This is a genomic window from Streptomyces daqingensis (genome assembly GCF_014645895.1).
Classification (GTDB): domain Bacteria; phylum Actinomycetota; class Actinomycetes; order Streptomycetales; family Streptomycetaceae; genus Streptomyces; species Streptomyces daqingensis.
This window is the reverse complement of record NZ_BMMP01000004.1, coordinates 57672-114864: the sequence shown is the minus strand read 5'-3', so window position 1 is coordinate 114864 and position 57193 is coordinate 57672. Positions and strand designations below refer to the sequence as shown.

Sequence of the window (57193 nt, the reverse complement as noted above, 5' to 3'; positions counted from 1 at the left end):
GCCACGTCCGGGCGGGCGGCACGGGGCTCCTGGGCGCGTGCGACATCTCCGTCGCCGGGCCCGCGTCCACCTTCGCGTTCACGGAGGCGCGGATAGGCGTCGCCCCGGCGGTCATCTCGATGCCGCTGCTGCCCCGGCTCGACGCCCGGGCCGCCTCCCGCTACTACCTCACGGGTGAGCGGTTCGACGCGGCGGAGGCCGCCCGGATCGGCCTCGTCACGCTCGCCGCCGCAGGCGACGAGGACGTCGACGACCTGCTCGCCCCCGTCCTCGACGGGCTGCGGCGCGGCTCCCCGCAGGGGCTCGCGGAGTCGAAGCGGCTGGTCACCGCGGAGGTGCTGCGGACCTTCGACAGGGACACCGATAGCCTCGCCGCACTGTCCGCGCGGCTGTTCGCATCCGAGGAGGCCCGCGAGGGCATGACCGCATTCCTCGAACGACGGGAGCCGGAATGGGTGCCGTGAACACCCGCGGCGCCGCCCCCAAGCAGGACCGCAGCCGCGCGACCCGGCAGCGGCTGCTGGAGTCGGCGGTCACCTGCCTGGCCGAACTCGGCTGGTCCGGCAGCACGGTGACGGTCGTGGCCGAGCACGCCGGGGTCTCCCGGGGCGCGGCGCAGCACCACTTCCCCACCCGCGAGGACCTGTTCACGGCGGCCGTCGAGTACGTCGCGGAGGAGCGGTCCCGGGCGCTGCGGACGCTGCCGACGCCGCCCGACACACCGGCGGCCGTGCGGCAGATCGTCGCCCTCTTCACCGGCCCGCTCTTCCGCGCCGCGCTCCAACTGTGGGTCGCCGCGTCGAACGAACCCCAGCTGGGCCCGCGCGTCACCGACCTGGAGACCCGGATCGGGCGGGAGACCCACCGCATGGCGGTCGAACTGCTGGGCGCCGACGAGTCGGCCCCCGGCGTCCGCGAGACCGTCCAGGGGCTGCTGGACATGGCGCGGGGCCTCGGCCTCGCCAACCTCCTGCGGGACGACAGCGCACGTCGTGAACGGGTCGTCGCGCAGTGGGCGCGGATCGTGCGGGACGTGCTGGGCCGGTAGGCGGCTGCCTCCGGCGTGACCGCGGGTTCCCGGACCGGACTCGGCGCTCCCTGCCGGGAGTTCGTGCAGGTGTCCCGCCGGCCTCTACGGCGCCTCTGATCCGCGCGCCTAGACTCCGGCTCATGGACGACGACCCCGAACAGGCAGGCACTGACGAGGAGTTCACCGCCCACGTCGCGCGGCGGCTCGCGGCGCTGCCCCGCGTCGAGGCCGTCGCGCTCGGAGGTTCGCGGGCCACCGGGACCCACTCGCCCGGCAGCGACTGGGACTTCGCCGTCTACTACCGGGGCGCGTTCTCCCCGGAGCATGTGCGCGACCTCGGCTGGCCGGGGGAGGTCTCCGAGATCGGGGGCTGGGGCGGAGGGGTCTTCAACGGCGGCGCCTGGCTGGAGGTGCGCGGCCGGCGGGTCGACGTCCACTACCGCGACCTGGACGAGGTGGGCCGCGTCCTCGCCGACGCGGAACGGGGACGCTTCGAAGTCGAGCGGCTGCTCTTCTACTTGGCGGGCGTCCCCACGTACGTCCTCCTCGCCGAGCTGGCGGTCAACCGCGTCCTCCACGGCGAGCTGCCGCGTCCCGGATACCCCGACGCGCTGCGGCGGTCGGCGCCGCGGCGCTGGTGGGCCGAGGCGCGGCACACCCTCGGCTATGCCCGCGGCGCCTACGCGGAGCGGGGGATGCCCACCGAGACCGCGGGCGCCGTCGCGACGGCGGCCTGCCAGGCGGCGCACGGGGTGCTGGCCGCACGTGGAGAGTGGGTCACCAACGAGAAGACACTTCTCTCACGTGCCGGACTGCGCGAAGTCGACGGGCTCCTCGGCGGGTTGACCGCCGACGCGCGGTCGCTGACGTCCGCCGTCGACGCCGCGTCGGCGCTGCTGGAGCGCGCGGCCGCCTGAGGAGCACGGACGGGGCCCGCGCCCCTCAGGCGGCGCCGGCCTCAGTGCCGCACGTCGCCGAATCCGTCGATCTCGCGGGGTTCGCGCGGCCCCGGCCCCACGTAGCGCGCCGAGGGCCGCACCAGCCGTCCCGTGCGCTTCTGCTCAAGGATGTGCGCGGACCAGCCGGCCGTGCGGGCGCAGGTGAACATGGACGTGAACATGTGCGCGGGCACCTCGGCGAAGTCGAGCACGATCGCCGCCCAGAACTCCACGTTCGTCGCCAGCACCCGGTCGGGCCGCCGGTTGTGCAGCTCCTCCAGTGCCGCCCGCTCCAGGGCCTCCGCGACCTCGTAGCGCGGCGCGTCCAGCTCCCTGGCCGTGCGACGCAGCACGCGCGCCCGTGGGTCCTCCGCGCGGTAGACGCGGTGTCCGAAGCCCATCAGCCGTTCCCCGCGGTCCAGTTGGCGCTTCACGAACGTCTCGGCGTCCCCGGTGCGTTCGATCTCCTCGATCATGCCGAGCACCCGGGACGGCGCGCCGCCGTGCAGCGGCCCGGACATCGCGCCCACCGCACCCGAGAGCGCCGCCGAGACGTCGGCGCCGGTGGAGGCGATGACGCGGGCGGTGAACGTCGAGGCGTTCATGCCGTGCTCGGCGGCCGACGTCCAGTAGGCGTCGACGGCGGCGACGTGCTTGGGGTCGGGCTCGCCCCGCCAGCGCCGCATGAAGCGCTCGACGACCGTCTCGGCCTTGTCGATCTCCCGCTGCGGCACCATCGGAACGCCCTGCCCGCGTGCCGACTGCGCGACGTACGACAGCGCCATGACGGCGGCGCGGGCGAGATCGTCGCGGGCCTCGGCCTCCCCGATGTCGAGCAGCGGCCTGAGGCCCCACACGGGGGCCAGCATCGCCAGCGCCGACTGCACGTCGACGCGGATGTCCCCGGAGTGGACGGGGATCGGGAACGGCTCGGCCGGCGGCAGCCCCGGGTCGAAGCCCCCGTCGACCAGCAGGCCCCACACGTTGCCGAACGACACGTTGCCCACGAGGTCTTCGATGTCCACACCCCGGTAGCGCAGGGAGCCGCCCTCCTTGTCGGGTTCGGCGATCTCCGTCTCGAACGCGACGACTCCCTCGAGTCCGGGTACGAAGTCGGACATCAGGCGGCTCCTCAGGGGTTCCCGACAGGCGGTGCTGCCGGCGGTTCGGCGACGCGGAAGCGGATCCGCCCCGAAGGGCGGCGCGGCTGCCGGTCCTGGACTGCTCGAAGTCGGGGCGCCGGTTCCACTGCCGCCGCGGCTCGCGGACCGTGTCGCCCCCGTGGTCATGCCCGTCCGGACGGCCGCTCACCCGGCCCTGGGCGGCCGAAGGCCGCGACCGGAGTGCGCGGCGGACGACGCGGGCACGGCAAACGATTCTCCGGGGCGCGCGTCCGGCGGGGAAGGGTGAGTTCAGGCACACGGCCCGCTCAGCCCGCCGGCGACCCCGGGCCCTCGCCAGAGCCGACGGCGCGTACGCGGCTGCGAGGCCCCGGAAGCGGTGTTGCAAGATGAGTGCGTGCCCGACGCCCACGATGACGCAGCCCGAGACACGCCGCTGACCATCCTCGACCCCGCCGCCATGCGGGCCCGCTACCGCGCCGAGGGGCTCCTGGAGGAGGAGCTCGCGCCGGAGCCGTACGGCCAGTTCACGCGCTGGTTCGCCGACGCGGTGGCGAGCGGGCTCCACGAGCCCAACGCGATGGTCCTCTCCACGGCCGACGCCCGGGGGCGGCCCAGCTCCCGCACGGTGCTGCTGAAGAAGTACGACAGCCGCGGCTTCGTCTTCTTCACCAACTACGGCTCGCGCAAGGGCCGGGAGCTGCTGGAGAACCCGTACGCTTCCCTGCTCTTCCCCTGGCACCCCATCGCCAGGCAGGTCATCGTCGCGGGCAGGGCGGAGCGCATCGGCAGGGACGAGACGGCGGCCTACTTCCGCACCCGCCCGCACGGCTCCCAGCTCGGGGCCTGGGCGAGCGAGCAGTCCTCGACCGTCGCCTCCCGGGAGGAACTCGACCGCGTCTACGCCGAGCTCGCCGCCCGCTACCCCGAGGGGGAGGACGTCCCCGCACCCCCCGGCTGGGGCGGCTACCGGCTGAGCGCCGAGTCGGTCGAGTTCTGGCAGGGACGGGAGAACCGGCTGCACGACCGGCTCCGCTACGTCCGTACCGGCGGCGGCACGGAAAGTGCGGGCGGTGAGTCCGGGGAGGGCGCGTCCTGGAGGGTCGAGCGGCTCTGCCCGTAGGCCCGCGGAAAGCGTGCGGAACGCAGACGGCCCGTGGGCTGCTCCGCTCGCCGGTGGCGAACGGCGCCGGTCGGACGAGTCCGACGAGCCCACGGGCCGGGTGACTGCTGGAGATCGGCCGGCGTGCCGGCGTCACACTGTGGCGTCGGCCTAGGCCGCAGCCACCTCACGCGTCCGGGTGTGCAACATCTACCGGATCACCTCCTTTCTCGTGTGCACCGCACGTTAGGCAGCCCCGGCGGAGGCCGCAAGCGATTTCGGGGCGGCAACGATTTGGGAGAAGTTCGCCGAACGGCGTGTGCGCTGCGTCACGCAGGAGTTGAATGATCCGTACGCGCAGCACGCGGCAGTCATTCCCGGCGCGTTCAAGTGGGGGTGCCCAGTTGTCCGCTCAATTCAAGACTCACGCCGCCTCCTCGTCCGACGGCGACGACAAGCACGGCCCGGACGACGAGCTGCTGCTGGCCGCCCTCCTCGACGGCATGGACGCCGCTCTCTGCGCGTTCGACGCCGACGGGGTCGTCACGCACTGGAACCGCGAAGCGGAGCGCATCCTCGGCTGGACGCACCAGGAGGCCGTCGGCCGCAAGGGGCTCGCGGGCTGGGCGGTCCGCGAGGCGGACGCCGAGCAGGTGGAGGCGCGGCTGCTCGGTGCCATGCACGCGCCGGGCCGGCAGGTCCACGAGTTCGCGCTGCTGAAGAAGGACGGCGGCCGGGTGCTCGTCCGCACCCAGTCGTCCGGTGTCAGCGGGGCCGACGGAAGGCCGACGGGGGTGTACTGCGCGTTCAGCGAGGTGCACGCGCAGATCGACCTGGAGCGCTCGATCGCCCTCAGCGAAGGACTCTTCGAGGAGGCGACCTGGGGCGTCGTGCTGGTCGACGCCGATCTGCGTCCCGCCGTGGTCAACGTCAGCGCCGCGAGCGCCTTCCGCGTCTCGCGCACGACGATGCTCGGGCGCCCCCTGGGAGAGCTGATCGACCACGGCGTCGAGGAGCTGGAGGGCGCGCTGCAGCACGTCCTAGCGGAGGGGCCGCCGACCACGCCGTCCGACATCTGGGTCACCCTGCGTTCAGCGCGCGGCTCCGACCGGGAGCAGGACCAGGAAGGCGGCTCCGGCGGCACGCGCCGGTGCTGGCGCAGCGGCTTCCTGCGGCTGTCGTCGCCGCTGGCCGAGGAGCCCGCCCCGCTGGGCGTGGCCTGGCTCTTCCAGGACGTCACGGAGTCCAAGCGCCTCGAACAGGAGGCGGCCCGGCTGCGCTTCCGCGACAACCAGCTCCACCGGGCGGCCCGCGCGGCCTCGGAGTGCGAGGACCCGATGGAGGCGGCGACGATCCACCTCGACTTCGCCCTTGCGGGCTTCGCCGACCATGCCCTGCTCGACCTGGTCCTCCACTCCGACGGCGCGGGCGACGGTGAGGACGGGGAGCACGGGCAGCCGGACGGCGACGCCGCCCGCGGAGCGGCCGGCGACGACAGCGCGGAAGCCGGACCGCCCCGCCTGGTGCGGGTGGCGGCCACCCCGGCCTCTGCCTCCCCTGCGCCGGACCCGGTCTCGGGCCACCAGCAGGGGCTGCCGTGCGGCATCCCCGTCAGCTACGCGGAGAACCACCCTGCGCTCCAGGCGCTCAAGCGGTGCGGGTCGGTCCGGGCGAGCGTCGGCGGCGCCGCGACCGCCCGGGCCTTCCCCGGACGGGCGGCGAAGGACGGCGGCCAGGGAGCAGGCGAGGGCGGCAGCGTGCTGGAGGGCTGGGCCGCCGCCCGCAAGTGGCCAGAGGGGACGCTGCACGGACTGTGCGCGGTGCTGCGCAGCCGGGGAAGGACGCTGGGCGTCGTCACGCTGCTGCGCGGCTCCAGCCGCCGGTCCTTCGACCGTGCCGACGCGGCGTACGCCGAGGACATCGCCGTCCGCATCGCGGCGGCGGTGGACCTGGCACAGCTGGCCCGCCGCCGGTGACAACGACCCCGGCACGCCTCACGCGGCGCGCCGGCGGGCGTCCCGGGGGCCGGGTCACTTGTAGAAGATGCGGTCCGCGTAGCGCGTCATGACGGCCTCGTTCCACGCGTGGCCCCCGTCCACGTTCCCCGAGCGCAGCATCGGCGGTTCGCCGCCCTGCGCGGCGAGCGTGCGGACAGCGGTGGCGACTACGGCCTGCATGATCGCGCTCGTCACGACAGTCGACGCCGGCGCGAAGGCCCCGGTGACGCCCTCGGCGGTCAACTCCGCGTCGCCCACGGCGATGTGGCAGTCGATCACGACGTCGCAGTGGTCCTTGAGGAACGTTCCCGACGAGTGCCGCGACGTCGTCTGCCGCGCGTACGCCACCGACGTCACGCCGACGACTTTCAGCCCCTTGGAACGGGCGTGCTCGGCCATCTCCACGGGCAGCGCGTTGCGCCCCGAGAGGGAGATGACGAAGAGCAGGTCGCCCTCCCGGACGGGACCGGCGTCGAGCACCGCTGTCGCGAGCCCGTCCACGCGCTCCAGCGCGCTTCCGAGCGTGGCGGGGCGTACGTCCACACCGACGACCCCCGGCACGGGCAGCAGGTTCATGACCGCCAGGCCGCCGGCCCGGTAGACGACGTCCTGGGCGGGGAGGGAGGAGTGGCCCGCGCCGAAGGCGAAGACCCGGCCGCCCTCCGCGACCGTGCCTGCCAGCAGGGCTCCCGCGGCGGCCATGCTCTCCGCCTCGGCGTCCGCGACCTTTCCGAGCAGTGCCGTCGCCGCGGTGAAGAAGTCCCTCGCCGGTGCCGTCGTCTCGGTCGTCTCCACAGGGTTCCTCCCCCTCGGCCCGCCCCCGTCCGGACGCGGGTGTGCGGGCCTCGACCGGCCCCCGGTAGCGTCGCGGTCACGCTGAGGTCCGAATCAGCCACTTGTCAAGTCAGCATCCTTTCCTGGGCGGGACGCTTGTCCTTCCGATGCGTCAGAATTGCGGGAGGGGTCACTGCACCGATTCGACGAGGGGCACGCATGTCCGCACTGATCGACACCACGGAGATGTATCTCCGCACCATCTTGGAGCTGGAGGAGGAAGGCGTCGTTCCCATGCGTGCCCGTATCGCCGAGCGCCTCGACCAGAGCGGTCCGACCGTGAGTCAGACGGTGGCGCGCATGGAGCGGGACGGCCTCGTCAAGGTCGCCGGTGACCGGCACCTCGAATTCACCGAAGAGGGACGGCGGTTGGCCACCCGCGTCATGCGCAAGCACAGGCTGGCCGAGTGTCTGCTGGTCGACGTGATCGGTCTCGAGTGGGAGCAGGTGCACGCCGAGGCGTGCCGCTGGGAGCACGTGATGAGCGAGGCGGTCGAGCGCCGCGTCCTCGAACTGCTCCAGCACCCCACCGAGTCCCCGTACGGGAACCCCATCCCCGGCCTGGAAGAGCTGGGGGAGGAGGCGGAGGCCGAGTCGTTCCTGGACGACGGCATGGTGAGCCTGACGGACCTGCGGACGGACGGCGACGGGGAGGGCAAGACCGTCGTGGTGCGCCGCATCGGCGAGCCCATCCAGACCGACGCGCAGCTGATGTACACGCTGCGCCGGGCCGGAGTGCAGCCGGGCGCGGTGGTGAGCGTGCACACCGGAGCGGCCGGCAGCGTGCAGATCGGCAGCAGCGGCGAGGCGGCCGAGCTGGACGCCGACATCGCCGCGCACGTGTTCGTGGCGCGGCGCTGAGAGCACGCCGGAGGCGGAGCGGCCCGGGGGCTCGGCCGTTCTCTCCGGGGCCGCGTCCGGTGCGGGCTGCGTCCGGCCGAAAGCGGAGCATCTTCCCAAAGCGCCCCGGGGGTACGAGAGTGGCGATAAGCCGGGTGCCTGCGTTCGATGCGTGACACTCTGTGTCCACGCGTGTGCGGACGGGAGGGGTGTCGTCGATGGAGTCGCCGAACCGGGAGGACCGGGCGGGACGCGAAAACGCCGCCGGGGCGGGCTCCCGGTCCGCGCGATGTGCCGCGGGGCGTGACAAGGGCCCCGGCGCCGTCGGCGACCGGGGCCCCGCCTCCCCTTATCCCCCGGGAGCGACCCGGAGCCCCGAGCTCTCAGGGTCGACCCTCCTCCCGGTCAGTGTCTCCCCGCGGCCTCGGCGATCAATCCCTGAGCGCAGTCACTCGAAAGTAGGGGTTTCTCCCAGGGTTCGGCGCGTTCGAATAGAAGTTCGATAGCGTGGCTGCGCGGACGGAAGGACTGGGGGTGCCGAAACTCATGGTGCGACGTACGGACGTGACCGGCGCGGACGGAATCCGCCTGGCCGCCTGGGAGTTCGCGGACCCGCCCAAGTGCGCCCCCGGCGGGCCGCCCCCCGCGCAGGGGCCGCGCCCCGGCGGGAGCGGCGGCGACGGCGAAGGCGCGAACGTGGCGGAGGCCCGGCACGGTGCCGGCGAGAGGGACGCCGGCAGCGGTCCGGGCAGCCCCAAGGGCGTCCTGTTATTGCACGGGCTGATGGGCCGCGCGGCGCACTGGGCGGGCACTGCGCGCTGGCTCTCCGGCCGTTACCGCGCGGTGGCGCTCGACCAGCGGGGCCACGGCCGCAGCGACAGCCCCGTCCACCTCGAAGACCCGTACGCGCGCGAGGCGTTCGTCGAGGACGCCGAGGCGGCCGTCGAGCAGCTCGGTCTCGCTCCGCTCGCCGTCGTCGGGCACTCCATGGGTGCGCTGACGGCCTGGCAGCTCGCCGCCAAGCGCCCCGACCTCGTGAGCGCGCTCGTCATCAGCGACATGAAGGCGTCGGCGCTGGGCGCGCGGTCGCAGCTGGAGTGGCGGCAGTGGTTCGACTCCTGGCCGGTGCCGTTCGCCACGCTCGCGGACGTCCGCAAGTGGTTCGGCGAGGAGGACCCCTCGCTGGAGCGTCCGGCTCCGTCGCGCGGTGACTTCTTCGCCGAGGTGATGACGGAGGGAGAGGCGGGCTGGGAGCCGGTCTTCTCCCGGAGGCAGATGCTCGCGGTGCGGGAGGCGTGGGTGCACGACGCGCACTGGGACGAACTCGCCCGGGTCGTCTGCCCCACGCTCGTCGTACGCGGTATCGACGGCGAACTCGGCCGTGCGGAGGCGCAGGAGATGGTGCGCGTCCTGCCCCGCGGCATCTACGCGGAAGTGCCCGACGCGGGCCACCTTCTGCATCTGGAGAGACCCGCCGACTGGCGGCGCGTCGTCGAACCGTTCCTGCACGCGGCACACCCGGCCGTCAGCTGACGAGGCGCGGCGTACGCCGGCGCCGGGGCCGACGGTGGCGCCGGAGGGCGAGAGGTGGCACCGGCGCGTCCCGGGCGGGCGTGAGACGTGACCGGCGGCGTGGGAGCGGGTTGCCGAGGGTGGGCGGAGGTGCCTTCAGTGCGGGCCGGCCGGGCCGCGGCGCCGCAGCCCGCCGTGGCGCACACCCTCCTGCCGAAGGGCGCACAGGCACAAGCGTGGGGGCGCAGGCGTACGAGCCCGGCGTGCACGGGTAAGTCCCACTGCGGTGCAATGAGTGGGGAAGTGCTGCATCGACTGAGTCAGGGGCATATGTCCAGGACTGATCATCGGTGTCTCTTCGGGGAGGTCCCATGGCCGCAAGGCCGCTGGTCGCTCGGCAGCCCAACCAACGGCTGCAGACCCTCATCCAGGAGGCGGGGTTCTCCAACGCGGGGCTGGCGCGGCACGTCAACCTCTGCGGGGCGGAACAGGGCCTGGATCTGCGGTACGACAAGACATCCGTCGCCCGGTGGCTGCGCGGGCAGCAGCCGCGCGGACGCACCCCCGCCGTCGTGTGCGAGGCGTTCAGCAGGCAGCTGGGCCGCACGGTCTCGCTGGACGAGATCGGCATGGCCGCGGGCGGGAATCTCGCCTCGGGCGTGGGCCTGCACTTCGCGCCGACGGTGCTGGGCGCCGTGGAGCAGGCGTGCGAACTGTGGCGCAGCGACGTCGGGCGCCGGGATTTCATGAGCGGGACGCCGGTCGCCGCCTCCGCCCTCGTCGAACCCAGCCGCGACTGGCTCATCACGCCCCCGGACGCGCGGGTGGCCCGCAGTGCGGGTCCCCGCGTGGGCATGTCCGACGTCGCGGCGCTGCGGGCGACGACCGACTCCCTCGCCGAGCTCGACCACCGCTTCGGGGGCGGCCACGTACGTCCGCTCGTCGTGCACTACCTGAACAGCGTGGTGTCCGGGCTGCTCGCGGGCTCCTGCACGGAGGCGGTGGGACGCGCCCTGTTCGGGGCGGCGGCACGTCTGACCGAACTCGCCGGGTACACGGCCGTCGACACCGGGCAGAGCGGCCTGGCGCAGCGCTACTACATCCAGGCGCTGCGCATGGCGCAGGCGGCCGGGGACCGGGCCTACGGCGGGTACGTCCTGGCCGCCGGGATGAGCCAGCTCGCCGCCTCCCTGGGCAACCCGCGTGAGGTCGCGCAGCTGGCGCGCGCCGCGCAGGAAGGCGCGCGTGGGCATGCGACCCCGCGCGTCGAGGCGCTCTTCCACGCGGCGGAGGCGCGCGGGCACGCCCTGACGGGGGACGCCGCCGAGTGCGCCAGGCTGTGCGGTGAGGCGGCGGACGCCATGGACCGCGCCGAAGCCGAAGGCGAGCCGGGCGGCGACCCGGAGTGGATCGCACACTTCGACCGGGCCTATCTGGCCGGCGAACTCGCCCATTGCCACAGCGATCTGCGCCAGCCGGACGAGACCGTCGCGCAGGTGCGGACGGCGCTGGCCGGGCACCCGGAGCACCTCGTGCGGCGCAGGTCCATCGGGCTGTTCCTGCTCGCCTCCGCGCACGTGCGGAGACGTGAGCTTGAACACGCCTGCGAGGCGGGGGCGGAGGCCGTGAACCTACTCGATTCCCTCCGTTCCGGGCGCAGTTCCCAGTACGCGGCGAACCTCCGGCGGCAACTTGCGCCTTTTGTGAAGGTGCCGGTCGTCGGAGATTTCGCGGCGCGTCTGGAACGGTCGGCGGCCGGAACGGGAGTCGCCTGAGTGCGGGTTCGTCCGTATCCGCGTCATATCTGAGGTGAAGGGTTGGTGTCGCCACTTCCACCGCGTGGTACTCCCTTCGGGCTACCCGGTAGCGTGACCCGACGATTCCGGTAGCCAGGTTGATCGAGGAGCCCCGGTGACAGCGCAGAGCGGACGCGGACAGGGCGACCAGCCCCTCTACGAGGGTGTCGTGCTGCCGGCGAACGGCGACCCGTGGACCCCCGAACAGCAGCGCCAGGTCGCCCAGTCGCAGGTCCAGCCCCCGGCGGGACAGCCGTGGGGCCAGCCCTGGGGGCCGGAGTCGCAGGCAGCGGCGTCGCAGGCGGCCGTGGCGGCGGGGGAGAACTCCGCGGCGCTGCCTCCGCCGCCCGCTCACGCGCCTCCCGAGCCGCCGTCGCCCCCGATGCCGGCGCAGTCGCCTCAGATGCCGGGCGGGCAGGCTCCTTCGATGCCCGTACCCGAGGCGCCCCCGATGCCGGCCGCGCAGGCACCGCCGATGCCCCCGGAGCAGCCGCCACTCGCGCAGCCCGGGCCGCTGCCCGTGCCCGGCGGGCAGAGCCCCGGCCCCATGCCGCAGCCGGACGTTCCGGACGCGCTGCCGCAGGTCCAGCAGTACGGGCCGGACGCCGCCGCCACCCAGCTCGTACCGCCGGTGCACGATGCGCCGGCCCAGCCCTACGCGGCCGCCGTCCAGCCGCCGCATGCCCCTGCGGGTGTCGGCGACGCCGACGCCACGCAGTACATACCGCCCGTCCCCGACGTACAGTCCGGGCATCTCCCGCCCGGCCACCTTCCGCCCGCCGGGCCGGCGGACGCGACGCAGATGCTGCCGCCCCAGACCGGTCAGGCGCCGCGTGACCCGGAGGCGACGACCATGCTCCGCTCGCCCCTGCCGCCCGAGACGGGGGGCGCGGCGGGACCACAGGGAGCCGGCGCGTACGCGGCCGCCCCGGGCGCCGGAGCGCAGCAACAGCGCACCACACCCGCCGAGTTCGACAGCCTCTTCCGCTCGGACACACCCGGCCCCTCGGGTGGCGACGGCGAACCCGGTTCGACGCAGAGCCTTCCCATCTTCGACCGGGCCGCCACGCGCCAGCGCTCCGGCGGTCCCGGCCCCACCGCCGTGCCCGGCGGTCCCGGAGCCCCGGCCGGCCCCCCGGCCGCAGCGGGACGCGCCGCACGCCGCAACGCGGAGCGCGGACCGGCCTCCAGACTCACCTCGCCCGTCGCCCTCATCGCGGCCGGCGTCGTCATCGTCGCGGCCGTGGGCATGGCGGCGGGGGCGGCGCTCAGCGGCGGGGGCGAGAAGGAGGCCAGGAGCGGTGCGCCCTCCGGCCAGGACGAGCAGAAGGCCGACGAGAAGAAGGCTCCCGCGGCTCCCGACCCGGCCGAGGCGCAGGCCCGGGAGCTGGACAAGCTCCTCGCGGACAGCAACAACAGCCGTGCCACCGTGGTGACTTCGGTCGAGAACATCAAGTCCTGCAAGAAGCTGGGCAAGGCCGCGGACGACCTGCGGGCAGCGGCCGGGCAGCGCAACGGCCTCGTCGCCCGGCTGGGCAAGCTGAAGACCGACGAACTCCCCGCGAGCGGCGAGCTGACGGCCGCACTGACGCGGGCGTGGAAGTCCTCGGCCGCCGCGGACAACCACTACGCGGCGTGGGCCGACCAGACAGCCGGCAAGAAGGGCTGCCGCAAGGGCAAGGCCCGGGTCACCGCGCACACGGGTGCCGGTACGCGTGCCAGCGGCCAGGCGACGGCCGCCAAGAAGAAGGCCGCCGGACTGTGGAACCCCACGGCCAAGAAGTACGGCCTGAAGGAACGGCAGTTCGGGCAGCTCTGACGCCCTGCGGCGAGCCCTTCCCGGCGCGGCCGCGGTCCCGTTGACGCCGCCCTGGTGCAAGGCGGTTCACGAGGCCGGGGCGGCTCCGCTCTCCAGGGTCTCCTCCACGTCCACGAAGCCCTTGTGGACGGCCACGAGCCGTCCTTCCCGCACTCGCTGGTACGTCACCTTCGCATTGACGATCCTGGGGAAGTCCCGGGCGGCGAGCATGTTGTCGTAGCCCCAGTTCAGCTCCGGGGTCAGCCCGCCCGTCGCGACGGTGTCCCCCCGGTCGAGCGCACGCCGTACCGACTCGGCCGTCGGCGCCTCGCCGCCGAGGGACTCGAGGACCTGTCGCAGCACGGTGTACGCGACCCACGTCGTCTGCACGCCGGGGTCGGAGCCGTCAACGCGGTCGTCGCCGAAGGCGTGCTCGTCGATCACCTTCCTCATCGGGGCCCAGCGCGGGTCGTCGGCCGCCGGGTACCAGCCCGTCGCGTAGGCGCCCTCCAGCGGGCTGCGGCGTCCGCCGGTGCGGTCGATCAGGGACTGCCGGACGCTGCCGAGCACGGACGCCGTCCGTATGCCCGGAACGTCCTTCCGCAGGCGCCGGAACGAGTCGAAGAAGGCGTCCGTGCGCCCGCCCAGCACCGCGGTGACGCAGGGGCCGGAACCTCCGGAGCGGGCCCGCCCCGCGTCGCCGTCCCCGGCCCCGCTTCCGTCCCCGTCCCCGGCGCCCTTCAGGGCCTGGCCCGCCTGCCGGGCGTACGCGGAGGCCCCCTCCGGCGCCCGCACGTCGGTGGCCCGGCCCGCCCCGCTGCCGGCGAGGCCCGCGTCGAGCAGCGGCGGAAGCTGGTCCCCCGCGCTGGTGTCCGGCCTCACGAGCGAGACGTGCGAGCAGTTGCCGGCAGCGAGCTGGCGGCCGTTGCCCGCGACGAGTGCGGGCAGTCCGCCGTTGACGGGATACGACAGCGGGCTGCTGAACTCCTGGTGCGCAACGCCGTACCCGCCGATGTAGGGGATGCCGGCCTGCTCCAGTGCCGACATGAAGGAGCGGCCGTGCTGGCTGTAGGAGCCGACGACCGCGACGACCTCCTCCTTCGCGGCGCGGCTCGCGCAACGGGCCGCCCGCACGGTGTCGTTGCGGTCGTTGCAGGTGAGCACCTTCAGGCGGCGGCCGTCGACGCCTCCCCGGGCGTTGACCCACCGCGCGTACGCCTGGGCCATGGCCGGCATCCCCGGCATGTCGGTGGCGCTGGTGCCCTGGGGCGCCCAGGTCATGACGGTGACGGTGTCCTCGTCCGCCGTCGCGGAGCCCGCCGTTCCGCAGCCGCTCGCCAGCAGGGCGCAGACGGCGGCGGAGGCGGCCGTGCTGAGGAGGGCGTATCGGCGCCTGGGTCTCATGCGTCGGCACGATGCCGGGCGGGAGGTAACGCACGGGCGACCGACGGCCAACCGGGAGTGACGCCGTGGTGAACAGCGGGGCCGTCCGTCGGGCGCTTTGGAGGGGAACGTATGGTCGATGACCATGCAGCAAGGATCAGCGCAGCCCGGGTGGGATTCCCCGGAGGTACCGCTCCAGGGGCCCGTTCCGCAGGCGCCCGCGGAGGCCGCTCCCGTGGAGCAGGCATCCGTGGAGGCCGCTCCCGTGGAAGGCGCTCCCGTCCCGGCGGGAACCGGAGAGCCGGGGGCCGGCGAGGTGCCTCCCCGGCAGGGCCGGTCACCGCGAGATTCCGCGAGGGGTTCCCGTCGCGGCCCCCGTTCCACCACCATGGGCAGCATGCCCGTCCATGACATGCCCTGGTGGCGCTGGCGCAGCAACGTGCGTTCGGCGCTGCACATGCTCTCCGACCCCGTTTTCCAGCAGGAATGCTGGGCGACCGGCCGTCCCGGCTACGGCGACGTCACCGACGCCGTGTACCGGCTGGTCGAGGACACCTGGCTGGACAACTGGTCCGCCGAGAAGTACGTCGGCACGATCTTCCGCGACTCCCAGGAGGCCGCGCTCGTCGACACAGCGGTGCTGCGGGTGCTGCGCATCATGCACCAGGTCGGTGCGGACGCCCCCGTCGTCTCCTACATGGAGCACCACGGCTGGCCCGAAGCGGTACGCGCGGCGCGTGACGCGCACGTACGGCTGGCGACGAACGACGCCGAGGACCCGGACGAACCGCCGCGCTCGCTGGACGTACTGGCGATCATGCTGCACTCCGTCTAGGGCACGCCTGACGCCTGACGCCTGACGCCTGACGCCTAACGCCTGACGCTCCCGCGCCGCTTCGCGGGAGCACGGTTGATGGTGCTTGCGGACGGTGTGCCAGTCTTTACCCATGAGCAAGCCGCACGCCGACAGCGCCTCCGCCGACACCCCCTCCGCCCGGGAGCCCGCACCCGCCGACGGCGGCGGTGAAGGGGAGCGGGAGCAGTACATCCTGACGCTGTCGTGCCCCGACAAGCAGGGCATCGTCCACGCCGTCTCCAGCTACCTGTTCATGACGGGCTGCAACATCGAGGACAGCCAGCAGTTCGGGGACCACGACACCGGGCTCTTCTTCATGCGCGTCCACTTCTCGGCGGACGAGGGCGTGCCGGTGGAGAAGCTGCGGGCGAGTTTCACGGCCATCGGCGACTCGTTCCAGATGGACTGGCAGATGCACCACGCCGCGCAGCGGATGCGCGTGGTCCTGATGGTCAGCAAGTTCGGGCACTGCCTGAACGACCTGCTGTTCCGCGCGCGCAGCGGCGCCCTCCCCGTGGACGTCGCCGCCGTCGTCTCCAACCACATGGACTTCGCCGAGCTCGTCGGCTCATACGGCCTGCCCTTCCACCACGTCCCCGTGGAGAAGGGCAGCGAGGAGAGCAAGCAGGAAGCGGAGACGCGGCTGCTGCGGCTGATCGAGGAGGAGGACGTCGAACTGGTCGTCCTCGCCCGCTACATGCAGGTCCTCTCCGACAACCTGTGCAAGCAGCTGCCCGGGCGGATCATCAACATCCACCACTCGTTCCTGCCGAGCTTCAAGGGTGCCCGGCCCTACCACCAGGCGCACGCCCGTGGCGTCAAGCTGATCGGCGCGACGGCGCACTACGTGACGGCCGCGCTCGACGAGGGCCCCATCATCGAGCAGGAGGTCGAGCGGGTGGGCCACGAGGCGACTCCGGCACAACTGGCCGCCGTGGGCCGGGACGTGGAGTGCCAGGCGCTGGCCCGGGCTGTGAAGTGGCACAGCGAGCACCGCGTGCTGCTCAACGGGCACCGCACCGTCGTCTTCACCTGACGCGCGAGGCGGCCTTCCGCAGCGGGACCACCGGTCACCCGTCCCCCGTGGGCGCCCGCACCCAACGGCCCTCCGGCGCCCGCACCTCGACAGCCGCCGCCGGCACTCGCGTCGGGGCTACATCCGCGAGAGCGAAGCCGTCGCGAAGAGCACGTCCTCGATGGCCTCGCGGTCCCCGTCCCATCCCGCCATGGCCTCAGCAGGAGCGACGTGGCCCGCCGCGAGCTGGCAGAACTCGTAGTCGTCCAGAGCGACATGGGCCACCGCGTCGCCCGGGCGGACGGCGGCGGCGGGGGAGTCCAGCGGGATGTACCAGTCGCCGCCGCCGTCGCCCTCGACCTCCAGGTGGAGTGCGCGTCCGGGCGTGCCCGCCGCGCTGAGCCTCCGCGGCGGACCCGAGAGGCCGGCGCGGCGGCGGCGGGCGATCGTCTCCGGCAGCATCCGCGCCGCGAGGTCGACCATGTGGTGCAGGTGCGTGCTCTGGGGCGCGGTGTAGGGGTAGTGGATGGCCGTCGCGATGTCCTCTGCGTGCATCCAGCACTCGAAGGCGCGCTCCAGCAGCGCGTCGCGCACGGGGAGCGTGAACTCGCCGTAGGGGACGCGCACTCCGGCCGTCCGGTCACTGGCGAAGGACGCCGTGCGCAGCAGGGCGTGGCCCTGTTCCCGCCAGTGGCGGCGGGCGGCGGGCGTGCGCAGCACGTCGCAGTCCGCGCGCCAGAACTGCTCGGTCCGCTCCGCGGGGTCGACGGGCTGCGGGAAGACGCCGTCACGGGCCCCCGCGGCGGCGGTCTCCGCGGCGCCGTGCGGCTGCCCGTGCGGAGTCCCCGCGCGCCCGGAGCCGTCGTCCGTGCGGTCCTTACCGCTCGCGGCGGCCACGTCCAGAGGGTCGGGCATGCCGAGAGCGGAGGCGACGAGCCCGTCCACTGCGAGGAGGTGGGCGATCACGCCCGCGACCGTCGTGTCCCTCTCGCGCTTCTCCCGGTGCCGGGCGTCGAACCAGCGCAGCCGGACCGGGGTGAGCCATTCCTCGTCCGCCATGTCGCGCAGGAGCGCGTCGAGGCGCGAGGCTTCCGCGTCGTACGGGGCGGCCCACTCGGGGACCGGAACGCGGGGTGCCCGGCGCACCATGCAGCCGCGGAGCACCTGTGAGCGCAGCGCCGGATCGAGATCGAGGCTGTCCTCCGGGTGCAGCAGCGCGACGGCGTCCCGCAACCGCAGGGCTTCGTCGGCGCAGGCGCCGCACTCGCTCAAGTGGCCCTCCACGGCGGCGGTCTCCTCCGGCGAACACGCCGAGAGCGCCCACGCCCCGAGGAGCGACTTGAGCACGCGGTGGTCGAACTGCTCGGGCTGTCCGGCGAGTTGGACGGGCTCCCGGGCCGGCGGAGCCGGCTCGGGCCGCGCAGGCGGCTGCCGGTCTTCCGGGGCAGCGGAGCGGCCATGGGGCGCGGCGGCGCCCTCCGAGTCGTCGGCGGGGCTTCTCGGCGGCGGTATGCGGGGCGGCTGGGCCGCTCTGCCCTCGGTGCCCCCTTCCGCCGCCCCCTCTCCGGAGCCGCCGTCCGTGCTTCCGTCCCGGGGTGAACTGCCGCAGTCCGCGCCGCCGTCCGCGCCGCCGTCACCGGCTCCGCCGCCTTGCTCGTCCGGCCCTCTCACAGGGGACGCCCCCGCCGTGCGGCTGCGAGGGCAGCGGCCGGATGGACGCCGAGGAGAGCAACTGCAGGCCGAGACGGAGCCGCCGTCTCGCCTCGTCGTCGGTGACGCCCAGCTGCCGTGCCGCCTGGCGGTAGTCGCGGCGCTGGAAGTACGTCAGCTCCAGGGCCGCGCGGAGCGAGGCGGGCATCGAGGTGACGATGTAGTCGGCCCGGGCGGCGGTGGACGCGGCCCGCACCTTCTCCTCCGTCCGCTCGTGGTGCCCGGGGGACTGCGGCCCCTCCTCGCGGTGCTGCTCACGCAGCCGCCCGGCCGCCGTCCGCTGCGTCACCTCCGCTATCCAGGAGCGCATCGGGCCGCTCTTCGGGTCGTAGGCCTGCGGGTTCTCCCAGATGTAGCCGAAGACGTCGCGTGTGGTCCGGTCGGCTGCGGACTCGTCGTCGAGCACCCGGTGCGAGAGACTGTGCACGAGCGAAGCGAAACGGTCGTACAACTCGCCCAGCGCGGCTGCCTCACCACGGGCCAGCCGCTGCTGCATCTTCCGGTCCCAGTGCGGTGGTGTGTCATTCGCCATGGTGGCTCCCAGCCAACTCGATGCCGCTTCGCAACCGCCTTGTCCCCCTTCGGCCCCTCGAATGTAGTGCGAGGGGCTGACAACGCACGCCTCTTTGCGGCAATGTGCCTTCGTACTGATCGCGGATGGTGTCGATCCCGTCACGTTGCGATATGTCTCAAGTACGGTCGCTGCCCGATCACACCTGAAATTGCCAGGGAGAATTGCGGGTATGACTGCGACTATTGCGGGGGAGAACTGGCTGACAAGCACCTAGGGTCTGGTGATTGGCTCGTTTTGACCGTGGGGGCACGGGCAGCCGCACCAGGAAGGACAGCTTCCGGTAAGGCGGCGGAGTCCCACTCGAGCGAAGGGGATGCGAAGACGTGTCGTTGAAGGTGTTGGAGGAGGAGCGGGGGGAGTGGGCCGTCCTCCGGGTATCAGGGGAGATGGACCTCGTCACCTCGCCCGCGGTACGGCAGCACGTACACGACGCGGTGGCCGACGGGCGGCGCAGCCTCGTTCTGGATCTCTCGGAAGTGCTCTTCTGCGACTCCAGCGGCGTGGGCGTGCTGATCGCCTCACGCCGGCTGATGCGCTCCTGCGCCGGTCAGTTGAGGCTGATCCTGCCCGCGCGGGGCGCCGAGGACGGCTCCCACGTCAACCGCGTGCTGGCGGCGCTCGGTGTGCGGCGCCTCTTCGACTGCTACCCCGACCTGAGCGCGGCGACCCAGCAGGGGGCCGCAGCCGGCCCTCTCTCGGCCTGACCGGCCTCGACGGTCGAACCCCGAAGGCCTGAACGGCCCTGAGCGCACTCTCGCGCTCCCGACTCCCTGGCGAGCCGACTCGGCCCGGGTGAGTCACCGCCGCCGGGTGCGGCGTCCGAACCGCCCGCGGAGTCCGTCCGCGGAAGTGGCCACCGCCGCGCGTCCTCCCGGGGCGGGGCGCTGCCGGAAGGCCGGGCCCGTCCCTGCCCGCGGCGGCCGACGGAAGGCGATGTCCCGCTCCGATAACCGCCGTTGGATGCGGAGAATTCGCAGGTGCCCGCATTGTTGACGGTGTGGCGTGATGCGCACGCCTTCCTCTCCGTCTGAACAGGTGCCGCACAGTATGCAGTACCGCTACTCCTTTGCGCCGGAATATGCCTGAAGCGCTTGTTGGCCCGAGTGTGAGTCGACGATGCTGTCCTCCATCGGGCTCACGGAACGTGACCCCTTGCAGACGCGAGGCGATGTGCTTGCCAGTACGGACGGTGTGAGCGGTGCAGGTCCTTCAGGTGCAGTTGGAGATCGGGGCGGACCCCGAGGAGGTGGGACGCGCACGGAGGTGGGCCAGGTCGCGGCTGGCGGCATGCGGCGTCGGTGCCGACGAGCAGCTGGTGGAGACGTTGCTGCTGCTGGTGTCGGAGCTCGTGACCAACGCCGTGGTGCACGCGGGCGGTCCGGCCGTGCTCCGGATGCTGCTGCCCGGCCGCATGGCGCCGGGCGCGGTGCGCGTCGAGGTGGCGGACATGAGCAGCGTCCCTCCCCGTCAGCGCCGCGCGGACGGCGACGACACCCACGGGCGCGGCCTGGAGCTGGTCTCGGGCCTCGCGGACCGTTGGGGGTGGCAGCGTGAAGGCGCGGGCAAGCGGATCTGGTGCGAGCTCGACCGCGTCCCGGACGAGCGGGAGCGCCCCTCCGCCGTGGCCGCCACGGGAACGGTGGGCCGGCCTGCCGTGGCCGTGGGGCCCGGGAAGGCGGCCGCCGCGGCGCGGCCGACGGGCGGGCCGCCGAAGGGCGTGAGGCCGGACAGGGTGCCGCAGGGGGCGGCCCCGGGCGTATCGCGGCCGGCGCGGGGGCAATTCGGGATCAGCGGGGGGAACAGCCTTTTCGGGCTCGGGTGTTGACGTTTCGTGTCCGCTTGATCGCCCTGGAGTGAGCGATTCTTCGCGAGGGGACGACGAGGAGGGGCGCGCGGCTCCTCGGCGAGTACGGGTCGTGGTCCGGTCCCCACGGAGTGCCGGCACCGGTGGCGGCAGGCTGCCGCCGCGAGCCGGGCGCGGGTGCGAGTGGGCGCCGGGCACGAACGACCGGGTGCCGCGCGGCTTCCCTTCTCACTCGCCGCCCGGCGGCGCGTCCCGGCCAGGCGCGCCGCCCGCGCCCACGCGGAAGGTGCGCCGGTACGTGCTCGGCGAGACGCCCAGCGCCGACTGGAAGTGCAGGCGGAGCGACGACGCCGAGCCGAAGCCCGCCGCCGAGGCGACCGCGTCGACCGGCAGCCGGCTGCTCTCCAGCAGATGGCGCGCCCGCTCGATGCGCTGCCGCGTCAGCCACTGCTGCGGGCTCGTCCCCACCTCCTCGCGGAAGCGCCGCGTGAACGTCCGTACGCTCATCGACTCCTTCGACGCCAACTCCCGCAGTCCGATGGGCCGTTCGAGGTGGCGCAGCGCCCAGTCGCGCGCCGCGCCCGTCGAACTCGTCTCCGCGTCCGGTACCGGCCGCTCGATGAACTGTGCCTGCCCGCCGTCCCGGTGGGGCGGTACGACGGTGCGCCGGGCGACCGAGTTGGCGACCGCGGCGCCGAAGTCCTCCCGCACCATGTGCAGGCACAGGTCGATGCCCGACGCGACTCCCGCCGAGGTGAGCACGTCGCCGTCCGCGACGTACAGCACGTCCGGATCGACCTTGACCGCCGGGTGCATCCTCTGCAGCCGCTCGCAGGACGCCCAGTGCGTCGTGGCCCGCTTGCCGTCGAGCAGTCCGGCGGCCGCCAGCACGAACGCGCCCGTGCAGATCGACGCGATCCGGGTCCCCGGGCGAACGAGCGCCAGAGCGGCGGCCAGCGGGGCGTCGAGCTGTCCGCCGGCGTAGGCGTCGTCGAGTTCGTGCGAGGCGGGGACGATCACGGTGTCGGCTTCGGCGAGCGCTTCCGGGCCGTGCTCGACGGTGACGGTGAAGTCCGCGTCGGTGCGCACGGGGCCCGGCCGGACCGCGCAGGTGACGACCTCGTACAGCCGCTCGCCCCGCTCGTCCCAGGACCAGCCCAGCAGGCGGTGCGGGATGCCGAGTTCGATGGGCAGCAGGCCGTTCCGTACGAGGACGGCGACACGGTGGCGGTGCGGACGGCGGAAGACGCTCATGGCCCGATCCTCGCACAACATGGCCTTCGGGCCACTCGCTCGCGGAGGCACCACACCACACGCTGGTTCCGTGACTCGGACTACCGGACTCCCCGACCCCGGCCGCCCGGACGGCCGCCCTGCCCGCGGCCGGCGCCTTCCGCGCATCCACCGCGCCTGGTGGGTCGCCGCCGTCGCGTTCGTCGCGCTGGTGGGAGCGGCGGGTTTCCGCGCCACCCCGAGCGTCTTCATCGACCCCCTGCACGAGGAGTTCGGCTGGTCGCACAGCACCATCTCTTCGGCGGTCTCCGTCAACGTCCTGCTCTATGGGCTCACTTCGCCCTTCTCGGCCGCGCTGATGGAGCGCTACGGCATACGCCGCATCGTCTCCGGCGCCCTGCTGCTGATCGCCGCGGGGAGCGGCCTCACCGTCTTCATGGACGCCACCTGGCAGCTCCTGCTCTGCTGGGGGTTCCTCGTCGGGCTGGGGACGGGATCGATGGCCCTGGCGTTCGCCGCCACCGTCTCCGGAAGCTGGTTCGTCGAACGGCGCGGACTGGTCAGCGGCATCCTCACCGCCGGATCCGCGGCCGGGCAGCTCGTGTTCCTGCCGCTGGTCGCGCTGCTCGTCGAGGGGCCGGGGTGGCGCGCGGCGTCCCTGACCGTGGCCTTCGCCGCGCTCGCCGTGGTGCCGCTGGTGCTGTGGGTGCTCCGCGACAGGCCGGAGGACTGCGGACTGCGTCCGTACGGGGCGGGCCCCGGGTACGTCAGCCCGCCGCCCGCGCCCCCGGGAGCCGCCCGGCGGACGCTGCGGGCGCTGCGCGACGCCGCCCGGACCAGGGTCTTCTGGCTGCTCGCCGGGACCTTCGCCGTGTGCGGGGCCTCGACGAACGGTCTCGTCGGCGTCCACTTCGTGCCCGCCGCGCACGACCACGGGATGCCCGTACCGGCCGCCGCCACGCTGCTCGCCGTCATCGGCGTCTTCGACCTGGTGGGCACCGTCGCGTCGGGCTGGTTCACCGACCGGTTCGACCCCCGGCGGCTGCTGGCCGTCTACTACGCGCTGCGCGGGATCTCGCTGCTCTTCCTGCCGATGCTGTTCGCCCAGTCCGTGCAGCCCTCGATGCTCTTCTTCATCATCTTCTACGGGCTCGACTGGGTCGCCACCGTGCCGCCGACCATCGCTCTGTGCCGCGCGCACTTCGGGGGGAACGGCGCGATCGTCTTCGGCTGGGTCCTCGCCTCCCACCAGATCGGCGCGTCCGTCGTCGCGTTCCTCGCCGGGCTGGTGCGGGACACGTTCGGGAGCTACGACGTCGCGTGGATCGGCTCGGGAGCGCTGTGCGCGACGGCCGCGCTGATGGCGCTGGTCATACGGAAGGACGGGCCCGGGGGAGCGGCCGGGCCGGGCGCCGGCGCGGCGGCCGGCGCTGCGGGCGGGGCGGGGAAGAAGCCTGCTCCGGACGTCCGCTGACGGACCCTCCACCCGGTCAGCGCGGCCCGCGGAACGTGGCCCGGTACGCGCGCGGGGAGACGCCGAGGGCCGCCTGCATGTGCTGGCGGAGCGAGGCGCCGGTACCGAAACCCGCGTCGGCGGCGACCCGTTCCACGGGCAGGTCCGTCTCCTCCAGCAACTGCCGTGCCCGCTCGACGCGTTGACGTGTCAGCCACTGGACGGGCGTGAGCCCCGTCTCCTCGCGGAAGCGCCGCGTGAACGTCCGTACGCTCATGGACCCGACGCCCGCCAGTTCACGCAGCGACAGGGGCCGGCCGAGGTTCCGCAGGGCCCACTCGCGGGCCTCGCCCGTGGAGGAGCGTCCCCCGCCCCGGGCGACGGGAGCCGCGATGAACTGTGCCTGACCGCCCTCGCGGTGCGGCGGTACGACGGTGGAGCGCGCCACGTCGTTGGCGACGGCCGCCCCGTGGTCGAGGCGGATCAGGTGGAGGCACAGGTCGATGCCCGCCGCCTCACCGGCGGAGGTGAACAGATCGCCCTCCCCGGTGTAGAGGACGTCCGGGTCGAGACGGACGGCGGGGAAGAGCCGCCGGAAGCGGCCGGCCGACTTCCAGTGCGTCGTCGCCCTCCTGCCGTCCAGCCAGCCGGCCGCGGCCAGCACGAAGGCGCCCGTGCAGATGGACGCCACGCGCGTACCGGGGCGTCGGACACGGCCGAGGGCTTCGGCGAGAGCGCCGCCGAGACGTCCGGCGCACTCGGGTTCGTCCTCCTCGTGGGTGGCCGGGACGATCACCGTCTCCGCCTCGGCCAGGGCGCCGGTCCCGTGCGACACGTGGACGGGGAAGTCCGCGTTCGTGCGGAGCAGCCCGGGGGACGGCGTGCAGGTGACCACCTCGTACAGCGGCCGGCCGTCCGCCGCGTGCCGCGCCGCGCCGAACAGCTGGTGCACCAGGCCGAGTTCGAGGGGCATCACGCCCGGCCTGACCAGCACGGCGACCCTGTGGCGGCCGTCGTGTGCGAACGCGGGCCGAGCGGGGCCGGTGTCCGTCCCGCTGCCGGTCCTGGTCCCTTCGAGGGCGGCCGTGTCCCGCGTGCCCTTCTCCATGGCCAGATCCTTGCACAACCCGGCCATATGGCCACTCGCCGGTGCGGGGCGCGGCCAGCACCCTCGGAGCATGAAGGTTCTCTGGATTTTCGCCCACCCCGAGCAGCGCTCCCTGAACGCCTCCCTGATGCGCGAGGGCCTGAGCGAACTCGCCGCCTCGGGCCACGAGAGCCGCGTCTCCGACCTGTACGCGATGGGCTGGAAGGCGGTGCTGGACGCCTCCGACGTGCGCGCGCCCGCCCGGCCCGGCTCCCCCGGGTCCGCTCCGCCCGCCGTGTCACGCGGTGCGGAGGGGCGCCTCACCGTGGGCGCGGAGCAGGAACGCGCCTACCTGCACGGCGGGCAGAGCGAGGACGTCCGCGAGGAGCAGCGGAAGCTCGCGTGGGCGGACACCCTGATCCTGCACTTTCCGCTCTGGTGGTTCGGCCCGCCCGCGATCCTGAAGGGCTGGCTGGACCGCGTGCTCGTACAGGGCTTCGCCTTCGGGCTGCGTGGCGAGGACGGCCGCACGCTGCGGTACGGGGAGGGCGGCCTCGCGGGCAGACGCGCCCTCGTGATCACCTCGGCCGGGGCGCGGGAGAGCGGCTTCGGCCCGCGCGGCGTCCACGGCGACATCCGCCATGTGCTGTGGCCGCTGCTGCACGGCACGTTCTGGTACACCGGCATGGCTCCGCACGAGCCCTTCACGGTGTACGGCGCCGACCGGCTGACGGAGGCCGGCTATCGCGCGTACGCCCGCAGGCTTCGGGAGCGGCTGCGCGGACTGCCGGACGAGGAGCCGCTGCCCTACCGGAGCGAGCGGGGCGGCGACTACGACGAGCGGCTGACGCTGCTGCCCGGGATCGCTCCGGACGTAGACGGCCTGGACGTCCACGTGAGGAGCGGCGGCCCGGGCACAGGCGGCCCGGACGCGGAGTCCGTCACGCGGTCGCCCGGAGGATCGCCTGCGCGATCTTGCGGGAGTCGATCGCCAGCTCGCGCAGCATCCCGCTGAGCGGGTTGGTGTAGCCGATGAAGTGCAGCCCCGGCGCGTCCGGGTGGGTGCGGGCGCCGTGCGCGAGGGGGCGTCCCCGCTCGTCGAGCACGCCCAGCCCGCCGACGAGGTCCTCCAGGCCGCGCCGGTAGCCCGTCGCCGCTATGACGACGTCCGGGCCGACGGTCGTGCCGTCCGCGAGCTGGATCTTGGAACCGTCGAACGACTCGACAGCGGCGACGGGCTCGACCCTCCCCGTCTTCACCGCCTTGATCAGCCCCACGTCCTGCACCGGGATCGCGCCTTGGCGGGCCCGGGTGTAGAGGCCGGTCTCGGGACGCGGCAGCCCGTAGTCGGACAGGTCCGGCACCGCCGCCTTGGCCATGCGGGCGGCGAGCGCGTCCACCATCCTCGTCGGCAGGCGGCGGCAGAGGATCCCGTTGGCCTGTGCGGGCCAGCCCAGCGTGGAGCGGCGGACGATGTGCGGGACGGTGCGCACCGCGAGCCGTACCCGTGCGGCACCCGACTCCGCGAGGTCGACGGCTATCTCCGCGCCGGTGTTGCCCACGCCCGCGACCAGTACGTCCTTGCCCGCGTAGGGCTTCCCGTCGCGGTACCGCGAGGCGTGCAGCAGCTCGCCGTCGAAGTTCTCGCGGCCCGGCCAGGACGGGAGGTGAGCGGTGTGGTTGTAGCCGGTCGCCACGACGGCCACGGGCGTCGTCAGCCGGCGCCCGCCGTTGGCGTGCAGCACCCAGCCGTCGTCACCGCGTTCGACGGTGTCCACCTCGACTCCGGTGGCCACTTCGATGCCGTGGTGCTCGGCGTAGCTCTCCAGGTAGCGGACGAAGTCCTCGCGGGAGACCCAGCGCCCGTAGGAGCGGGGGATGGGCAGACCGGGCAGGGCGGACCACCGCCGGGTGGTGTGCAGCCGCAGCCGGTCGTAGTGGGTGCGCCAGGAGGCGGCGACGGAGGAGGACTTCTCCAGTACGACGGCGCTGATGCCCCGTTCGTGCAGGGCGGCGGCCGTGGCCAGCCCGCCGGGACCGGCGCCGATGATGTGAACGGGAACCCCGTCGTCGGTCATGGGCATGACGCGGAGTTTAGTGCCGGCGGCGTGGCGCTCCCGTCACGGAAGAGTCACGGGAAGAGCACGTGGCGGCGGGGTCCGCGGAGTTGGTACGGGTTCCCGCCACGCGATGGAGAAACGTTTCTGGGAGTGGCCGGAACTGACAGATCATCTGGTGGGCTTGCGGCCCGTCACGCCGAGGTGGACGAGCAGTGCCAGATTGGGCTTCAGCTCGGCCTGCTTGACACCCCACGTCTGGAACCCCTTCTGGTGCCCGGCCACGGAGGCGAGCATCGTCACCAGGGCGCCGGCGGTGGCGGCGGGATTGACGTCCTTGTCGACGCGGCCCTTGGCCTGAAGTTCCTTGATGGACTTGGTCAGAGGGCCGTTGACGTGGTTGAGCACCTTCATGCGGATCTTGTAGAACCGCTTGTCGCCTTCGGCGGCGCCCAGGTCGACGACGCGCAGGATGGCGTCGTTCTTGCGCCAGAAGGAGAGGAACCCGTCGACGAGTTCCTCGGCGGTGCGCCAGCCGGACTTGCCCGCCCAGGAGCGGTCGGACACCAGTTCACTGAGCACGGCCCCGTCCTTCGCCATGGACTCGGCCAGCTCGAGGACCGCGCCCTCGACGTCCGGGAAGTACTGGTAGAAGGTCGCTGGAGAGGTGCCGGCTCTCCGGGCGACATCAATGACCTTGACGTCGCGGTACGGCGACGAACTGAGCATCTCGCCGAGGCAGTCGAGCAGCTTCTGCCGCGTCGCCTGCCCGCGGCGTCCCGCTACTCGCCCGTCGACAGTTCGAACCTGTGTCATGCCGTCAGCTTATCGACGGGGAACGACAGCGCGATTCGGCCGCATGCAAATGGGGTTCCGGCCACGCCCGCCGCCTCGCAACGGGTGCCGCGGGGCGGCGGCACCGCCCGCCTGTTCGAACCGTTGTGCTGCGGGGGGCCGCGAAGTACTGCGGGGGCCCGCGAACGCGGCTAGCGTGCCCGTACGGGTGCGGGGGCACGCGTAAGAGGAGAGGCGCGCGAGCACGGCTGTGGGGGCAGGCGCACGCGGGCGCGCAGCCGGGCGCCGGAACCGGCGCGAAGAGGGGCGCCGAGCACAGGAGGCACGGTCATGGCGGTACGGGCGGAGCTGCTCGCCGAAGGGGCGCCGTGCTGGGCCGACGCGATGCTCCCCGACGTCGCGGCCGGGAAGCGCTTCTACGGCGAGCTCTTCGGCTGGACGTTCGACGAACCGGCGGCGCGGACGGTCCCCGGCGGCTACACCACGGCCCGCGTGGACGGCAGGGCCGCTGCGGGACTCTTCCCCAAGCCCGACGGCCGGCTCCCCACCGCCTGGAACCTCCATCTCGCTGCCTCCGACGTACGGGCCGCCGTGGCCAGGATCCGCGAAGCGGGCGGCGACGTGCTGACGGAGCCCGCCGTCGCGGACGGCGGCGGCACGGTGGCCGTCGCCGCCGATCCGTCCGGTGCCGTCTTCGGGCTGCTGGAGGTGCGGCCCGGCAGGCAGGCCGGGTTCGGGGTGCGCGGCGTGCACGGGGCGTACGTCTGGACCGAGGCCGTCACCCATGCCGCCCGGAAAGAGGCCGTCGACGCGTTCTACACCGGTGTCTTCGGATACGGCACGACGCAGATCGGCGGCGGTTCCGACTTCATGATGTGGACCCCCGGGGGCGCGCCCGCGGACGAAGAGCACGCGATCGGCGGGCGCTCGCTGGTGGAGGAGATCTACCCTGCCCGGGTGCCCGCCCACTTCCTGACCTACTTCGCCGTGGACGACTGCGACGCCGCCGTCCACGATTCCGTGCGCATGGGCGGCCGCGCCGTCCGCGAGGCCGAGGACTCGCCGTACGGGCGGTACGCCGTCCTCGCGGACGACCAGGGGACCCGGTTCGCCGTGCTGGAGACCGCCTCCGCCGCGGCCCCGGGTGACGCGTGAGGGCCGGGAGGCCGGGCGGTCTCCGGCGGCCGGAGCACGGGCCGGACGGCCACCGGAGGGGTGCGTTCTGGATGTGGAGAACTCGCAGGGCAGGCCCCGGGTTCGCAACCGGCGGCTCCGGCAGGAAGAATCGGCCTGAGGACCTTGTGTCCGGCGCGGCAGTGAGAAGCTGCACGGGGCGGATGTCGATTGGCCCCTACGGGGAGGTGGCAGGCAAGTGGTGGAGCAGCTGACGCAGCACGATCCGCGGCGGATCGGCCCGTTCGAGGTGCTCGGCCGACTCGGTGCCGGAGGCATGGGGCTGGTCTATCTCGCGCGGTCGGCGTCAGGCCGGCGCGTGGCGATCAAGACAGTGCGTACGGAGCTCGCCGAGGACCAGCTGTTCCGGGTGCGCTTCACGCGGGAGGTCGAGGCCGCCAGGGCGGTCAGCGGGTTCTACACCGCGGCCGTCGTGGACGCGGACCCGCGGGCGGCCGTGCCGTGGCTGGCGACGGCGTTCGTTCCGGCTCCGTCGCTCGAGGAGATAGTCAACGAGTGCGGTCCCCTGCCCGTGCAGGCCGTCCGCTGGCTGGCCGCCGGTGTGGCCGAGGCGCTGGAGTCCATCCACGGCGCCGGGCTCGTGCACCGGGACCTGAAGCCGTCCAACGTCCTCGTCGTCGAGGACGGCCCCCGCGTCATCGACTTCGGTATCGCCTCCGGCGTCTCCAACACCCGCCTGACGATGACGAACGTGGCGGTGGGCACGCCCGCGTACATGTCCCCCGAGCAGGCGCGGGACTCGCGCAGCGTCACCGGCGCCAGCGACATCTTCTCGCTGGCCTCGACGCTCGTCTTCGCCGCCACGGGCCACGCCCCCTTCCACGGGGCCAACCCGGTGGAGACAGTCTTCATGCTGCTGCGCGAAGGCCCCGACCTGGAGGGGATGGACGAGGAGCTGCGGCCGCTGATCGAGTCGTGCATGCGGATGTCCGCGGAGGAACGTCCCAGCCCGGCCGACCTGCAGGCCCAGCTCGCGCCGCATCTGTTCTCCTCCGGCGGGGACGACAGCGGTACGGCCTCCGCGTGGCTGCCCGCCGGCGCCGTCGCCCTCATCGAGCGGAAGCGGGGCGCGCGTCCGACGCCGAGACGCCCTTCGCACCGGCAGGAGGACCCGCCGCAGGCCGCCCCCGCCCCGCCGGACGGACGCCCCGCGCACGCCGCCGCGCAGGTGCCCGCCCCGGCCGGCTCACCGTCCCCGCCCGCTGCGGCTCCGGCCGGCGGCGCATCGCCCGGCGCCCGCCACGGCGCCGGGCCGCGGCACGCCATCCCGGCGGGCCCCGGGGGCCCTTCAGCGGTGGGTGCCGTGACGACGCCGCCCGCGGCGCCGCCGCAGCCCGGTCACGCGCCGGGGACGTCCCCGGTGCCGCAGGAAGCCGTCGTCGACGGCGCGCCCGTCCGGCTGCCCGGGTCGCAGGTCCCGATCGGCCCGGGCCCGCGCCGCGCGGACGACGTGCGCGCGGACCAGGACGCCGGGCCCGCCACCGGATGGGTACGCCCGCCCAACGGCGCGCAGCCGTCTCCCGGGCCGGGCGCCGCAGCCGTGCCGCCTCCCGCCGCCGATCAGGCCGGGCCGGGGATGCCCGCGCCGATGGTGGCCGCGACGCCGGGCGGGCCGGACGCCGGCCAGGGGGCGCCGCAGCGCTGGCGCCCGTGGCGTTTCCGCATGTCGAACGACGTGTGGGGGACGCCGGTCGTCGCCGACGACCTGCTCTACGTCACGTCGTTCGAGGTGCACGCGCTGGACGTCGCGAGCGGGCGGCGGCAGTTCAAGACGCGCGAGGTCGCGTGGTCGATGACCGTCGCGGACGGCCGGGTCCACGCGTCCGACGGTCCGAGCCTCTACGCCCTGGACGCCCGCGACGGCTCCGAGGGCTGGCGCGTCCCCGCCGACGGCTGGGTCTACTCGCTGCAGGCCGACACCACCGGCGGCAGCGGCACGCTCGTCACCGGCACCCGCGGCGGCGGCGTCCAGGTGTGGGACGCGGCGAGCGGCGAGAAGCTGTGGGAACTCGGCGGCGCGCAGGCCGACTTCGAGACCCCCGAGGGCGGCCCGGTGATACACGCCGGGACGGTCTACACGTGGGGCGACGGCCGCCTGTACGCCCTGGAGGCCCGCACGGGCCGCGAACGCTGGTCGTACCCCGTGGGCGACGCCACCGCCACCGGGGGAGTGCCCCTGCGCCTGACGCCCGGGGACGACGGCGTGCTCTACATGTGCGCCGGCTCCCGCGTCTACGCGCTGGACGGGGCCTCGGGCACGGAGCGCTGGCGCTTCGACGCCCCCGCGGTCTTCCTCTGCCCGCCGGCTCTGGCTCCCGGGCCCGCCGTCACGGGCGGCGGCGTGTACCTCGCCGACTACCTCGGCACGGTCTACGCCCTCGACGGGGCCGGCGGCCAGGACAGATGGCGCATCGCGACGGAGGCCCGGCACTCGACGGAGCCCGTGGTCGTCGCCGACGGCCTGGTGCACCTGGGCAGCGGCGGAGCGCTGTACACGCTCGACGCGGTCAGCGGAACGCCGCGGTGGCGTTTCGCGGCGGGCGGCGACGTCGTGGGCGCGCCCGTGGTGGCGGAGGGCCGCGTGCACTTCGGTTCGGCGGACCACTGCCTCTACACGCTCGACGCCGTGGGCGGCCAGCTGCGGTGGAAGCTCGCGACCGGGGGTGAGATCACGGGTTCGCCCGTGGCCGACCGCGGCGTGATCTACGCGTGCAGCAAGGACCGCTGCGTGTACGCCCTGGACGCCGCGAAGGGCACGGGTCAGGCCCGTCACGGCTGACCGCTCGCGGCACAGACCCCTTCCCGTGGATCAGTGGAGCAGGAGGCGCCGTGACCGGACGACCCCGTACGAGGCTCTCGGCCACCGTGCTCGGCGCCCCCGAGCCGCGTGAGCTGGCGGAGTTCTACCGCCGGCTGCTGGGCTGGCGCGTGAAGTGGGACGAGCCGGACTGGGTGATGCTGGAGGCGCCCGGCGGCGGCGCGGGCCTGTCCTTCCAGCGGGAGGACGAGCACGTGCGGCCCGTGTGGCCGGCCGGACGCGGCGACCAGCAGATGATGATGCACCTGGACATCGGGGTCGACGACCTCGACGAGGCGAGCTCCTACGCCGTGGCCGAGGGGGCGAGCGTCGCCGAGTACCAGCCGCAGGAGGGCGTACGCGTCCTCATCGATCCGGCCGGGCACCCGTTCTGCCTCTTCCTGCCCGCCCACTGACAGCCCGGTCACCGGCTGCCCGGGGGCTGAGACCGGGCCCTTCTTCCGACCCGGTTACGGGTCACTGACAGCCCTGTCACCGGCCGTTCCGGCGTCACCCTGCGTCCTGGGTGCACCGGCGCGCGGACGGTCCGGGCCCCGTACGGCGTGCGGCGTCGGCGCGGATGGCCGGACTTCGTCAGTACGGGTCTTCGTCAGTGCGGGCCGTCGCCGCGCTGGTCAGGACGGCGCGGGATCCGCTGGGTTCCGGACGGGCCCGCTCCCGGGTCCGGCCCCGGGGGAGGCTGCTCTCCGAGCTGCTGCGGCCCCTGCGGCGGGTACGGCTCGTCCGGCGGCGGCTGCTGCCGAGCCGGACGCGACCACGGGTCCCACTCCTGCGCCGGAGTCTCGTCGTAGCCCGGCGGCGGGCCGTACCCGTCGTCCGCCTGGTAGGCGCCGTGCGGTCCGTGGGTCGTCCCGAACGGGCCGTAGGGGTCGGGCGATTCGGAGGGTTCGTAGCCGCCGTACGGCTCGTAGCCGTCGCCGTCGTCGATGCGGGCGTGCGCTCCGCGGCGTCTGGAGCCGGTGCGCCGCCCGCGCATCACGAGCGAGCCCAGCAGCAGCAGTACGCCGCCGCCCGCCGCGAGCCCCGCCCCCTCGCCGAGGCCGTCCCCGCCCGCGGTGAGGCTTCCGGCGGCCTGGCCCTGGCGGACCATCCACAGCGCGGTGAAGCCGAGCACGAGCAGGCCCGCCAGCGCCACGAGCAGGCGGGAGCGCAGGAGGGCGGCGATGAGCGTGAGCACTGCTGCTGCCGCCATCGGCAGGAAGAGCCCGGTCCACAGGTCCGCGCGGGCGTCGGTGACGCCCGCGCCGGAGAAGAGTTCCTGCAGGCGGAAGGTGCGTCCGTCGCGGTTCTGGTACCAGGCGCGGAAGGGACTCCACACTGCCGCAGCCGCTCCGGCGAGCGCGAGCAGGAGGCCGAACAGGTTCCGGACCATCGCCTTCGCCTCGCTTCCCGGCGCCTGGCCTGGCCCGACGGGAGCCGGGGGCCGGCACCGAAGGGTGCGTAGTCCTACTCGAAAAGCTACGCCCGCCGGGACATCTCCGCCACTTCAGGGCATCTGCCGCCGTCCCGCCGGCACCCCTCGCGCGCGCCTGCGGCGGGGAGACGGAGCGGCAGCCCGCTCCGATCCACCGACTCCCAAAGTTCCGTAAAGGCAGGGCAGTTGACGGAACTTCCGGGGCGGTCGGCACGTCCCCGTCCAGGGGTATCCAGCCCCAGTAGCCATGACACATTCGGGGGTCTCAACCATGTCGCGTCATCTCAAGCTCATCGCCGCCGTGGCGGTCGTCCTGGTCGCGCTGAGCGGCTTCAGCCCCGCGCGCTCGTCGGGCGGCAAGGGCGGCGGGAGCCGGAGCAGCAGCAAGGGCGGTGGCTGCAGCAGCTCCAGCTCCAGCAGCCACAGCAGCAGCAGTAGCTATGACGACGACAACGACAGCAGTTACACCTCGGGTTCCACCAGCGGCGGCCGCCGCTACAACAGCACCACCGGAAGCGGATCGCGGTACAACAACTCCAGCAGCTCCCGGCGCGACAGCGAGCCCTCGTCGACGGTCACGCAGTGCGCCGCCGGGTCGGGGACGTCCGCCAAGGCCGTCGTGAGCGTGCGCAACCCGAACAGGGGCAGCGAGACCTACGAGGTCAAGGTCGAGTTCGCCGACGCGTCCGGCCTGTACGTCGACTCCGGGACCGCGGAGGTCACGGTCGGGTCCAGGCAGGAGAAGCCGGTCGACGTCCGCATGAGCCACCCGGACCGTATAGCCGAGGTCGCCTCCTGCAAGGTCGTCCACGTGCGCTGAGGGCGGCGGGACAGCGGAAGAGGGGCGGGCCGGTGTTCTACCGGCCCGCCCCTCTTCACGTCTGCTCAGGCGTTCAGGGCGTGTGGCCCTCCGTGGTGCCGTTGGTGTGCACTCCGTGAGCGGTCGTCGTCTGCGGCTCCTCCGCGGCCACGGCCGGCGCCACCGCCGCGCCTATCAGTAACGAGCAGACGACGAGTGCTTTGAGAATTCTGGGCATTCCTTCTCCTTCGAAGACCGTGGTCGTGAGTGACGTCGAATCTGCGTACGGCAGGCCACGGATCGTTCTGGCGGATCCTGCCACTGGCACACCGTCAGGGTTCCCCCCTGGGATCCCCCTCAAGCAGCGGAGCCTGGCGGCAGCGGCACCCCCTCCCCGCCACTGACGCCAAGCCCCGCCGTGTCCCCCGTGGTGTTGGTCTCTCAGGCCACGCCCTTGGGCGGCGCGATGGGGGAGTGGTTCTCGAGTGTCGTCACACCGTCGTCCCCCTCCGCTGCGGCCTTGTCTCCGGCCGGGGCGACGGGCGAGTGGTTCTCGGTGGTCCCCAGCTCCCCTTCCTCTCCGGTCTTCTGCGCCGGAAGGATGGGCGAGTGGTTCTCCGTGGTCCCCAGTTCCCCGTTCTCTCCGGTCTTCTGCGCCGGAAGGATGGGCGAGTGGTTCTCCGTGGTGCCCGTGGTCGCCATCTCTTCGAGGTCCCCGACGGTGGGAGGTGCTGTCTCGCTCATGACTGAACTCTCCTGGCTTGGTGGCTCGTTCGTGCTGCATGTCCGCCCAGCGACTCCCCCGCGGGCCGCCGGGCGGACCATGGGCCGCTTACCTTAGCCAGGCCGCGGCCTCCCCCGTGATCCGCTCTCCCCCCGAAGCGGCGGATCGACGTATAGAAGAATGGCGGACCGCGATAAACGATCGATGAACGAGTGATGGCAGCGGCCCTCGGCGCCGTTTATGCCGCCTGAGCAGGGGTGAGCAGCGAGCGCACCTCTTCGGCGTCGGTGGCCCCCATCTCGTCGAACACCGCCAGGGCGTCCTTCCAGCACACCCGCGCACGGTCGCGCTGGCCGAGCGCCACCAGCGCGCGGCCCAGCACGGTCAGCATCCTTCCGCGCATCCACTCGCCGCCGATGCCGCGCAGGGCGAGCGCCTGTTCCGCGTGCCCCGCCGCCTGGGCGGGACTCCTGTCCGCCAAGTGGGCTTCGGCCATGCGGAAGTGGGCCACCCCCTCCCACAACGGCTGCCGGGTCTCCTGGAACAAGGCAGCGGCGCGCCTGAGCTGCTCGAGCCCTTCCGAGATGCGCTTGTCCTGAGTGAGAGCCCTGCCCAGCACGTACATGGCGTTGGCCGTACGCATCCTGTGGTTCAGGCTGTCGTAGATCTCGAACGCCTGCCGCGCGAGCTGGATCGCTTGGTCTGTGCGGCCGAGAGCCAGATAGACCTGCGACAGATTCGACAGGGCGCTCGCCTCGCTGGGCCGGTTGCCGTCCTGTCGGCATGCCTCCACTGCCTGCAGCAGATGGGCCTCCGCGTCGGTGAAACGGCTCTGGCAGTTGGCGATGATGCCGCGGTCGTTGAGGGCCCAGCAGCCGGCCAGCGGGTCGCCGGACTCCTGGGAGAGCAGCAGCGCGCGCTTCGCCTCCTCGTCCGCCTGGCTGAAGCGGCCGGCGACGACGTGGACATGCGTCAGCATCGTCTGTGTGCGGCCCTCCGCCAGGGCGTCGCCGGCAGCGCGTGCCGCGTCCCGCACGGTCGTGGCCGCCCGCTCGTAGCGCAGGGAGTGCACTCCCGAGTCGGCGCAGTCCTTGATCGCGATGAGCAGGTCGGCGGCGTGCCGCAGCATGCCCCGCCCCGCGGCCTGCTCCACGCAGGCGAGCACGCAGTCGGCCTCCGAGAAGAGCCAGTTCAGCGCGGCGTCCTGGTCCTGGAAGGCCATCCCGGGGCCGGACGGCTTGATGAGGTGCTCCGCGCCCCGCTCGCCCGGCTTCTCGAGGGCGAAGACCTTCGAGGCCGTCGCAAGGTAGAAGTCGAGGAGGCGGTTGAGGGCGGATTCCTGTTCCGAGGGCGGCTGTTCGTCGCGTTCGGCGCAGGCGCGGGCGAAGAGCCGCACGAGGTCGTGGAAGCGGTACCTGCCGGGTGCGGCCGACTCCAGGAGGGACGCGTCGACCAGCGACTCCAGCAGGTGCTCCGTCTCGTCGGCCGGGCGGTCCAGGAGGGCCGCCGCCGCGGTGAGGGAGATGTCCGGCCCTTCGGCGAGGCCCAGCAGCCGGAAGCCGCGGCCCTGTTCGGCGTCCAGCTGGCCGTAGCCGAGTTCGAATGTGGCCTTCACCGCCTGGTCGCCTGCCTGCAGCTCGTCCAGCCGCCGGCGTTCGTCGGCGAGTTTGGAGGCGAGCGCCGAGACCGTCCACGTACGGCGGGCGGCGAGGCGTGCAGCGGCGATACGGATGGCGAGCGGCAGGAACCCGCAGGCCCCGACGACGTCCATCGCCGCCTGGCGTTCGGCGGAGACCCGCTCCTCGCCGACGATGCGCGTGAAGAGCGTCATCGCCTCGTCGGGGCTCATGACGTCGAGGTCCACGAGGTGCGCGCCGGCCAGGTCGACCATGCGGGCCCTGCTGGTGACCAGCGCCGCGCAGCCCTTCGCGCCGGCGAGCAGGGGCCGCACCTGCGCGGCGTCGCGGGCGTTGTCGAGGAGCGTGAGGACGCGGCGGCCGGAGAGCAGCGAGCGGAAGAGCGCGGAGCGTTCCTCCACGCCTTCGGGGATGCCCGTGTCGTCGACGCCGAGGGCGCGCAGGAACGCGCCGAGCACCGTCGCCGGTTCGCTGGCGCTGGGCCCGGCCCCCTGGAGGTCCACGTAGAGCTGGCCGTCGGGGAAGTGCTCGGCCGCCGCGTGGGCGACGTGGACAGCAAGCGTTGTCTTTCCGACGCCGCCGATGCCCGCCACGGCGGACACGGCCATCACCGTGCCCTCGGCCTGGGCGAGTTGGTCGCGCAGTTCGGCGACGAAGGTGGCTCGGCCGGTGAAGTCCGCGACCGTGGCGGGAAGTTGGGCGGGCTGAGCGAGCTTGGGCGTGCTGGGCCCGGACGGTTCGTCGGGTTCGAGAGCGAGGCTGTCGTCCGCTCCGAGGATGCGCTGGTGGAGATCCGCCAGTTCGGGGCGCGGGTCGACGCCCAGTTCGTCGGCGAGCAGCCGCCTGGTGTCGGCGTACACGGCCAGCGCCTCGGCCTGCCGTCCGCTGCGGTAGAGGGCGAGCATCAGCAGCTCGCGCAGTCTCTCGCGCAGCGGGTGAGCGGCGGTGAGGGCGGTGAGTTCGGAGACCGCGCCCGCGTGCGCGCCCAGTTGGAGGTCGAGGTCGAGCCGGTTCTCCAGCAGGGAGAGGTGCCACTCGCTGAGGCGGTCGCGCTGCCGTTCCGCGAAGGGGCCCGGCACGTGGGCGAGTGGCTCGCCGCCCCACTGCTCCAGCGCCGCCTCGTACTTCTCGCGTGCTTTCGCGCGGTCCCCGCCCGCGAGGTACTTCTCCGCCTCGGAGGCGTACGCGGAGGCCAGGTCGTGGTCGAAGGTGACGTCGGAGTGTGCCCGGCCGGTGCGGACGGCGTAACCGCCGGACTCGCTCACCAGCAGTTCGGCGTCGGCTCCCAGCCCCTTCCGGATACGGGAGGCGTACGTGCGCAACGCGGCCTTCGCCTGGTCCGGCGGGTCCTCGCCCCACAGGCCGTCGATGAGTTCCTCTGCGGTAGCGGTGTGGCCCTTGCGGAGCAGCAGCGCGGCGAGCAGGGCGCGTTGCTGCGGCGAACCCATGGGGAGGTCCTGGCCGTCGCGGTGTGCGCGGACGGGACCGAGCACGGCGAAGTGCAGCAGGTGCTCCTGCTGCTCCGTTCCGTGGCCGACTTTCCCCTCGGCGCCCATGGTTGCCCCCCTGCGCTCCGTTTTGCACTACCGCAGGGATCAGTCTGCCTTGCCGGTGAGCTTCGCGTCAGCACGGCACCAGGTCCCTCACGAGTCCTTCGAACTTCGGGGTCGGCAGGGGAGGTTGCTGCGACAGGAGAGGCCGGGGCCCCGGGCCGGAGCCGTCAGCTCGGGACGCGCCCGCGTGGAAGTATCCGCTGCGTACGCGCGCGTCCGCGGCGCAGCCCCGGCCTTACGCGTCCCGTGCCCGGCGGGTGTCCGCCGTGCGGTGGTAAGCGCTTCCCTGCACACCACGTACACACTCCGCCGTCACGTCATCCGGCACCGTGGAGGAGGACGGGCAGCGTGCGGTAGCCGTGCGCGATGAACGAACCCACCGTCTCCAGGTCTTCGGCGGGGACGGCAAGACGCAGCCTGGGGAAGCGTTCGAACAGGGCGGGCAGCGCTGTACGGGCTTCCAGGCGCGCGAGGGGGGGCGCCCAGACAGAAGTGCACACCGTGCCCGAAGGCGAGGTGCTCCTTGTCGGTGCGGCGCGAATCGAACTCCGCCGCGGTCGGCCCGTGCCGCTCCGGATCGCGGCCCGCGGCGGCGTATGTGGCCAGGACGGCCTCGCCCTGACGGATCGTGAGGCCGCCGGGCAGCTCGATGTCCTCGACGGCGTAACGCAGCGGCAGGCTCGCCAGACTCGGGGCCCAGCGGAGGGTCTCCTCGATGACGTCGTCCCACGGGATCGCGCCGTCGAGGACGAGACGCAGCTGCTCGGGGTGGGTGAGCAGGGCCTGCACCGCGTTGCCTATCAGGTTCACCGTGGTCTCGTGGCCGGCGCCGATCACGAGCAGCAGCGTGTCGAGGAGTTCGACCTCGGAGAGGCGTGCGCCGTCGTCGTCGCGCGCGGAGACGAGCACGCTCGTCAGGTCCTCCCCGGGCTGTTCGCGCTTGAGGGCGATGAGCGCCGCGAAGGCGCTCTGCATCTCCCTGGCGGTCCGGGCGGCCTCCTCCGGAGTGACGGACGTGTCCATCACGCGCATGACGATCCGCGCGACCTCGGCGCGCTTCTCCTCGGGGATGCCGAACAGCTCGCAGATCACGCTCATCGGGAGCGGATGGGCGTACGCGGCGCGCAGGTCGACCTGCTCGCCTTCGGGGACGCGCGCCATCTCGTCGAGCAGCTCCCGGGTGATCCGCTCGACGCGGGGCCGCATCGCCTCCGTGCGCCGTCCCGTGAAGGCGGGTGCGACGAGCTTGCGGAGCCGGCGGTGGTCCGCGCCGTAGGACGTGAACATGTTGGTCACGCCGACCCAGGTCTGGATCCAGCTGTCCTGGAACTCTCCGCGCCGCCAGGCCGGCCAGTGCTGCCGGGGGTCCTTGGAGACGCGCGGATCGGTCAGCAGCCGCTTCAGGAGGTCCATGCTGCCGACCGACCAGGCGCGTATGCCGGCCGGGAGCTCCACGAGGGCGGCGGGCCCGCGGGCGCGGATACGTTCCGCCTCCGCGTGCTTGTCCCTGCCGGCGGGATCGACGACGAAGGGTTCTACCGGGCAGGCGTCGCCGGCGTCCGCCGTTCCTCGAGGGGTCTGCTTTCCCTGCTCTCCCATGGAGTCGCTCCTGGCTGGTCGGGACTGATCGGTGTGAACCGTGCGGGCAGGCACGTCAGAGCGCGATGGAACGGGCCGTTCCGGTAGGTGAGTTCGTCGTGCCTGACGGTCAGTTCGATGTCGGAGAGCCACGCCGTGAGGCGCTCGATCGCCGTGGTGGCGATCAGCGTCGCCGGCTGCTGGACGGGGCACGAGTGCGGACCGGCCGCCCAGGCCAGGTGCGAGCCGCCGCCCGAACCGGACGCGCCGCCGGACCTCCCGGGCCCCGTCCTGCCGTGCTGGGTGTTGGCCGCTGCGTACGACACCATCACGAGCTGGCCCCTGCGGATCCAGGTGCCGTGGAAGTAGACGTCCCGCTTGGGGAAGTGGGCCGAGTAGTTCGCGATCGGGGGCTCGTTCCGGAGGACGTCGTGGATGGCGTCGAGCGGGGTGAGGGCGCCGCCCGACAGGGTGCTGTAGTAGCGGTCGTCCGTGAGCATCCTGGCGAGGGCGTTGGCGATCAGGTTCGCCGTCGGCTCGTGCCCGGCGCCCATGGTGATCACCGTCTGGTGCATGACCTCCTCGTCGGTGAGACCGGCGGGGTGGTCCATGAACCAGGACGTCAGGTCCTCTCCGCGGGCCTGCTTCTTCGCCGCCATCAGTTCGCCGATGTACCCCTCGAACGCGGCGCCGGCGGCCGAGGCCTCCTCTGCCGTGCGGCCTTCCCACACGCCCGCGAGGGCGGTGATGAGCTGTTCGCTGTAGGAGTCGGGCAGACCGAAGAGGCGGTTGAAGAGCATTAGCGGCAGCACCCGCGCGTACTCCGCCATCAGGTCGGCCTCGCCCTTCTCGCCGAACTTCGCGATCAGGGAGTCCGCGAACTCGACGACGGCCGTGCGGAGTTCGTGCGCCGGGATGCGCTCGAAGCCGTCCGTGACGGCGCTGCGGTAGCGCCCGTGCGCCTCGCCGTCGCTGAAGAAGAGGTTGGGCCGCCAGGCCAGCATCGGCAGCACCGGGGAGTCCTCCGGCGCCGACTTCATCCAGGTGCGCGAGTCCTTCGACCAGGTCTCCGGGTCGTGCAGCAGGTCCAGTGCGGCCCGGTAGTCCGTCACCAGCATCGCTCCGACGCCGGGGGCGATCTCCACCGGCGCGAGCGCACCGTAGTGCCGCAGCCGCTCGTACGTTCCGTACGGGTCGGCGGCGAACTCCGGCCCGTACAGCTGGGTGACCTCGCTGCCGGGCGGAGTCATGGGGGGCGGCATGACGCGGCGGGGTGCGCCGGACGCGCCGTCACCGGGGTCGCGGTGCCCGGCGGAGCGCGGGCGGGGCAGGCGGGGAGAGGTCACGCTGTCTCCTGTGCCGTGAGTGCGAGTACGTGGCCGACGAGGGCGATCAGGGCGTCGGTGGCCTGGTCCGGGTCGCGCGCGTCGCACAGCACGAGGGGTGTGTCGGGGAGCAGGTCGAGGTGCTCGCGCAGCTTCGACGGGGAGTGCGCCGGGGAGTCGGGGAAGGTGTTGACGGCGACCGCGTACTGCAGGCCGGCCTCCTCGATCATGTCCATCACCTCGAACGAGTCCGACAGCCGGCGGGTGTCGGCCAGCACCAGCGCGCCCACCGCGCCTCGGGCGATGTCCTGCCAGAGCGGTTTGAAGCGCCGCTGGCCGGGCGTGCCGAACATGTACAGCACGTAGTCGTCGGGGAGCGTCAGGCGCCCGAAGTCGATGGCCACGGTCGTCGTCGACTTGTCGCGGACGCCGGAGAGGTCGTCGACGGACGCGCTGGCGCGGGTCATGACCTCTTCGGTGTGCAGCGGCTCCGTCTCCGACAGCGAGCGGATGAACGTCGTCTTGCCCACCCCGAACGGGCCGGCGACCAGGAGCTTCACGAGCGTCTGGGATCTGTCGCCGCTGAGGTAGACGCCGGCGCGCGGCACGGCGCCGGCCTCCTCGCCGGCCGGGGAGCCGGGCGCCGCGGCGTCGCCGGAAGGCCCGTCGGCGGGTACGTCGGTGTCGCCGTCGCCCGGGTGTTCCGGGGCGTCAGCGGGAGGACTTGAGAGTGCGGAGTCCATCGAGAACCTTCTCCAGAATCTGCCGTTCGGGCAGTTCGGCGTCGGGTACGGGAGCGCGGGCCGCCAGCAGGCCCGCGTCGACGAGGTCGGCCACCATGACCCTGACCACGCTCAGCGGCAGCCGCAGATGCGCGGCGGTCTCGGCCAGGGAGAGCGGCCCGGGCTGCAGCAGCTGCAGCAGGCGCCGCTGTTCGGGGCGCAGGTCCCTCGTGGCGGGGTCGGCCGGAGCGAGCAGGACCGTCAGCCGGTCAAGCGTGTTGCGGCTGGGCCTGCCGCGTCCGGTCGTGGCCAGGTAGGCGGGAACGAGACGTCTGTGGTCACGGGGCGGCGGGGTCATGCAGAGCTGCCCTGCCGCGGGGGACTGCTCATGGCTTTCTCGCCCAGCGTGGCCACCTGCACCTGCATGTGGTGCGTCACGACCCCCATGTTGACGTCGCGTTCGGCGAAGACAGCGAGGCACGTGTTCTGGCCCGCGGGGATCGCGAACACCCAGCCGAGATCGGACTCGATCACAGTCTGACGGAGCTTCACCTCCGGTTCGCCGGAGAAGGCCGCGGTGGTCGTGCGGGCCGCGCCCTGGAGCGCGGAGAGCATCGCTGCGACGCCCTCGGCGGCCTCCCGCTCCAGGCCGGGCGAGCGGCCCTCGATGAGGCCGTCACCGGAGATGACCGCCGCGTGGACCACGTGCGGCAGTTCGAGGAGGGGAGCCAGCACCCAGGAGGTGTCCTCGCGGACGGATCGGCGCTCGGGGGTGGTCATGCGGGGGGATTCCCTTCGGAGGTGCGGTGCTCGATGTGCTCGGCGTCGGGGGAAGCGCCGTCGCCCGGTGCTTCGCCGCCGCCGGTCTCGCGGGTACGGCTGTCGTCGCTCCCCGCCGCGGAGCTGCCCCGGCCGGAGCCGAGACCGCTGACGGGGGCGGGGCCGGCGCCGAGACCGTCCTCGATGCCGGCGGCGGCCCGGCCCGAGGCTGTGCCCTGCTGGAACGCGGCCCAGATGTCGGCGCTCTCCTCGGGGCTGGTGGGGGGTGCGGAGCGGGACGGGGCCGCGTCCGGTGTGGTGCCCGTGGACCTGGACGTCGAGACGGACGGGGACGGGGACCCAGACCGAGACGCTGACGTGGGGGAGCCGCCGTCTTCCGGACCGGTCCGGCCGGTACGCTCCGGGGTCGCCGCGTCCGCCGTCCCGCTGTCCGACGGGACGGGCCGGCGCCTGCGGCGGCGCGGCAGCTCGTCCGGTACGGCGTCCGCGTCCGGTCCGTCGAGCAGCGCGGAGGCAGCGGTGAGCGGCAGGCCGTCCGTTCCGCCACGGCCTGGCAGGGAGGCGCGCTCGGGGGGCGCCGGCGCCATCGCTGACATCGGCTTCTCCTCCTCGTCGAGCAGCGTGAGCAGCGGCTCGCCCGGGACGTGCACGATCGCCCTCACGCCTCCGTACGGCGAGGCCTCCAGATGCGTGGAGAATCCGTACTGCTGCACGAGTTGGCCGATGGCCGCGAAGCCGATGCGCGGAGGGTCGCCGAGGTCGGTCATCAGCACCGTCTCCTCACCGGAGATCATCCGGCGGGCACGCTCCAGTTCGTCCGAGTGCATGCCCACGCCGGCGTCGTCGATGATCACGGAGACGCCCCGGTTGCCCTGCTGGATCGTGACGACGACCGGAAGGTCCGGGTGCGAGTAGTGCAGCGCGTTGGCTATCAGCTCGGTCAGCGTGATCGCCACCGGTTCGACGGCCCGGGCGACCACACCGACGGGATCGCGCAACTGGTTGGTGACCTGGACGCGTTCGTAGCCGCTGAGCCGCGACATCGCACCGACGACGATGTCCGCGAGGTGCGAGTTCTCCCTGGTCAGGCCGGGCCACGCCCCGCAGACGACCGCGGTGGACTGGATGCGGCGCAGCGCCTGCTCGTTGAGGAAGTCCGCGCTCAGCAGATCCTCCGCGACGAGCGGGTCCTCGTACTTCTCCTGCATCCGCTGCAGGAGGGACTGCAGCTGGTAGAGCAGGGCCTGGATGGTGGTCGTCGAGCCGCGCATGGCGGCCTGCGCGGCGAAGTCGACACGCTGCCGTTCCTTGACGACCTCCTCGCTCACCTGGCCGAGCACGGCGCTGATCGACCGGTCGATCTCAGGAGTGAGCGTTCCGGAGCCGAGCGGGCCTCTGACGGGGACGTTTCTGTGCCGCAGCGAGGTGGCGAGGTCGGGTATCCGGTTCTGCGCGAGGTGCCTGAACTCCTCCTCCACCGCGCGCAGCCGGGCGCCGAGGTCGGCGTTCTGCCGTGTGGCTCCGTGGAGTTGCGTCTCGACGGCCCCGGAGTGCCGCCGCAGGCGGCTCAGATCCTTCCGGGCGAGGACGAACAGCAGGGCCAGAACGACGGCGGCGACGGTTCCCGCGGTGAGGAAGACGATCAGCGCCACCGGTGTCTCGGTCATCGGTGTCCTTGGTCGGCTGGATTGCGTTGTACGGCGAGTTGACGCACGCGGGCAGAGCGACAGCCGCAACCGTCGGGGGACCCCTCACCCGGCGAACCCACACGGTCACGCAGGATACATAGGTGGTATGCGCACCCTTCTGGTGCGTGCGCACGTAACCCGAGCGTCAACTCTCCTGCTGGAGCACGCAGTTCACTCCCCGGACGCCCCGGGGTGCCGGGCGAAGCCAACTGCGGGGCCGGCCTCTGACGGTACGTCAGCCCTTGCGTCCGAGCCACAGGGGGTTCGTCATCGCCGCCATCGCGCCCGGCATCTCGGGGGGCGATCCGACCGGCGGGGCGTGGCGGACTTCCGCCCGTACGTACGCCGCCAGCGAGGCCGTCGTACGCCACTCCAGCGGCTCGGAGGAGACGGCGGCCGAGTACATCTCACCCTCGTCCGTCATGAAGCGGGCGGTGGCACCCGCCGGCGCGCCCGCCACCTTCAGCCGGACCGAGACCTCCGCGTCCGGAGACACCGCCAGCCGCCCGCCTATGCCGGCGTGCTCGCCGCGCGGGCCGGTCGCCTCGAACGTGAGCGATATCTCAGAGGACTCGGCGAGATAGCTGCGGCCTTCGCGCACGGCCTCCAGCAGGGCCGGCCTGGACAGCTCCTCCGCGTGGACCACTGTGTGCGGCAGGCCCACCTTCTGGGGTTCGGCGTGGGCGTCGCTGTTGCCGATCGCGGGAAGCCAGCGACCCGGCGCGGGCGGCGCCGTGAGCATGTTGTCCCAGGCGGCGACGGCGAGTTCGTCGTCCGGCGTCCACGGTCCGTTCCACACCTCGACGGCGTCCGCGTCCTCGTACCCGAACTTCCACTGGCAGCCGACGAACGGGCAGTTGGGGTGGGCCGGTACGACGAGGCCGCCGGCGCGGCGGATGCGGCGCGCGTAGCGGGAGAAGACGCCGTCACGGGCCCGGTAGCGCCAGTCGACGAACGTGCCCGGGTCGGTGCCGAGGGCGAGAAGGTGCCCGTTGCGGGTGGTGACCTCCTCGCCGCAGAGGATCAGGAAGTCCTCGTCCCACAGGCCCTCCCAGGCGCCGTGGCCCGACGTCGTGTTGTGCTCCGTGGTGGTGATGAAGTCCAGCCCCGCGGCGCGGGCCGCCGCGGCCGTCTCCGCGGGGGTGCGCTTGCCGTCGGAGTGCACGGTGTGGAGGTGGCAGTCGCCCCGGTACCAGGCCCTGCCGCGGCCCTTGGCCCGCTCCGGCGGATGGACCGGCCGCGGGGTCTCGCCCTGCTCGCCGTGGCGCAGCGTGATGGTGACCTCGTACGACATGCCCTGCGGCGCGACCGTGTACGGGCCGAGCACGACGTGCCAGGTGCCCGCGCGAACGGGGCCTGCCACGTAGCCGGGCGTCGCCTTCTCCGCGCTGATCGTGAAGCGGTCGCGCGCGCCGCCCGACCAGCCGCGGAAGCCCCGGCCGCCGAGGGCGGTGCCCCGCTCGTCGAACATGCCGATGTCCAGGGCGTTCCCCTGGGTGCCCTCAGGCACCTCCGGCTTGTCGTAGGAGTAGGAGACCTCGATCTCGCGGACGCCGGAGGGGATTTCGACGGGCAGGTACACGAAGTCGGCCGCGCCGGTCTCGAAGCGGCCGCGGACCGTGCGGCTCGCCTCCGAACCGTCGGCTGCGTGCGCGAAGTTCACGCTGCTCAGTGTGAACGCGCCCGCCGCTGACACGCCGGCCGACATCCTGAGTACGTCACGCCTGTCCATACGGGTCATGCCCCGCCCCCCACTGAGAACGTCACCGACTGCGCCACGGAAGCCACGCCCGCCACCCGGGCGCCACGAGTCACCGTTCTACGCGGAGGAGGCGGGCGGGGGAACCCCTGTGGACGACGTCCCGCCGGCGGCGCGCCCTCCCTGGAGTGCGCCGTAGGGCCGCGACGACGGCGTGAGCACGCGTCCCGGACGCGCCGGAGCACACCGCTTCGTGGGGACCTCTGTGCGAAGAAACGACACGGCACGCCCGCTACCCCGGACCGGGAAGCATCATTCGCCTTCTTTCGTGTGATGACAGGTGAAGTCATCCGAAAGGAGAGTGGTGCACATCTACAGGGAGGGCTGAGAACACCTATGACTGTTGAAGCCGGCCAGGAAGACGTGCAGGGGCAGGCGTCCGCGCAGCAGAGTCTGGCGGCCTCCGCGGCGCGGAACCTGTCGACGACTGCGAAGTCCGTTCCGCAGATGCAGGAGACCTCCTCCCGCTGGCTGCTGCGGATGCTGCCGTGGGTGGACGTGAAGGGCGGTACCTACCGGGTGAACCGGCGGCTGAGCTACGCCGTCGGCGACGGACGGCTGACGTTCGTGCAGACCGGCGGGGAGGTGTCGGTCATCCCGGCCGAGCTGGGCGAACTGCCGGCGCTCAGCGGCTACGGCGACGAGTCGGTGCTGGGTCAGCTCGCCGAGCGCTGCGAGCGGGTGGACTGCGAGCCGGGCACCGTGCTGGCCCGCGCCGGGGACGCCAAGGACCGCGTCTTCCTGCTGGCGCACGGCCGCGTCGACAAGGTCGGCACCGGGCCGTACGGCGGGGACCAGGTGCTCGGCTTCCTCGCCGACGGCGCCTACTTCGGCGAGCAGTGCCTGACCGAGACCGAACCGACGTGGGAGTGCACGTTCCGCGCCAGCACCGCCTGCACCATGCTCGTGCTCTCCAAGGGGGACGTCGACAACCTCGCGGTGCGCGCCCGGGGGCTCCGCGGCCACCTGGACAGGGTCGCCTCGCTGCCCGAGCAGCGCACCAACAAGTACGGCGAGGCGGCGATCGACCTTTCGGCCGGGCACTCGGGCGAGCCGGTCATCCCGCACACCTTCGTCGACTACGAGCCGATGCCGCGCGAGTACGAACTCTCCGTCGCGCAGACGGTCCTCAAGGTCCACAGCCGCGTCGCGGACCTCTACAACGAGCCGATGAACCAGACCGAGCAGCAGCTCCGCCTCACGCTGGAGGCGCTGCGCGAGCGGCAGGAGCACGAGCTCGTCAACAACCCGGAGTTCGGGCTGCTCAGCAACTGCGACTTCGGCCAGCGCCTTCAGCCCCACGACGGCGTGCCCAGCCCGGACGACATGGACGAGCTCCTCTCGCGGCGGCGCGGCAACAAGTTCTTCCTCGCCCATCCGCGCGCCATCGCCGCGTTCGGCCGCGAGTGCAACAAGCGCGGGCTGTCGCTGGAGTCCGTGGACAACGGCGGCCACCGCGTACCCGCCTGGCGCGGGGTGCCGATCTATCCGTGCGGGAAGATCCCGATCAGCGAGTCCCGTACCACGTCGATCATGTGCATGCGTACGGGGGAGGACGACCAGGGCGTGATCGGGCTGCGGCAGTCGGGCATCCCGGACGAGATCGAACCGAGCCTGTCGGTGCGCTTCATGGGCATCGACGAGCAGGCGATCATCTCCTACCTCGTCACCGCCTACTACTCGGCGGCGATCCTCGTGCCCGACGCGCTCGGCGTCCTGGAGAACGTCGAAGTCGGCCGCTGGAGCTGACGGGAGCCGGGCGGCGGCGCGTACACGCCGGCTGCGGCGGACGTGCCGGACCGGGCCAGCCGTCCCGGCGGAGCGGCGGACGCGCTGATCCGCCGGGGTGCGGCGCACGTTCCTCCGCCCGTCCCGGCCCCGCGCCGGCCGCCACGTACGGCACGCACCGTCCGCATGCGCGAACCGATTCCACGTGCCCGCACGCGCCCCCGGCCGTGTGTGCCAGGCCGCCGCAAGCGCGCGAACTCGTCCTACTGGAAAGGCACTTCACGCATGACGCGAACCAGTGGAGCCGGCCTGCCCCCCTGGCCGGGGAGCGGGCCGCAGCCCGCCCGCCCGCCGGCCCCACCCGGGCCGCCGGCACCCGCCGTGCCCGCGGCGGGCGCGCCCGGCCCGTCCCAGCCGTCCCCGGGCGCGGCACTCGGACGTCTGCTGTCCGGGCCGACGGGCCTCGGTACGGCCGCCGCCCGCGCGTTCCGTTCCGCAGCGCTCTCCGCGGCTCCGCCGGGGGAGGGGGCCGCAGCCCGCGCCGTCGCGGAGCCGGGACGTACGGGCGACGGCGGTCCTCCTGCGCCCCGCGTCCCGCCGCCCGGTGGGGAGCCGGCGGTGCGCACCCCCGCCCTGTACTGCCCCGACGCGGTCCGCGACGACCCCGCTCTCGGAGAGGAGGTGAACGACCGCCTCGTCGAATGGGCGGAGGAGATCGGCATCTTCAGCGGGCGTCTGGAACGCCTGCGCTCCCACCAGTTCGGCCGCCTCTTCATGCTCGCCCACCCGGACTGCGACGATCCCGACCGGCTGCTCGCCGCGGCCCGCTGCGGACTCTCGGAGTGGTCAGTGGACGACCACTGGGTCGACGAGGGAGAGGAGACGGAGCCCGAACTCCTCGGCTCGCGCCTCGCGATGACGCACGCGGTGATCGACCCCGTGCGGCTCCCGGCCCGCTACCTCGCGCAGTTCGAGGAGCTGGTCGCGCGCCAGCCCGTCCTGCGGGCCTTCCGGTCCAGCCTCGGCCATCTGTCGCAGATCGCGAGCACGACCCAGATGGCGCGCCTGCGCCACGAACTCGCCGTCATGTTCGTCGGGTACGGGCAGGAGGCCGAGTGGCGCACCAACGGGCGCAGGCCGGCCGTGTGGGAGTACCTGCTGCACCGGTACGAGAACGCCTTCTACCCCTGCATGGTGCTGATCGACCCCGTCGGGGGCTACGAGCTGCCCGCCCACGAGTTCGCAGACCCCACCGTGCGCCGCACCTACCTCTACGCGGGCATGGCCAACGTCCTGCTCAACGACGTCTATTCGATGGCCAAGGAGGACCCCGGCGACACCAACCTGCCCAACCTCATCGCGGCAGAGGACGGCTGCTCCCTCCAGGAGGCCGTCGACCGCACGGCCGCCATTCACGACGAGCTCATGCACACCGTCGAGGCCGACTGCGCGGTGCTCGCGGCGACGGGCTCACCGCAGCTGCGGCGCTACCTGGCCGGTCTGTGGGCGTGGATGGGCGGGAGCAAGGAGTGGCACGCCACCAGCGCCCGTTACCAGAACCAAAGCTGAGCCAGTAACCGAGAAACCCGGTAACCCGGTAACTCGGCAACCCAGCACCCCGACCCCGTAACCGTCCGCCGCGATCCGCGATCCGCGATCCGCGATCCGCGATCCGCGATCCGCGATCCGCGATCCGCGATCCGCGACGCCGGCCGATCCCGGCTGCCGTCATACGAATCCGTACCACCGCACCACCCGCAACGCCGACTGAACGCATTTGCCGACACTGTGAATCAGGAGAAGTCCATGACGGTCCAGGGCGCCGCCACCCACCCCCTGCGCAGCCTCTACCAGAAGTCCGTGGCGAACTACTGGAACGAGGAGAAGAACCCCGTCAACCTCAGGCTGGGCGAGGTCGACGGCATCTACCACCACCACTACGGCGTCGGGGAGGCCGACTGGTCGGTCCTGGAAGGCCCGGAGGAGACCCGCCAGGAACGCCTCACGGCCGAGCTCCACCGCCTCGAGTGCGCGCAGGCCGACCTGCTGATGACCCACCTCGGCGACCTCACTCCCGAGGACCGGGTGATGGACTCCGGCTCGGGCCGCGGCGGCAGCAGCTTCGTCGCCCACAGCCGCTTCGGCTGCCGCGTGGACGGGGTCTCCATCTCCGAGACCCAGGTCGAGTTCGCCAACGGCCAGGCCAGGGAGCGCGGTGTGGAGGACAAGGTCCGCTTCCACCTCAGGAACATGCTCGACACCGGCTTCGAGAGCGGCGCCTTCCAGGCGATCTGGAACAACGAGAGCACCATGTACGTGGACCTGTCGCTGCTCTTCCCCGAGTACGCCAGGCTCCTGGCGCACGGCGGCCGCTACGTCACCATCACCGGCTGCTACAACGACGCCTACGGGCTGCCGTCCCGGGCAGTGAGCGAGATCAACGCCCACTACATCTGCAGCATCCATCCGCGCAGCAGGTACTTCAAGGAGATGGCGGCCAACCGCCTCGTCCCCGTCAGCGTCGTCGACCTCACCGAGGCCACCATCCCGTACTGGGAGCTGCGTGCCCGGTCACCCCTGGCCACCGGCATCGAGAAGGCGTTCCTGGAGGCGTACAAGGACGGCAGCTTCCAGTACCTGCTGATCGCGGCCGACAAGGTCTGATCCGCCGCCCCCGGCGCGGCCCGCGGTCAGCGGGCCCGCCGGGCGGCGCGCCGCCGTTCGCCTCCGCCCGCCGTCCGGCCGGCGACGGTGCTCACCGCCTGTTCGCGTTGCTCTTGATCAGGGCGACGACGATCAGGATCAGAGTCAGCGGCGCGAGCAGCCACAGCCACCACAGCTTCTTGCCGCTGCTGCTCGAACTGCTCGTCCCGGCCGTCGAGTTGTGGCCGACCGTGGTGGTCACCGCTCCGCTCGTGCCCTTGCCTCCGGAGGTCTTGCTCACACCCCCGGTGCTGCTGACCGATCCGCTGGTGCCGGACCCGCTCGTGGTCTTGCCGCCGGACGTCTTGCTGACGCCTCCGCTGCTGCTGACCGTCCCGCTCGTGCTGCCGCTGCTGGAGCCGGTGCTCGACGTGGAGCTGGAGCTGAGGCCGCCGCTGCTCGAGGTCGAACTGGAGCTGGAGCTGAGGCCGCCGCTGCTGGACGTCGAACTGGAGCTGGTGCTGACGCCGCCGCTCCTGCTCCCTCCGCTGCTGACCCCGCCGGACGCCCGCCCCGGCGCCGCCGCGACCCGGACCCCGCCGTCAGTGCGGCCGTGCGCCGTCGAGCCGTCCGAGCCGGCGGAACGCCCGGCCCGCACCGGAGCCGAGTCCGCGGCGGCGTACGCGGTCCCCGCCGATCCCGCGAGCAAGGTGCACAACAGCAACGCCGATATGCCAACGCGCATGCTTTCCCCCGTGGTTGTCGATGCGCGGGTCAGCATGGCAGGGACCCGAATGGCGGACAACAGTTCGCCGCGCGGTCTGATCGCTGCGGCAGTGTGAGATAGCCCGCAGCGGCCGGTCCGGAGCCGTGATCGGACCCGCTCGTATGCTCGGTCCATGACTTCGAGCGCGCAGGCAGCCCCCACCGCCAACGCCATGCGGCGTGCCCTCCGCCGCGCCCGCGACGGGGTGACGCTCGACACCGTCGAAGCGGCCGTGCTGCTCCAGGCGCGGGGAGCGGACCTCGCGGAACTCGCGAAGTCCGCTGCCCGGGTGCGAGACGCCGGGCTGGAGGCGGCAGGACGTCCCGGCGTGATCACGTACTCGCGCGGCGTCTTCATCCCGCTCACGCGGCTGTGCCGGGACAAGTGCCACTACTGCACCTTCGTCACCGTCCCCGGAAAGCTGCGCCGCGACGGCCACGGCATGTTCCTCTCGCCCGACGAGGTCCTCGACATCGCCCGCCGCGGCGCCGAAACGGGCTGCAAGGAAGCCCTGTTCACGCTCGGCGACAAGCCGGAGGACCGCTGGCCCGAGGCCCGCGAATGGCTGGAGTCGCACGGCTACGACGACACCCTCTCCTACGTGCGGGCCATGGCCATCCGCGTACTGGAGGAGACGGGTCTGCTGCCGCACCTCAACCCGGGGGTGCTGTCGTGGTCGGACTTCCAGCGGCTCAAGCCCGTCTCGCCGTCCATGGGCATGATGCTGGAGACCACCGCCGAGCGGCTGTGGAGCGAACCCGGCGGCCCGCACCACGGTTCGCCCGACAAGGAGCCCGCCGTACGGCTGCGTGTCCTGGAGGACGCGGGGCGCTCCAACGTGCCGTTCACCACGGGCCTGCTGATCGGCATCGGCGAGACGTACGAGGAGCGGGCCGAGTCCCTCTTCGCGCTGCGGCGCGTCCAGCGGGCGTACCAGGGCATCCAGGAACTGATCATGCAGAACTTCCGCGCCAAGCCCGACACGGCGATGCGCGGCATGCCGGACGCCGAACTGGAGGAGCTGGCGGCCGCCATCGCCGTCGCGCGGCACATCATGGGCCCGTCGGTCCGCATCCAGGCGCCGCCGAACCTCGTGGACGGCGAGTACGCGCTGCTCATCGACGCGGGCATCGACGACTGGGGCGGCGTCTCCCCGCTCACGAAGGACCACGTCAACCCCGAGCGCCCGTGGCCGCAGATCGACGAACTCGCCCGCCGCACCGCCGCGTCCGGCTACACGCTGCGCGAACGTCTCCCGGTCTACCCGGAGTTCGTCAAGCGCGGAGAGCCCTGGCTCGACCCCCGGCTGCTTCCCCACGTCGAGGCGCTGACCGAGGCCGGGACCGGACTCGCCCGCGAGGACGCCCCGCTGGTGGGCCGGCCCTGGCAGGAGCCCGACGAGGGGTTCCTCGCCCCCTCCGGACGCACCGACCTGCACCGCACCATCGACACCGACGGGCGCACCTCCGACCGCCGCGACGACTTCGACGAGGTCTACGGCGACTGGGAGAGCCTGCGCGAGGCGGCACAGCCCGGCATGGCACCGCAGCGCATCGACACCGACGTCCGCGCCGCCCTCTCGCGCGCCGCCGACGACCCCACCCGCCTCACCGACGACGAGGCGCTCGCGCTGCTCCACGCGGACGGCCCCGCGCTCGACGCGCTGTGCGGCATCGCCGACCAGCTCCGGCGCGACGTGGTGGGGGACGACGTGACGTACATCGTCACGCGCAACATCAACTTCACCAACGTCTGCTACACGGGCTGCCGGTTCTGCGCCTTCGCGCAGCGCCGCACCGACGCCGACGCCTACACCCTCTCGCTGGACCAGGTCGCCGACCGGGCGCAGCAGGCGTGGGACGTGGGCGCCGTCGAGGTGTGCATGCAGGGCGGCATCCACCCGGACCTGCCGGGCAGCGCCTACTTCGACATCGCCCGCGCGGTGCGGGAACGCGTGCCCGGCATGCACGTGCACGCCTTCTCGCCGATGGAGGTGGTCAACGGCGCCAGCCGTACCGGGCTGTCCGTGCGGGACTGGCTCACCGAGGCCCGCGACGCCGGTCTCGGCTCGATCCCGGGTACCGCGGCGGAGATCCTCGACGACGAGGTCCGCTGGATCCTCACCAAGGGGAAGCTGCCGGCGGCCACGTGGGTCGAGGTCGTCGAGACCGCGCACGAGCTCGGAATCCGCTCGTCCTCCACGATGATGTACGGGCACGTCGACCAGCCCCGCCACTGGCTGGGGCATCTGCGGAAGCTCGCGGAGATCCAGCGCTCGGCGCTGGAGAAGGGCGTCGAGGGGTTCACCGAGTTCGTCACGCTCCCCTTCATCCACACCAACGCTCCGGTCTACCTGGCCGGCATCGCCCGCCCCGGCCCGACCACCCGCGACAACAGGGCCGTCACCGCGATGGCGCGGCTGCTGCTGCACCCGTACATCCCCAACATCCAGACGAGCTGGGTGAAGCTCGGCGCGGAGGGCGCGGCGGAGATGCTGCGGTCCGGGGCGAACGACCTGGGCGGCACCCTGATGGAGGAGACGATCTCGCGGATGGCGGGGTCGTCCTACGGCTCGTACCGCTCGATCAAGGACCTCACGGACATCGCGGATTCGGCGGGACGCCCGGCCCGTGCCCGTACGACGCTCTACGGGGAGGTGCCCGAGGAGCGCCTGCGGGCGGCCATGGACTCGGACGGACGCCTGCCGGAGCTGCTACCGGTGTTGGAAACCTGAACCGGCGTTCTAGAGTGCAGACGCGGTCGGGGTGCTCCGTCCCCTGCCTGCACCGGACAGCCGTCACACAGGGGAGAGAGAAGTGGCCGCTTCAGGCGGTGATGCCGTATGGGGCCGCACCGAGCAGCAGAGCTTCCGCAGCCGGGTGCGCGGCTGCCTGCTGGGCGGTGCGATCGGGGACGCGCTGGGCGCGGGCATCGAGTTCGAGTCGCTGAGCGACATCCGGGAGAAGCACGGCGCCGCGGGTGTGACGGACTACGTCCCCGCCTACGGCCGGCGGGGCGCCGTCACGGACGACACCCAGATGACCCTCTTCACGGTCGACGGCCTCATCCGTGCGCACGTACGCCGCGACACCGGCGCCTGGCACCCGCCGACCGACGTCCACGCCGCCTATCGCAGGTGGGCCGCCACCCAGCGGGACTGGGGACCGGACCTGCGGAAGAAGGAGGACGGCTGGCTCGCGCGGGAAGAGTGGCTCTACGCGCGACGCGCGCCGGGGAACGCGTGCCTCTCGGGGCTGGCCGACGAGCGCATGGGCACCCTCGACGCCCCGAAGAACCCGGAGTCGAAGGGCTGCGGCACCGTCATGCGCTCCGCCCCGTTCGGCCTGCTCGTGGGATGGGAACCGCAACTGGTCTTCCAGCTCGCGGTGGAGTGCGCGGCGCAGACGCACGGGCACCCGACGGGATACCTGGCGGCGGGGGCGTTCGCGGCGATCGTCCACGCGACCGCCCGGGGCGACAATCTCGACAACGCCGTGCAGAAGGCCCTGGTCCAGCTCGCGACCCGGCCCGGCCACGACGAGACCACGCAGGCGCTGAAGCGAGCCGTCGGCGCGGTGCGGCAGGGAATGCCGTCGGCGGAGCGTGTCGAGTCGCTCGGGGAGGGCTGGACGGCCGACGAGGCGCTGTCGATCGGCGTCTACTGCGCGCTCGTGGCGGAAGACCTGCGCCACGGTCTGCTGCTGGCCGTCAACCACGGTGGTGACAGCGACTCCACGGGTTCCGTGTGCGGCAACCTGCTCGGCACCATCCACGGGGAGACGGCCCTCCCGCCCGGCTGGGTCGCGGAGCTGGAGGGGCGGGCCACACTGCTCGAACTCGCCGACGACTTCGCCATGGAGATGACGCAGGGCCCGGCTCTGCACGCCCCGGGGCAGGCGTCCCCTGCGTGGCTGGAGCGCTACCCGCGCGTGTGACGCGGACGACCGCGGGTGTGCGACGCGGACGGCCGAAGGTGAGCGGCCAGTCCGGGACTCGTGGCCCCGGAAGGGAGCCGAGCCTGCCGCAGTCGACCGGGCATTCGCACCAGTGGACGTGGTCGGCGGCATGTCGTGCTTCCCGGGGACGGGGAGAGCTCGGCTGCTCCACCTCCCCGGTCACCCTCACAGCCGCCAGCGCTGAGCACGCTGGGCGTAGTAGGCGTGGTCGCGGCCGGCGCTCAGGGTGTAGGGGTGGCCGGAGCCCAGAACGCGTGTGAGGTCCTGAGTGAGTTGCAGGAGCAGCCGTGCGGCTGTCGCTCGCCTTCCGGCCTCACCGAGGTTGTAGGCGTGGTTGTGCCGGATACTCAGCGTGTCGGGGTGGTCGGGACCCAGTACGCGGGAGCAGTCTTCGGCGAGTTGCTCGAGTAGGCGTGCGGCATTCCTGCGCCTTCCGTTCTCGCCGAGGTTGTAGGCGTGGTTGTGGCGGGTGTTCAGGGTGTCGGGGTGGTCGGGGCCCAGTGCGCGTGTGCGGTCCTGGGTGAGTTGCTCTTGTAGTTCCGTTGCTTGCCGGCGTTGTCCGGCTTCGCCGAGGTGGTAGGCGTGGTCGTGCCGGGCGCCCAAGGTGTGGGGGTGATCCAGGCCGAGTAGACGGGTGCGGTCCTGGGAGAGTCGCTCGAGTAGGCGTGCGGCTTCTGCGTGTTGCCCGGCGTGGCCGAGGTTGAGGGCGTGGTTGTGGCGGGTGTTCAGGGTGTCGGGGTGATCGGGGCCCAGCGCGCGTGTGCGGTCCTGGGTGAGTTGCTCTTGTAGTTCCGTTGCCTGCTGGCGTTGTCCGGCCTCGCCCAGGTTGTAGGCGTGGTCGTGCCGGGCGCCCAGGGTGTCGGGGTGGGCGGGGCCGAGTAGACGGGTGCGGTCCTGGACGAGTTGCTCAAACAGCTGTGCGGCCTCTGCGTGCCGTCCAGCTGCGCCGAGGTAACTGGCGTGGTTGTGGCGGGTGTTCAGCGTGTGGGGATGGTCAAGGCCCAGTACGCGTGCGCGGTCATGGACGAGTTGCCCGAACAGGCGCGCGGCGTGCGCACACTGACCGTCCTCGCCGAGGTTGTAGGCATGGTCATGCCGGGAGTTGAGAGTCTGAGGGTGGTCGGGGCCCAGTACGCGGATGCGGTCCTGGATGAGCCGCTCTAGCAGTCCTGTGGCTTGCGGGCGTTGTCCGGCCTCACCGAGGTTGTAAGCGTGCTCATGCCGGGCGCCCAGGGTGCGGAGGTGGTCGGGGCCGAGCAGACGCGTGTGGTCCTGGACGAGTTGCTCAAACAGTTGTGCGGCTTCTCGGCGTTGTCCGGCGTGGCCGAGGTTGTAGGCGTGGTTGTGGCGCGTCAGCAGGGTGTAGGGGTGGTCGGGACCCAGGACGCGGGTGCGGTCATGGATGAGCTGCTCCAGCAGCTCTGCCGCTTTCCGGCGTTGTCCGGCGTCCCCGAGGTAGCGGGCGTGATTCTGCCGGGCGTCGAGAGCCCGAGAGTGGTCGGGACCCAGCGCGCGGATGCAGTCTTCGGTGAGCTGCTCGAACAACTCTGCGGCCTGGGCATGGTGTCCGGCTTCGCCGAGGTTGTAGGCGTGGTTGTGGCGTGTGAGCAGGGTGTCGGGGTGGTCGGGACCCAGGACGCGGGTGCGGTCCTGGGTGAGCTGCTCTTGCAGTTCGATTGCTTGCCGGCGTTGTCCGGCTTCGCCGAGGTCGTGGGCGTGGTTGTGGCGTGTGAGCAGGGTGTCGGGGTGGTCGGGACCCAGGACGCGGGTGCGGTCTTCGACGAGTTGCTCAAGTAGCTGTGCGGCCTCCGCGCGCTCTCCGGCGTCCCCGAGGTAGCGGGCGTGGTGGTGCCGTGCGTCCAGGGTGTCTGGATGGTTGGCGCCCAGCGCGCGGGTGCAGTCTTCCGCGAGTTGCATGAAGAGGCGTGCGGCTTCTGCGTGTTGTCCGGCTTCGCCGAGGTCGTGGGCGTCGCTTCGGCGAGTGTCGAGGGTCTGAGCATGGGCGGCACCCAGTGCGCGGGCGCGGGCCCGGGCGAACTCCTCCAGGAGCCTCGATTCCTCCGGAGGACGGTCCCTGGTGGCGGCCCCCGACTCCTGGCTGGTCTCGGGAGGTGCTGCACCCGGTGTCCGCGGCGGAAGCGGATCGTGTTCCGGGGGCGTCGTGGCAGCGCGATTGCGGGCCAGGGCGATGAGTCCCCCTGTGTTGCGATTGCGCTGCTGGGGCAGGGGCCGGGACTTGGCCGCGAGGGCACGGTGCAGGTGCCGGTAGAGGCTGTCCATGTCGATCGGATCCGGTGCCCCTGGGATACCGTCAGCCAGCGCGGCGATCAGTTCCCCACTGAACGCCGTGTAAGTCTCTCCCGGCGGGGAGAGAGCCGCGCGCGTCTCGGCAGAGGCCGTTAGCACACAGGTTCCCTCCACCACTGCGTAGTCGGCGACCTGTGCGCTCGCGCTCATGGGACCGGCCAAGGCCCGTCCGCTGTAGCAGCAGTCCAAGATCACCACGGTTCGCCGAGCGCCGGCAGACGGGTCCCGGACAGCGCGGCGCAGATACTCGTACCGCAGCGCCGTCCACTCCTGCTCGGACTCCGAGTCGGGTAAGGCCAGGTAGAGCTCTTCGGAGTGCAGGTCGGTCAGGCCATGCCCCGCGTAATAGACGAGCAGGGTGTCCCGGGCCCGACCGGCTGCTTCGCGTACGGCTCCCAAGACCTCGCGCACAGTGTGCGGCTGGGAGAGCACACGGCACTGATCGGCAGGCAGCCCCCACACCGCGGGATCGGTCAATAGCTCACGCAGCCCCTCCAGATTGGAGGCGACCGCAGGCAGGTCGGGCAGACTCGAATACGCGTGCACGCCTACCAGTAACGCCTGAGAACGGGCTGGATCCGGCAGCAGAGACACTGGTTCACCCCGCGTCCCCATGACGTCGGTGTGTGCTGCTACCCGGCATCATCCGTATCCAGGGCCCGGAGGATCCGCTCGGCCATCTCGGGCGAGGCATCCCGCACAGTCACTGTCGCTCCGTTGCGTTCGATGCGGACCTCTGGCGGACGCGGACGCGAGCCTCGCCAAGCGGCCACGCTGACCAGCAGACTGCTCAGGGCGATCGTGTTGCTGAGCACGACGTTGACGACCTCCAGTGCCCCGCCCATGTCCCCCTGGCGCGACTCGGCT

General features: G+C 72.7%; 46 protein-coding genes and 2 pseudogenes (2 of these 48 only partly in view). 25 read left to right on the top strand and 23 right to left on the bottom strand.

Annotation, left to right across the window (positions count from 1 at the left end; translation table 11 throughout):
- The 3 genes from IEY56_RS07595 to IEY56_RS07585 form a co-directional block, all read left to right on the top strand.
- A protein-coding gene (locus tag IEY56_RS07595; protein ID WP_189036335.1) for an enoyl-CoA hydratase family protein crosses the window boundary here: on the top strand, positions 1-464 show its 3' portion. Its footprint begins 316 nt before the window's first position; 464 of the gene's 780 nt are visible here — the last part of the coding sequence; the start codon falls outside the window, past its left edge; its stop codon occupies positions 462-464.
- Positions 452-1048 carry a TetR/AcrR family transcriptional regulator gene (locus tag IEY56_RS07590; protein WP_189036334.1) on the top strand — a complete coding sequence of 199 codons (597 nt, stop codon included), beginning with the start codon at positions 452-454 and terminating at the stop codon, positions 1046-1048. Before IEY56_RS07595 ends, IEY56_RS07590 begins: the two co-directional genes overlap by 13 nt.
- A gap of 122 nt (positions 1049-1170) precedes the next feature.
- Complete coding sequence (locus tag IEY56_RS07585) at positions 1171-1947, top strand: nucleotidyltransferase domain-containing protein (RefSeq protein WP_189036333.1); 777 nt, start codon at positions 1171-1173, stop codon at positions 1945-1947.
- Between the two features lie 41 nt (positions 1948-1988).
- Here the strand turns inward: IEY56_RS07585 and IEY56_RS07580 are convergent, their stop codons facing one another.
- Positions 1989-3089, bottom strand: coding sequence for a citrate synthase 2 (locus IEY56_RS07580; protein ID WP_189036332.1), 1101 nt, complete (start codon positions 3087-3089; stop codon positions 1989-1991).
- A 460-nt stretch (positions 3090-3549) separates the two neighbouring features.
- On the opposite strand from IEY56_RS07580, the gene pdxH reads away from it, so the two are divergent.
- Positions 3550-4212 (top strand): pyridoxamine 5'-phosphate oxidase, encoded by a 663-nt coding sequence (pdxH, locus tag IEY56_RS07575; protein WP_189036533.1) that lies wholly within the window; start codon positions 3550-3552, stop codon positions 4210-4212.
- Positions 4213-4595: 383 nt separating this feature from the next.
- Complete coding sequence (locus tag IEY56_RS07570) at positions 4596-6167, top strand: PAS domain-containing protein (RefSeq protein WP_229711699.1); 1572 nt, start codon at positions 4596-4598, stop codon at positions 6165-6167.
- A gap of 54 nt (positions 6168-6221) precedes the next feature.
- Here the strand turns inward: IEY56_RS07570 and IEY56_RS07565 are convergent, their stop codons facing one another.
- Entirely contained in the window at positions 6222-6983 is a 762-nt protein-coding gene (locus IEY56_RS07565; protein ID WP_189036330.1) for an SIS domain-containing protein, read from the bottom strand.
- A gap of 198 nt (positions 6984-7181) precedes the next feature.
- On the opposite strand from IEY56_RS07565, the gene IEY56_RS07560 reads away from it, so the two are divergent.
- The 4 genes from IEY56_RS07560 (at position 7182) to IEY56_RS07545 (ending at position 12989) form a co-directional block, all read left to right on the top strand.
- Entirely contained in the window at positions 7182-7883 is a 702-nt protein-coding gene (locus tag IEY56_RS07560) for an iron-dependent transcriptional repressor DtxR (RefSeq protein ID WP_189036329.1), read from the top strand.
- 525 nt (positions 7884-8408) lie between these two features.
- Positions 8409-9395, top strand: a complete 987-nt coding sequence (locus IEY56_RS07555) for an alpha/beta fold hydrolase (RefSeq protein WP_189036532.1) — start codon at positions 8409-8411, stop codon at positions 9393-9395.
- A gap of 350 nt (positions 9396-9745) precedes the next feature.
- A complete protein-coding gene (locus tag IEY56_RS07550; protein ID WP_189036328.1) occupies positions 9746-11149 on the top strand; it encodes an NsdA family TPR-like regulatory protein in 1404 nt (467 codons plus the stop codon).
- A gap of 136 nt (positions 11150-11285) precedes the next feature.
- Entirely contained in the window at positions 11286-12989 is a 1704-nt protein-coding gene (locus IEY56_RS07545) for a hypothetical protein (RefSeq protein ID WP_229711727.1), read from the top strand.
- A 66-nt stretch (positions 12990-13055) separates the two neighbouring features.
- Here IEY56_RS07545 and IEY56_RS07540 read toward each other — a convergent pair whose 3' ends face one another.
- Positions 13056-14372 (bottom strand): ABC transporter substrate-binding protein, encoded by a 1317-nt coding sequence (locus tag IEY56_RS07540; protein ID WP_189036327.1) that lies wholly within the window; start codon positions 14370-14372, stop codon positions 13056-13058.
- 367 nt (positions 14373-14739) lie between these two features.
- Between IEY56_RS07540 and IEY56_RS07535 the strand changes: the two genes are divergently transcribed.
- Positions 14740-15186, top strand: a complete 447-nt coding sequence (locus IEY56_RS07535; RefSeq protein WP_189036326.1) for an SCO4402 family protein — start codon at positions 14740-14742, stop codon at positions 15184-15186.
- 112 nt (positions 15187-15298) lie between these two features.
- A complete protein-coding gene (gene purU, locus IEY56_RS07530; RefSeq protein ID WP_189036325.1) occupies positions 15299-16243 on the top strand; it encodes a formyltetrahydrofolate deformylase in 945 nt (314 codons plus the stop codon).
- 117 nt (positions 16244-16360) lie between these two features.
- Here purU and IEY56_RS07525 read toward each other — a convergent pair whose 3' ends face one another.
- Positions 16361-17893 (bottom strand): zf-HC2 domain-containing protein, encoded by a 1533-nt coding sequence (locus tag IEY56_RS07525; protein ID WP_189036324.1) that lies wholly within the window; start codon positions 17891-17893, stop codon positions 16361-16363.
- Positions 17856-18464, bottom strand: coding sequence for a sigma-70 family RNA polymerase sigma factor (locus IEY56_RS07520; RefSeq protein WP_189036323.1), 609 nt, complete (start codon positions 18462-18464; stop codon positions 17856-17858). Before IEY56_RS07520 ends, IEY56_RS07525 begins: the two co-directional genes overlap by 38 nt.
- Before the next feature lie 365 nt (positions 18465-18829).
- Between IEY56_RS07520 and IEY56_RS07515 the strand changes: the two genes are divergently transcribed.
- Positions 18830-19210, top strand: coding sequence for an STAS domain-containing protein (locus IEY56_RS07515; RefSeq protein ID WP_175439791.1), 381 nt, complete (start codon positions 18830-18832; stop codon positions 19208-19210).
- Between the two features lie 494 nt (positions 19211-19704).
- Positions 19705-20160 (top strand): annotated as a pseudogene (locus IEY56_RS28320) (ATP-binding protein); the annotation flags it as partial.
- Between the two features lie 378 nt (positions 20161-20538).
- Here the strand turns inward: IEY56_RS28320 and IEY56_RS07505 are convergent.
- Complete coding sequence (locus IEY56_RS07505) at positions 20539-21564, bottom strand: GlxA family transcriptional regulator (RefSeq protein WP_229711697.1); 1026 nt, start codon at positions 21562-21564, stop codon at positions 20539-20541.
- 19 nt (positions 21565-21583) lie between these two features.
- Between IEY56_RS07505 and IEY56_RS07500 the strand changes: the two genes are divergently transcribed.
- Positions 21584-23017, top strand: coding sequence for an MFS transporter (locus IEY56_RS07500; RefSeq protein ID WP_189036530.1), 1434 nt, complete (start codon positions 21584-21586; stop codon positions 23015-23017).
- Positions 23018-23033: 16 nt separating this feature from the next.
- On the opposite strand, the gene IEY56_RS07495 is transcribed toward IEY56_RS07500, so the two are convergent.
- Positions 23034-24104, bottom strand: coding sequence for a GlxA family transcriptional regulator (locus IEY56_RS07495; protein WP_189036321.1), 1071 nt, complete (start codon positions 24102-24104; stop codon positions 23034-23036).
- A 70-nt stretch (positions 24105-24174) separates the two neighbouring features.
- Between IEY56_RS07495 and IEY56_RS07490 the strand changes: the two genes are divergently transcribed.
- On the top strand, positions 24175-25098 hold the full coding sequence (locus tag IEY56_RS07490) for an NAD(P)H-dependent oxidoreductase (RefSeq protein WP_189036320.1): 924 nt from the start codon (positions 24175-24177) through the stop codon (positions 25096-25098).
- Here the strand turns inward: IEY56_RS07490 and IEY56_RS07485 are convergent.
- Together IEY56_RS07485 and IEY56_RS07480 are read right to left on the bottom strand one after the other, a co-directional pair.
- A complete protein-coding gene (locus IEY56_RS07485) occupies positions 25025-26167 on the bottom strand; it encodes a flavin-containing monooxygenase (protein WP_373292046.1) in 1143 nt (380 codons plus the stop codon). The two genes, IEY56_RS07490 and IEY56_RS07485, sit on opposite strands and share 74 nt — an antisense overlap.
- 144 nt (positions 26168-26311) lie before the next feature.
- Positions 26312-26956, bottom strand: a complete 645-nt coding sequence (locus tag IEY56_RS07480) for a TetR/AcrR family transcriptional regulator (RefSeq protein ID WP_045865382.1) — start codon at positions 26954-26956, stop codon at positions 26312-26314.
- Between the two features lie 309 nt (positions 26957-27265).
- On the opposite strand from IEY56_RS07480, the gene IEY56_RS07475 reads away from it, so the two are divergent.
- The 3 genes from IEY56_RS07475 (at position 27266) to IEY56_RS07465 (ending at position 31342) form a co-directional block, all read left to right on the top strand.
- Entirely contained in the window at positions 27266-28090 is an 825-nt protein-coding gene (locus IEY56_RS07475; RefSeq protein WP_189036319.1) for a VOC family protein, read from the top strand.
- Positions 28091-28307: 217 nt separating this feature from the next.
- Positions 28308-30908 carry a protein serine/threonine kinase AfsK gene (afsK, locus tag IEY56_RS07470; protein ID WP_189036318.1) on the top strand — a complete coding sequence of 867 codons (2601 nt, stop codon included), beginning with the start codon at positions 28308-28310 and terminating at the stop codon, positions 30906-30908.
- A gap of 50 nt (positions 30909-30958) precedes the next feature.
- On the top strand, positions 30959-31342 hold the full coding sequence (locus IEY56_RS07465) for a VOC family protein (protein WP_189036317.1): 384 nt from the start codon (positions 30959-30961) through the stop codon (positions 31340-31342).
- 194 nt (positions 31343-31536) lie between these two features.
- On the opposite strand, the gene IEY56_RS07460 is transcribed toward IEY56_RS07465, so the two are convergent.
- A complete protein-coding gene (locus IEY56_RS07460) occupies positions 31537-32319 on the bottom strand; it encodes a hypothetical protein (RefSeq protein ID WP_189036316.1) in 783 nt (260 codons plus the stop codon).
- A gap of 313 nt (positions 32320-32632) precedes the next feature.
- Between IEY56_RS07460 and IEY56_RS07455 the strand changes: the two genes are divergently transcribed.
- Positions 32633-33181: a hypothetical protein gene (locus IEY56_RS07455; RefSeq protein ID WP_189036315.1), complete on the top strand. Its 549-nt coding sequence runs from the start codon at positions 32633-32635 to the stop codon at positions 33179-33181.
- Positions 33182-33254: 73 nt separating this feature from the next.
- On the opposite strand, the gene IEY56_RS07450 is transcribed toward IEY56_RS07455, so the two are convergent.
- From IEY56_RS07450 to IEY56_RS07405, 10 genes and pseudogenes are all read right to left on the bottom strand, one after another.
- A complete protein-coding gene (locus IEY56_RS07450; RefSeq protein WP_158715449.1) occupies positions 33255-33398 on the bottom strand; it encodes a hypothetical protein in 144 nt (47 codons plus the stop codon).
- Between the two features lie 203 nt (positions 33399-33601).
- Positions 33602-33904 (bottom strand): hypothetical protein, encoded by a 303-nt coding sequence (locus tag IEY56_RS07445; RefSeq protein ID WP_189036314.1) that lies wholly within the window; start codon positions 33902-33904, stop codon positions 33602-33604.
- 218 nt (positions 33905-34122) lie between these two features.
- Positions 34123-37077 (bottom strand): SARP-family global regulator AfsR, encoded by a 2955-nt coding sequence (gene afsR, locus IEY56_RS07440; protein ID WP_189036313.1) that lies wholly within the window; start codon positions 37075-37077, stop codon positions 34123-34125.
- A 314-nt stretch (positions 37078-37391) separates the two neighbouring features.
- A pseudogene (locus IEY56_RS07435) lies at positions 37392-38673 on the bottom strand (cytochrome P450 family protein).
- Positions 38610-39998: a cytochrome P450 family protein gene (locus IEY56_RS07430; RefSeq protein WP_373292045.1), complete on the bottom strand. Its 1389-nt coding sequence runs from the start codon at positions 39996-39998 to the stop codon at positions 38610-38612. Before IEY56_RS07430 ends, IEY56_RS07435 begins: the two are co-directional and overlap by 64 nt.
- Positions 39995-40585, bottom strand: a complete 591-nt coding sequence (locus tag IEY56_RS07425) for a GTP-binding protein (protein WP_308424126.1) — start codon at positions 40583-40585, stop codon at positions 39995-39997. The genes IEY56_RS07430 and IEY56_RS07425 overlap by 4 nt, the downstream gene beginning before the upstream one ends.
- Before the next feature lie 103 nt (positions 40586-40688).
- Positions 40689-41057 (bottom strand): DUF742 domain-containing protein, encoded by a 369-nt coding sequence (locus IEY56_RS07420; RefSeq protein ID WP_189036311.1) that lies wholly within the window; start codon positions 41055-41057, stop codon positions 40689-40691.
- On the bottom strand, positions 41054-41479 hold the full coding sequence (locus IEY56_RS07415; protein ID WP_189036310.1) for a roadblock/LC7 domain-containing protein: 426 nt from the start codon (positions 41477-41479) through the stop codon (positions 41054-41056). The genes IEY56_RS07420 and IEY56_RS07415 overlap by 4 nt, the downstream gene beginning before the upstream one ends.
- Complete coding sequence (locus IEY56_RS07410; protein ID WP_189036309.1) at positions 41476-43146, bottom strand: sensor histidine kinase; 1671 nt, start codon at positions 43144-43146, stop codon at positions 41476-41478. Before IEY56_RS07410 ends, IEY56_RS07415 begins: the two co-directional genes overlap by 4 nt.
- Before the next feature lie 256 nt (positions 43147-43402).
- Positions 43403-44899 (bottom strand): CehA/McbA family metallohydrolase, encoded by a 1497-nt coding sequence (locus IEY56_RS07405; RefSeq protein WP_189036527.1) that lies wholly within the window; start codon positions 44897-44899, stop codon positions 43403-43405.
- A 363-nt stretch (positions 44900-45262) separates the two neighbouring features.
- On the opposite strand from IEY56_RS07405, the gene IEY56_RS07400 reads away from it, so the two are divergent.
- The 3 genes from IEY56_RS07400 (at position 45263) to IEY56_RS07390 (ending at position 49318) form a co-directional block, all read left to right on the top strand.
- A complete protein-coding gene (locus IEY56_RS07400) occupies positions 45263-46675 on the top strand; it encodes a family 2B encapsulin nanocompartment shell protein (protein ID WP_189036308.1) in 1413 nt (470 codons plus the stop codon).
- Between the two features lie 360 nt (positions 46676-47035).
- Positions 47036-48223: a family 2 encapsulin nanocompartment cargo protein terpene cyclase gene (locus IEY56_RS07395; RefSeq protein ID WP_189036526.1), complete on the top strand. Its 1188-nt coding sequence runs from the start codon at positions 47036-47038 to the stop codon at positions 48221-48223.
- Between the two features lie 237 nt (positions 48224-48460).
- A complete protein-coding gene (locus IEY56_RS07390) occupies positions 48461-49318 on the top strand; it encodes a geranyl diphosphate 2-C-methyltransferase (RefSeq protein WP_189036307.1) in 858 nt (285 codons plus the stop codon).
- A 91-nt stretch (positions 49319-49409) separates the two neighbouring features.
- Here the strand turns inward: IEY56_RS07390 and IEY56_RS07385 are convergent, their stop codons facing one another.
- Positions 49410-49598, bottom strand: a complete 189-nt coding sequence (locus tag IEY56_RS07385) for a hypothetical protein (RefSeq protein WP_189036306.1) — start codon at positions 49596-49598, stop codon at positions 49410-49412.
- Between IEY56_RS07385 and IEY56_RS07380 the strand changes: the two genes are divergently transcribed.
- From IEY56_RS07380 to IEY56_RS07370, 3 genes are all read left to right on the top strand, one after another.
- On the top strand, positions 49591-50139 hold the full coding sequence (locus IEY56_RS07380) for a hypothetical protein (RefSeq protein WP_189036305.1): 549 nt from the start codon (positions 49591-49593) through the stop codon (positions 50137-50139). The two genes, IEY56_RS07385 and IEY56_RS07380, sit on opposite strands and share 8 nt — an antisense overlap.
- A 57-nt stretch (positions 50140-50196) precedes the next feature.
- A complete protein-coding gene (locus IEY56_RS07375) occupies positions 50197-52797 on the top strand; it encodes a bifunctional FO biosynthesis protein CofGH (protein ID WP_189036304.1) in 2601 nt (866 codons plus the stop codon).
- A gap of 82 nt (positions 52798-52879) precedes the next feature.
- Positions 52880-53998, top strand: a complete 1119-nt coding sequence (locus IEY56_RS07370) for an ADP-ribosylglycohydrolase family protein (RefSeq protein WP_189036303.1) — start codon at positions 52880-52882, stop codon at positions 53996-53998.
- Between the two features lie 186 nt (positions 53999-54184).
- On the opposite strand, the gene IEY56_RS07365 is transcribed toward IEY56_RS07370, so the two are convergent.
- A complete protein-coding gene (locus IEY56_RS07365) occupies positions 54185-56941 on the bottom strand; it encodes a caspase, EACC1-associated type (protein WP_229711694.1) in 2757 nt (918 codons plus the stop codon).
- Between the two features lie 17 nt (positions 56942-56958).
- A protein-coding gene (locus IEY56_RS07360) for an effector-associated constant component EACC1 (RefSeq protein ID WP_229711693.1) crosses the window boundary here: on the bottom strand, positions 56959-57193 show its 3' portion. Its footprint extends 173 nt past the window's final position; 235 of the gene's 408 nt are visible here — the last part of the coding sequence; the start codon falls outside the window, past its right edge; it ends in the stop codon at positions 56959-56961.

Excerpts from the sequence above, each read along its gene's own strand:
- IEY56_RS07495 (WP_189036321.1), bottom strand. The coding sequence starts at position 24,104 with ATGGAGAAGGGCACGCGGGACACGGCCGCCCTCGAAGGGACCAGGACC.
- IEY56_RS07550 (WP_189036328.1), top strand. The coding sequence starts at position 9,746 with ATGGCCGCAAGGCCGCTGGTCGCTCGGCAGCCCAACCAACGGCTGCAG.
- purU (WP_189036325.1), top strand. The coding sequence starts at position 15,299 with ATGAGCAAGCCGCACGCCGACAGCGCCTCCGCCGACACCCCCTCCGCC.
- IEY56_RS07505 (WP_229711697.1), bottom strand. The coding sequence starts at position 21,564 with ATGAGCGTCTTCCGCCGTCCGCACCGCCACCGTGTCGCCGTCCTCGTA.
- IEY56_RS07490 (WP_189036320.1), top strand. The coding sequence starts at position 24,175 with ATGAAGGTTCTCTGGATTTTCGCCCACCCCGAGCAGCGCTCCCTGAAC.
- IEY56_RS07590 (WP_189036334.1), top strand. The coding sequence starts at position 452 with ATGGGTGCCGTGAACACCCGCGGCGCCGCCCCCAAGCAGGACCGCAGC.
- IEY56_RS07375 (WP_189036304.1), top strand. The coding sequence starts at position 50,197 with ATGACTTCGAGCGCGCAGGCAGCCCCCACCGCCAACGCCATGCGGCGT.
- IEY56_RS07415 (WP_189036310.1), bottom strand. The coding sequence starts at position 41,479 with ATGACCACCCCCGAGCGCCGATCCGTCCGCGAGGACACCTCCTGGGTG.
- IEY56_RS07405 (WP_189036527.1), bottom strand. The coding sequence starts at position 44,899 with ATGGACAGGCGTGACGTACTCAGGATGTCGGCCGGCGTGTCAGCGGCG.
- IEY56_RS07400 (WP_189036308.1), top strand. The coding sequence starts at position 45,263 with ATGACTGTTGAAGCCGGCCAGGAAGACGTGCAGGGGCAGGCGTCCGCG.
- IEY56_RS07450 (WP_158715449.1), bottom strand. The coding sequence starts at position 33,398 with ATGCCCAGAATTCTCAAAGCACTCGTCGTCTGCTCGTTACTGATAGGC.
- IEY56_RS07475 (WP_189036319.1), top strand. The coding sequence starts at position 27,266 with ATGGCGGTACGGGCGGAGCTGCTCGCCGAAGGGGCGCCGTGCTGGGCC.
- IEY56_RS07460 (WP_189036316.1), bottom strand. The coding sequence starts at position 32,319 with ATGGTCCGGAACCTGTTCGGCCTCCTGCTCGCGCTCGCCGGAGCGGCT.
- IEY56_RS07480 (WP_045865382.1), bottom strand. The coding sequence starts at position 26,956 with ATGACACAGGTTCGAACTGTCGACGGGCGAGTAGCGGGACGCCGCGGG.
- IEY56_RS07420 (WP_189036311.1), bottom strand. The coding sequence starts at position 41,057 with ATGACCCCGCCGCCCCGTGACCACAGACGTCTCGTTCCCGCCTACCTG.
- IEY56_RS07500 (WP_189036530.1), top strand. The coding sequence starts at position 21,584 with ATGGCCTTCGGGCCACTCGCTCGCGGAGGCACCACACCACACGCTGGT.
- IEY56_RS07585 (WP_189036333.1), top strand. The coding sequence starts at position 1,171 with ATGGACGACGACCCCGAACAGGCAGGCACTGACGAGGAGTTCACCGCC.
- IEY56_RS07410 (WP_189036309.1), bottom strand. The coding sequence starts at position 43,146 with ATGACCGAGACACCGGTGGCGCTGATCGTCTTCCTCACCGCGGGAACC.
- pdxH (WP_189036533.1), top strand. The coding sequence starts at position 3,550 with ATGCGGGCCCGCTACCGCGCCGAGGGGCTCCTGGAGGAGGAGCTCGCG.
- IEY56_RS07445 (WP_189036314.1), bottom strand. The coding sequence starts at position 33,904 with ATGAGCGAGACAGCACCTCCCACCGTCGGGGACCTCGAAGAGATGGCG.
- IEY56_RS07390 (WP_189036307.1), top strand. The coding sequence starts at position 48,461 with ATGACGGTCCAGGGCGCCGCCACCCACCCCCTGCGCAGCCTCTACCAG.
- afsR (WP_189036313.1), bottom strand. The coding sequence starts at position 37,077 with ATGGGCGCCGAGGGGAAAGTCGGCCACGGAACGGAGCAGCAGGAGCAC.
- IEY56_RS07555 (WP_189036532.1), top strand. The coding sequence starts at position 8,409 with ATGGTGCGACGTACGGACGTGACCGGCGCGGACGGAATCCGCCTGGCC.
- IEY56_RS07535 (WP_189036326.1), top strand. The coding sequence starts at position 14,740 with ATGGGCAGCATGCCCGTCCATGACATGCCCTGGTGGCGCTGGCGCAGC.
- IEY56_RS07560 (WP_189036329.1), top strand. The coding sequence starts at position 7,182 with ATGTCCGCACTGATCGACACCACGGAGATGTATCTCCGCACCATCTTG.
- IEY56_RS07540 (WP_189036327.1), bottom strand. The coding sequence starts at position 14,372 with ATGAGACCCAGGCGCCGATACGCCCTCCTCAGCACGGCCGCCTCCGCC.
- IEY56_RS07365 (WP_229711694.1), bottom strand. The coding sequence starts at position 56,941 with ATGGGGACGCGGGGTGAACCAGTGTCTCTGCTGCCGGATCCAGCCCGT.
- IEY56_RS07520 (WP_189036323.1), bottom strand. The coding sequence starts at position 18,464 with ATGGCGAATGACACACCACCGCACTGGGACCGGAAGATGCAGCAGCGG.
- IEY56_RS07580 (WP_189036332.1), bottom strand. The coding sequence starts at position 3,089 with ATGTCCGACTTCGTACCCGGACTCGAGGGAGTCGTCGCGTTCGAGACG.
- IEY56_RS07485 (WP_373292046.1), bottom strand. The coding sequence starts at position 26,167 with ATGCCCATGACCGACGACGGGGTTCCCGTTCACATCATCGGCGCCGGT.
- IEY56_RS07455 (WP_189036315.1), top strand. The coding sequence starts at position 32,633 with ATGTCGCGTCATCTCAAGCTCATCGCCGCCGTGGCGGTCGTCCTGGTC.